The 41,603-nt window shown below is 45.3% G+C and carries 41 protein-coding genes, 7 pseudogenes and 2 riboswitches (1 of these 50 only partly in view); of the genes and pseudogenes, 7 read left to right on the plus strand and 41 right to left on the minus strand.

The window, feature by feature from the left end:
- From JCM14505_RS03790 to dnaE, 13 genes and pseudogenes are all read right to left on the minus strand, one after another.
- Window positions 1-581 carry the 5' portion of a LysM peptidoglycan-binding domain-containing protein gene (locus JCM14505_RS03790; RefSeq protein ID WP_054653056.1) on the minus strand. Its footprint begins 232 nt before the window's first position, so the window shows 581 of its 813 coding nt (coding positions 1-581); the start codon lies at window positions 579-581; the stop codon falls past the left edge of the window.
- Between the two features lie 63 nt (window positions 582-644).
- Window positions 645-1,487: a helicase-related protein gene (locus JCM14505_RS08945; RefSeq protein WP_225352249.1), complete on the minus strand. Its 843-nt coding sequence runs from the start codon at window positions 1,485-1,487 to the stop codon at window positions 645-647.
- Entirely contained in the window at window positions 1,444-2,085 is a 642-nt protein-coding gene (locus JCM14505_RS08950) for a DEAD/DEAH box helicase (RefSeq protein WP_156249826.1), read from the minus strand. The genes JCM14505_RS08945 and JCM14505_RS08950 overlap by 44 nt, the downstream gene beginning before the upstream one ends.
- A complete protein-coding gene (locus JCM14505_RS03800) occupies window positions 2,057-3,115 on the minus strand; it encodes a helix-turn-helix domain-containing protein (protein ID WP_056995737.1) in 1,059 nt (352 codons plus the stop codon). The genes JCM14505_RS08950 and JCM14505_RS03800 overlap by 29 nt, the downstream gene beginning before the upstream one ends.
- A gap of 117 nt (window positions 3,116-3,232) precedes the next feature.
- Window positions 3,233-3,688, minus strand: coding sequence for an ECF transporter S component (locus JCM14505_RS03805; protein ID WP_263848947.1), 456 nt, complete (start codon window positions 3,686-3,688; stop codon window positions 3,233-3,235).
- A gap of 140 nt (window positions 3,689-3,828) precedes the next feature.
- Window positions 3,829-3,948, minus strand: a riboswitch (FMN riboswitch).
- 187 nt (window positions 3,949-4,135) lie between these two features.
- Window positions 4,136-4,844 (minus strand): annotated as a pseudogene (locus JCM14505_RS03810) (pseudouridine synthase); the annotation flags it as partial.
- Window positions 4,845-5,429, minus strand: a complete 585-nt coding sequence (gene scpB / locus JCM14505_RS03815; protein WP_054653060.1) for an SMC-Scp complex subunit ScpB — start codon at window positions 5,427-5,429, stop codon at window positions 4,845-4,847.
- Window positions 5,422-6,192, minus strand: a complete 771-nt coding sequence (locus JCM14505_RS03820; protein ID WP_054653062.1) for a segregation and condensation protein A — start codon at window positions 6,190-6,192, stop codon at window positions 5,422-5,424. Before JCM14505_RS03820 ends, scpB begins: the two co-directional genes overlap by 8 nt.
- Window positions 6,161-6,565, minus strand: a complete 405-nt coding sequence (locus JCM14505_RS03825; protein WP_054653064.1) for a hypothetical protein — start codon at window positions 6,563-6,565, stop codon at window positions 6,161-6,163. The genes JCM14505_RS03820 and JCM14505_RS03825 overlap by 32 nt, the downstream gene beginning before the upstream one ends.
- Window positions 6,566-6,576: 11 nt before the next feature.
- The gene (locus JCM14505_RS03830; protein ID WP_054653066.1) at window positions 6,577-7,341 is read right to left on the minus strand and encodes a tyrosine-type recombinase/integrase; all 765 of its coding nucleotides are present in this window, start codon (window positions 7,339-7,341) and stop codon (window positions 6,577-6,579) included.
- A pseudogene (locus tag JCM14505_RS03835) lies at window positions 7,328-8,210 on the minus strand (CvfB family protein). The gene JCM14505_RS03830 and the pseudogene JCM14505_RS03835 overlap by 14 nt, the downstream one beginning before the upstream one ends.
- A gap of 123 nt (window positions 8,211-8,333) precedes the next feature.
- On the minus strand, window positions 8,334-9,755 hold the full coding sequence (pyk, locus tag JCM14505_RS03840) for a pyruvate kinase (RefSeq protein ID WP_054653068.1): 1,422 nt from the start codon (window positions 9,753-9,755) through the stop codon (window positions 8,334-8,336).
- Window positions 9,756-9,863: 108 nt separating this feature from the next.
- Window positions 9,864-13,177, minus strand: a pseudogene (gene dnaE / locus JCM14505_RS03845) (DNA polymerase III subunit alpha).
- Between the two features lie 130 nt (window positions 13,178-13,307).
- On the opposite strand from dnaE, the gene JCM14505_RS09480 reads away from it, so the two are divergent.
- The 3 genes from JCM14505_RS09480 (at window position 13,308) to JCM14505_RS03860 (ending at window position 15,360) form a co-directional block, all read left to right on the plus strand.
- Window positions 13,308-13,430: a DUF2929 family protein gene (locus JCM14505_RS09480; RefSeq protein ID WP_225352250.1), complete on the plus strand. Its 123-nt coding sequence runs from the start codon at window positions 13,308-13,310 to the stop codon at window positions 13,428-13,430.
- A 124-nt stretch (window positions 13,431-13,554) separates the two neighbouring features.
- Complete coding sequence (locus tag JCM14505_RS03855; protein ID WP_054653070.1) at window positions 13,555-14,412, plus strand: RluA family pseudouridine synthase; 858 nt, start codon at window positions 13,555-13,557, stop codon at window positions 14,410-14,412.
- 12 nt (window positions 14,413-14,424) lie between these two features.
- Complete coding sequence (locus JCM14505_RS03860) at window positions 14,425-15,360, plus strand: 3-hydroxyacyl-CoA dehydrogenase family protein (protein WP_054653071.1); 936 nt, start codon at window positions 14,425-14,427, stop codon at window positions 15,358-15,360.
- Window positions 15,361-15,906: 546 nt separating this feature from the next.
- On the opposite strand, the gene JCM14505_RS03865 is transcribed toward JCM14505_RS03860, so the two are convergent.
- The 22 genes and pseudogenes from JCM14505_RS03865 to JCM14505_RS03945 form a co-directional block, all read right to left on the minus strand.
- The gene (locus JCM14505_RS03865; RefSeq protein WP_054653073.1) at window positions 15,907-16,719 is read right to left on the minus strand and encodes a Nif3-like dinuclear metal center hexameric protein; all 813 of its coding nucleotides are present in this window, start codon (window positions 16,717-16,719) and stop codon (window positions 15,907-15,909) included.
- Complete coding sequence (locus JCM14505_RS03870; protein WP_054653075.1) at window positions 16,694-17,413, minus strand: tRNA (adenine(22)-N(1))-methyltransferase; 720 nt, start codon at window positions 17,411-17,413, stop codon at window positions 16,694-16,696. Before JCM14505_RS03870 ends, JCM14505_RS03865 begins: the two co-directional genes overlap by 26 nt.
- Before the next feature lie 14 nt (window positions 17,414-17,427).
- Window positions 17,428-18,100: pseudogene (locus JCM14505_RS10370) on the minus strand (potassium channel family protein).
- Window positions 18,093-19,435: pseudogene (locus JCM14505_RS03880) on the minus strand (TrkH family potassium uptake protein). Before JCM14505_RS03880 ends, JCM14505_RS10370 begins: the two co-directional pseudogenes overlap by 8 nt.
- Window positions 19,436-19,607: 172 nt before the next feature.
- Window positions 19,608-19,862, minus strand: coding sequence for a hypothetical protein (locus JCM14505_RS03885; protein WP_054653078.1), 255 nt, complete (start codon window positions 19,860-19,862; stop codon window positions 19,608-19,610).
- The gene (locus JCM14505_RS09980; RefSeq protein ID WP_054653080.1) at window positions 19,828-20,565 is read right to left on the minus strand and encodes a DUF2207 family protein; all 738 of its coding nucleotides are present in this window, start codon (window positions 20,563-20,565) and stop codon (window positions 19,828-19,830) included. Before JCM14505_RS09980 ends, JCM14505_RS03885 begins: the two co-directional genes overlap by 35 nt.
- A complete protein-coding gene (locus JCM14505_RS09985; RefSeq protein ID WP_054653082.1) occupies window positions 20,537-21,397 on the minus strand; it encodes a DUF2207 domain-containing protein in 861 nt (286 codons plus the stop codon). The genes JCM14505_RS09980 and JCM14505_RS09985 overlap by 29 nt, the downstream gene beginning before the upstream one ends.
- 29 nt (window positions 21,398-21,426) lie before the next feature.
- Window positions 21,427-22,299, minus strand: a complete 873-nt coding sequence (locus JCM14505_RS03900) for a TrmH family RNA methyltransferase (RefSeq protein ID WP_054653084.1) — start codon at window positions 22,297-22,299, stop codon at window positions 21,427-21,429.
- A 197-nt stretch (window positions 22,300-22,496) separates the two neighbouring features.
- Complete coding sequence (locus JCM14505_RS03905; RefSeq protein ID WP_162200490.1) at window positions 22,497-23,201, minus strand: hypothetical protein; 705 nt, start codon at window positions 23,199-23,201, stop codon at window positions 22,497-22,499.
- Complete coding sequence (locus JCM14505_RS03910) at window positions 23,143-23,763, minus strand: DUF389 domain-containing protein (protein WP_054653088.1); 621 nt, start codon at window positions 23,761-23,763, stop codon at window positions 23,143-23,145. Before JCM14505_RS03910 ends, JCM14505_RS03905 begins: the two co-directional genes overlap by 59 nt.
- A gap of 499 nt (window positions 23,764-24,262) precedes the next feature.
- Window positions 24,263-24,457 (minus strand): restriction endonuclease subunit S, encoded by a 195-nt coding sequence (locus tag JCM14505_RS09500; RefSeq protein ID WP_369395366.1) that lies wholly within the window; start codon window positions 24,455-24,457, stop codon window positions 24,263-24,265.
- Window positions 24,396-24,665 carry a restriction endonuclease subunit S domain-containing protein gene (locus JCM14505_RS09505; protein WP_225352254.1) on the minus strand — a complete coding sequence of 90 codons (270 nt, stop codon included), beginning with the start codon at window positions 24,663-24,665 and terminating at the stop codon, window positions 24,396-24,398. Before JCM14505_RS09505 ends, JCM14505_RS09500 begins: the two co-directional genes overlap by 62 nt.
- On the minus strand, window positions 24,658-25,530 hold the full coding sequence (locus JCM14505_RS09510; RefSeq protein WP_225352255.1) for a restriction endonuclease subunit S: 873 nt from the start codon (window positions 25,528-25,530) through the stop codon (window positions 24,658-24,660). The genes JCM14505_RS09505 and JCM14505_RS09510 overlap by 8 nt, the downstream gene beginning before the upstream one ends.
- Window positions 25,508-25,702 (minus strand): hypothetical protein, encoded by a 195-nt coding sequence (locus JCM14505_RS03925; RefSeq protein WP_054653093.1) that lies wholly within the window; start codon window positions 25,700-25,702, stop codon window positions 25,508-25,510. Before JCM14505_RS03925 ends, JCM14505_RS09510 begins: the two co-directional genes overlap by 23 nt.
- Window positions 25,695-26,356: pseudogene (locus tag JCM14505_RS10375) on the minus strand (N-6 DNA methylase). The gene JCM14505_RS03925 and the pseudogene JCM14505_RS10375 overlap by 8 nt, the downstream one beginning before the upstream one ends.
- Window positions 26,308-26,751 carry an HsdM family class I SAM-dependent methyltransferase gene (locus JCM14505_RS10380; protein WP_369395369.1) on the minus strand — a complete coding sequence of 148 codons (444 nt, stop codon included), beginning with the start codon at window positions 26,749-26,751 and terminating at the stop codon, window positions 26,308-26,310. The pseudogene JCM14505_RS10375 and the gene JCM14505_RS10380 overlap by 49 nt, the downstream one beginning before the upstream one ends.
- Entirely contained in the window at window positions 26,723-26,902 is a 180-nt protein-coding gene (locus JCM14505_RS10385) for a Clp protease/crotonase-like domain-containing protein (protein ID WP_369395371.1), read from the minus strand. The genes JCM14505_RS10380 and JCM14505_RS10385 overlap by 29 nt, the downstream gene beginning before the upstream one ends.
- Window positions 26,886-27,137, minus strand: a complete 252-nt coding sequence (locus JCM14505_RS10390; RefSeq protein WP_369395373.1) for a type I restriction-modification system subunit M N-terminal domain-containing protein — start codon at window positions 27,135-27,137, stop codon at window positions 26,886-26,888. The genes JCM14505_RS10385 and JCM14505_RS10390 overlap by 17 nt, the downstream gene beginning before the upstream one ends.
- A 14-nt stretch (window positions 27,138-27,151) precedes the next feature.
- A complete protein-coding gene (gene hsdR / locus JCM14505_RS03935) occupies window positions 27,152-29,194 on the minus strand; it encodes a type I restriction-modification system endonuclease (protein ID WP_263848948.1) in 2,043 nt (680 codons plus the stop codon).
- Window positions 29,146-30,057, minus strand: a complete 912-nt coding sequence (locus JCM14505_RS09515; RefSeq protein WP_225352256.1) for a type I restriction endonuclease — start codon at window positions 30,055-30,057, stop codon at window positions 29,146-29,148. Before JCM14505_RS09515 ends, hsdR begins: the two co-directional genes overlap by 49 nt.
- Window positions 30,045-30,377, minus strand: coding sequence for a hypothetical protein (locus JCM14505_RS09520; RefSeq protein WP_054653095.1), 333 nt, complete (start codon window positions 30,375-30,377; stop codon window positions 30,045-30,047). Before JCM14505_RS09520 ends, JCM14505_RS09515 begins: the two co-directional genes overlap by 13 nt.
- Before the next feature lie 346 nt (window positions 30,378-30,723).
- Entirely contained in the window at window positions 30,724-31,506 is a 783-nt protein-coding gene (locus JCM14505_RS03945; RefSeq protein WP_054653097.1) for a PhzF family phenazine biosynthesis protein, read from the minus strand.
- An 87-nt stretch (window positions 31,507-31,593) separates the two neighbouring features.
- Here JCM14505_RS03945 and JCM14505_RS03950 point away from each other — a divergent pair, with 87 nt between their 5' ends.
- Both JCM14505_RS03950 and JCM14505_RS09525 read left to right on the plus strand, forming a co-directional pair.
- Entirely contained in the window at window positions 31,594-32,172 is a 579-nt protein-coding gene (locus JCM14505_RS03950) for an EamA family transporter (RefSeq protein WP_054653099.1), read from the plus strand.
- On the plus strand, window positions 32,130-32,396 hold the full coding sequence (locus JCM14505_RS09525; RefSeq protein WP_263848950.1) for an EamA family transporter: 267 nt from the start codon (window positions 32,130-32,132) through the stop codon (window positions 32,394-32,396). Before JCM14505_RS03950 ends, JCM14505_RS09525 begins: the two co-directional genes overlap by 43 nt.
- Window positions 32,397-32,615: 219 nt before the next feature.
- Here the strand turns inward: JCM14505_RS09525 and JCM14505_RS03960 are convergent, their stop codons facing one another.
- From JCM14505_RS03960 to lysA, 6 genes and pseudogenes are all read right to left on the minus strand, one after another.
- Entirely contained in the window at window positions 32,616-33,800 is a 1,185-nt protein-coding gene (locus tag JCM14505_RS03960) for an aminotransferase class I/II-fold pyridoxal phosphate-dependent enzyme (protein ID WP_054653103.1), read from the minus strand.
- Window positions 33,801-33,818: 18 nt separating this feature from the next.
- Complete coding sequence (dapB, locus tag JCM14505_RS03965) at window positions 33,819-34,592, minus strand: 4-hydroxy-tetrahydrodipicolinate reductase (RefSeq protein ID WP_054653105.1); 774 nt, start codon at window positions 34,590-34,592, stop codon at window positions 33,819-33,821.
- 1 nt (window position 34,593) lies between these two features.
- Window positions 34,594-35,508, minus strand: a complete 915-nt coding sequence (gene dapA, locus JCM14505_RS03970; protein ID WP_054653107.1) for a 4-hydroxy-tetrahydrodipicolinate synthase — start codon at window positions 35,506-35,508, stop codon at window positions 34,594-34,596.
- A 13-nt stretch (window positions 35,509-35,521) separates the two neighbouring features.
- The gene (locus JCM14505_RS03975) at window positions 35,522-36,676 is read right to left on the minus strand and encodes an N-acetyldiaminopimelate deacetylase (protein ID WP_054653109.1); all 1,155 of its coding nucleotides are present in this window, start codon (window positions 36,674-36,676) and stop codon (window positions 35,522-35,524) included.
- 15 nt (window positions 36,677-36,691) lie between these two features.
- On the minus strand, window positions 36,692-37,405 hold the full coding sequence (gene dapD / locus JCM14505_RS03980) for a 2,3,4,5-tetrahydropyridine-2,6-dicarboxylate N-acetyltransferase (protein WP_054653111.1): 714 nt from the start codon (window positions 37,403-37,405) through the stop codon (window positions 36,692-36,694).
- Window positions 37,406-37,426: 21 nt separating this feature from the next.
- Window positions 37,427-38,735 (minus strand): annotated as a pseudogene (gene lysA, locus JCM14505_RS03985) (diaminopimelate decarboxylase).
- A 93-nt stretch (window positions 38,736-38,828) separates the two neighbouring features.
- Window positions 38,829-39,008: riboswitch (Lysine riboswitch) on the minus strand.
- 148 nt (window positions 39,009-39,156) lie between these two features.
- Here lysA and JCM14505_RS03990 point away from each other — a divergent pair.
- The gene (locus JCM14505_RS03990; protein ID WP_054653113.1) at window positions 39,157-40,524 is read left to right on the plus strand and encodes an aspartate kinase; all 1,368 of its coding nucleotides are present in this window, start codon (window positions 39,157-39,159) and stop codon (window positions 40,522-40,524) included.
- 4 nt (window positions 40,525-40,528) lie between these two features.
- Complete coding sequence (dapF, locus tag JCM14505_RS03995) at window positions 40,529-41,515, plus strand: diaminopimelate epimerase (RefSeq protein WP_054653116.1); 987 nt, start codon at window positions 40,529-40,531, stop codon at window positions 41,513-41,515.
- The last annotated feature ends 88 nt before the right edge of the window (window positions 41,516-41,603 follow it).

Raw genomic sequence — 41,603 nt, forward strand, 5'->3', positions numbered from 1 at the left:
TTAGCAGCTTTTGCGGCTGCCTTGGATGAAGCTTTCGCTGCCTTTACTGACTCCCGCTTTGCCTTGGCTGAATCAGCCGCCGCTTGCTTCTTTTCACTAGCACGTTTTGCCTTTGCGGCCTTTTCCTTAGCTAATTTAGATGACTTTTTCGCCGCGGCCTTCTTCTTGGCAGCTGCTTCTGACGCTTTCTTAGCGCTTGCGGATTTTTCAGCCGCGCGCTTTGAAGCTTCTTCTGAATGCCGCTTGTTAGAGCTTTCCACCGCTTCCGTTTGTGGGTGACTAAACTTATTTTGATTTTGCACCCAGTAAATCACTGGCGTAGCAGCTAAGCCGACCACCAAAATTACTAACAACGTTAATAATTGGTTCCCCATCCGCTTTGAACGCACCGCCTTGGGGTCATCTTCAAGCGAAACTTCTTCAACAACTGGTTCATCACTACCTGGTTGCTCCGTCTGCGTGGCGTCATCCTTAACTTCCGATTCATCTAACCCCGCCGTTGGATCGACTTCTGGGGCTTCGTCAAACGTCTTATTCCATAATTGGTCATCCGTTGGTTGCTTTTCTGGTTCTTTACTCATGGTATTCCTCCATCTAAATTAATCTCGCATTCTATCATATCATTATTTTCAAGGGTCGGTCTACTAGTTAAAGAATTGTTTTAACCGCTTTTCCCACGCCAAGGGATTTTGCTCCCGATTTGGAACTTCCCACGCTGGTAAATCCAACGTTGCTGGCGTCCAAGCGGGTTGACAGCCATCGCAACACCGCGCCTGACTGGCTCCGGTTTCACCAAAATACCGCCAAATTAGCTGCCGCCGACAACCTTGCACTTGCAGATAACTTTGCATCCACTGTAATTGTTGCGCCAATTCAGCCTGATGCGGCGCTAAAAAGGCCGCCAGTTCGCTTGGCGCAATTCCATGCGTTAAGTAAAATTGTAAAATTTCCCGTTGCTCGCCTAACGCGCTCGCTGGTAATTGACGGGCTTGGACTTGTTCCAAAATAGGTACGGGTGGGATTTCAATTTGGTTTAAGCTTTGTGGGAGCAATTCATCCCCCGGGGCATTCAATAAAATTGCCACACTTGGTTGCCCATTCCGGCCCGCCCGGCCAACTTCTTGCACATAGTCATCCAAACTCTTCGGTAAATGATAGTGAATCACATACCGAATATTATCCTTATCAATCCCCATCCCAAAGGCACTCGTTGCACAAATGACATCTAATTGATCGCGCATAAAATGTTGTTGAATTCGATACCGTTCCAAGGCGTCCAACCCCGCGTGGTACGATGAGACTTGCAGCTCAGTTGCGGCTTGTAAGGCGGTCGCCATTTCGTTGGCTAATTGGCGACTGGAAAAGTAAATAATCCCTTGGCCACCAAGTTCCTTAACCAAAGCTAATAGGCGCTGTTGCTTCGTTGCCTCGTCCGCCACTTTTTCAACCGCAAAAAAAGATATTCGGCCGGTTAACTGATTCAACAATTTGCGTCACTTGCGTTTCCACCAACCCGAGTCGGGCCAAAATATCAGTTCGGACTTTGGGCGGGGCCGTGGCGGTTAACATTAACAACCGCGGTGGGTTTAATTGCTGTAAGACATCTTTAAGCAATAAATATTCAGGCCGGAAATTGGGCCCCCATTGCGAAATACAGTGTGCCTCATCAATGACCACCAAGCCGATTCCTTGGCGTTTTAAGGCCGTTAAGATTTTCGGTTTCACCAACGTCTCTGGTGAAATAAAAATAAATTGATACTCCCGTAAATGCTGTAAAACTAATTGTTGTTCTTGATACGTCAACGTTGAATTTAACATGACTGCCCGACCATGCCCATGTTCGCGGATGCGGTTAACTTGATCTTGCATCAACGAAATTAAGGGGGACACAATCACAATTGGGGCCTGAATTACGTAACGTGGCAATTGATACAAGAGGGACTTCCCGGCGCCGGTTGGCAAGACTGCCAGCGTCGGTTCCCCATTTAACACCGCTGTTAAGGTTGGTAATTGCCCCGGTCGAAAGTCAGCAAACCCAAAATGCGTCTGCAATAATTTATGCAATTGATCCGTTGTAATCGCCATATTCCTGATGACACCTCATAATTTGATATAACCGAAAGTAAAAAAACGCCACCGTTGTTTCAACCGGAAAACGGGCTGCATCATATTCCCACGTCACGGCGGGTTGGTCGCTATACTGTTTCAAAATTGCCAGGACCGCTGGTGGAATTAGCGAAGCCATTTGAAGCTGATTTGGCATTAAAATGGCCACTTCTAATAAGTGTTCCCGAACCGTACTGAGCTTTAAATAACGGCGTTGACTGATTTGTTCCATTGTTAACCCCTGTTGATATGCTTGGAGGGTTTTGGCAGCACTGCTAGTAATGGGGCGAGGATTAATTAAATCACTCATTAACGCTGCCAACGGTCCCCCTTGTTGGGCAATCCCGGTCGCCATAAACAACCAGGTATCCCGAATCATCAGCCGCACTTCAGGTAAGGCAACCGCTAATTCAGCGGCCGCTTGCCGCTCAGTCCACCCAATTAAATGATACCCAATTAAGCGATAGGTCCACACTATCGCCAAGCGTTCATCATGTTGCGCTAGTTGCGCTACCAGTTGAGTGATTTGGGTTTCAATTAACGTTAAATCTGATTTGGCTAACGCTTGCACCCATTGACGCACCCGTTGCATTTCAAATTCATTTAAATTAACCGGTACATAGTGAGCGTGTTGGTGCTTAAATTCCGAAATCACTTGCAAGGCGAGTAATAATCGTTGGGAATATTGATCAACATTTGTTACCCACGCCCACGCCCCGAACTGACTTTGGTAGTGTTCTCGTTGCCAATTACTTAAATGGTCAGCCCCGGCACTCGTTAACCAAGCTTGTTGGTCCGCTTGTTGCACCCAACCTCGTTGTTCCCATTGCCGGATCATTCGTTCCCATTGACCACGCGTTAACTGGCGCCGCGCCCCCAGCATCCCTAAAATATGGTAATTATAGGCCCAAAATAAAGTCGCCTCCGACCGCCGCCCGCGCAAAATATTTTCAATAACTCGTAACCGCCGTGGTTGTGGACTTAGTAACTGTAATAAATCTTCTTCCATTGGCTCCCCTTCCCTTACTAAAAACGGTCGATTCGTTCGCTTATTATAACGTAAGCGTAACCAATCGACCATTCTTTTTACGATTTTTGATATTGTTTTACCACGCCTTTGAGTGAATTAGCTAATAGCGCAAACAACGCGGCTAATATCAACCCTTTCAAGACATTGAACGGCGCCACCCCGAGCGCAATTAATTGTCCCATCGGCACACTTGTGCCAGCCCCAAACTACTGAATACAGCGGGACTAAAACCCATAAGTTTAGTAAGGACATGACTAGCGTTAACGTAATAGTAGCTACTGCCCCACCAATGTAAAGGCGTTTGTATAATTTCCATTTGGGATGTTGAAAGGCCCAATTGAACGGAAAAATTAAACAGGCGGCTGAAATTAAATTGCTTAATGAACCTAACCAGTCGCCCCCTACCATTAAATGCAAGACAACTTTAATCGCAGCAGTAGCTAACCCACTCCAAGGGCCGAAACACCACGTGACCAAAATTACCGGCAAATCAGAAATATCCAATTTCAAAAAGCCGGCTACGGAAAATGGGTTCGGAATTTCGAAAATCATTAAAATAAAGGCAAGCGCCCCATGATCGCTACCATCGCCATCCGTTGTAAGCGTAAATGTGAATTCGTCATGATCTAAACCTCCTCAAACTTTGCGAGATTTATCTCCAAAAAAAGAGGACACCAAAAAAGATGCCCTCAATTAATCTTCTGCATACCAGACTTTACTGTCGGCACCTGGAATTTCACCAGATTCCACCACGATTGTGGGTTGCGGGCTATACCGCCGGTCGGGAATTACACCCTGCCTTGAAGACAAACCTATTCACTTTGATTTCACTTGTTCAGTGTATCACTAGTCGGCATTAGCGTCAACGGTTTAGCGTTGGCGTCGTCCCCGTCGTGCTGAACTTTGCGTTAACTTGGCTGGTCGTTTTCCTTGGCGGTGCCGAGGGTTACGACCCGATTTAACATTGGTTCGCTTGGGTTTCGTTGCTGTGGCTACAGCCTTTAATTCCTCGACTTCTTGTGGCCGTAATTCGCGCCATTCGCCCGGTTGCAACTTACCAAGCGTTAATGGCCCATAACTTTCCCGGTGTAATTTCATCACGGGGTGACCAACGGCTTCTAACATCTTTTTCACTTGGTGGTAACGACCTTCATGAATCGTTAATTTTACAATTGAGGTGTGCTTTTGGTCGTCCGTACTCGTAACTTTGACCTTCGCGGGTTTCGCTTTCCGACCATCAATTTTAACCCCCAGGCGTAATTGTTGTTGATCGTCGTTTGATAATGCACCCTTAATTTTAGCAATATAAACCTTATCAACTTCAAACTTTGGATGCATCAAGCCTTGGGCTAAATTCCCATCGTTGGTCATGATTAACAAACCAGTCGTATCATAATCCAACCGCCCCACTGGGTACAACCGCACCGTGACATCTTCGGCGTCTAATAAATCAACGACCGTTCGCCGCCCCTTATCATCATGGGCTGAACTAATCACGCGGCGAGGTTTGTTTAACATGTAATAGGCTAAGGCTTCGCGTTCAATCGGGACCCCGTCAACTTCAATATGATCTTTACTCGTTACCTTTGTCCCGAGTTCGCGCACCATTTCGCCATTGACTGTCACATGACCAGTCGTAATTAATTTTTCTGATGCCCGCCGCGAAGCTACCCCCGCTTGGGCCATCACTTTTTTGTAATCGTTCCATCTATTCTGCTTCCTCATTGATTGCTTGTTTTGATTGCAAAGCTTGTAAGAAAATATCGCCTGCTAACGCCGCTTCATCCGTCGTTGGTAACGCTGGTAAATCTGCCAACGTCGCCAAGTTAAAGTAGTCTAAGAAGGACGCCGACGTAGCATACCGAAATGGGCGTCCGGGGACATCCAAACGGCCCTTCGTTTCAATTAGCCCGCGCATCATTAACTTTTGAATTGATCCGGAGCTCTGCACCCCCCGGATATCATCAATTTCCAGCCGGGTAATTGGTTGCTTATAAGCAATAATGGCTAAGACTTCTAATAAGGCGTTGGTTAATGGAACCGTTAATGGCGCTTCAAAGTACCGCTTCATAATCGGTGCTAATTCGTTTTTGGTCGCTAATCGATACGTTTGGTCACTTTGTAGTAGTTGTAACGCACTTTGCTCATCAGTTTGATACCGGGTTTGCAACTGCGTTAATAATTCGGTCACCGTTGCATTCGGTAAATTTGTACTGTTAGCGAGTTCACTAACCGTAATCCCTTCGTCGCCACTAATGAAGAGTAAGCCTTCTAATTGCGCTAATTTATCCATGTTGATACTCCGCTTTCTTGGCGCCTGGCAAGATAATAATTGGGGCCAGGGGCGCACTTTGTTCAATTTTAATCGCTTGATATTTGGCTAAATCTAAAATCGCCATTAACGTGGTAATTAAATTATCCCGGGTCTTAGCATCAGCAAATAAATCTTCAAACCGAGTTGGGCCCGTCACCGTCGCTAACACATGGTCAATTCGTTCGGCGACCGTAATTGGTTCCGCTTGAATGGTTTGCGTAGCTGGCTCGCTAAAATGATGTCGTTTCATCACCGCCGCAAAGGCTGCTTGCAATTCATCCAATGAGACCCCGGGGGCAAACGAAGCTTGAATTAAATCGGTTGGCACCGCCATCGCTTCCCGAGTATACGCTTGCGCCCGTTCTTGTTCCTTATCCTTCAAGTTGGCTGCCGCTTGCTTATAGCGTTGATATTCTAACAATTGACTAACCAATTCTTCCCGTGGATCAATGGTTTCATCCGGTTCGGGATCAAACTCCACGGTTGGTTGGGGCAGTAACATTTCACTCTTAATCGCCATTAAAGTCGCCGCAAGCACGAAGTATTCGCCAGCCACTTCTAATTGATGGGCGGTTTCCTGCCGTAACACCGCCATATATTGATCAGTAATCGCACTGATTTCAATATCGTAAATATCCATTTCGGCCTGCTTAATTAGGTGAAGCAACAAGTCTAAGGGCCCATCAAAATCTTGTAAGTGTAAGGTAATATCACCGACGTGGCGCGGTAAATTGGTTGCCATTGATTTTCTCCTCATACTGCCGGGCTTTTTCCCAGCTTGATAATAATGATTGGGTCGTTAATGTCCCCATTAACCGATGTTCAGGATAGCGTTGCTTGAGCTCATCAAAAATCGCAAACATATTGCGACCGGAGCGATCGCCTGGTGACAACGCAAATTCCCGTAGTAATACATACGTGGGGCCAAGTTCCACAATTACAATTCCGCTGACCTGATTAATCGTGGGATTTTCCCATAACAAGACACTCCGCGGTGTAGTTAAACCCCAATCTAATAATTGATTTAAATCATCATAATTCGTTGCCCGATTGGTAATAAACGATAATAATCCGAGCGCAATTTTTCGATTTTCTTTTCGATATGTTTCTAACATGATGCGTGCCTCTAATTTGAACCTAATAACGTCTGAATTAACGTTGGCGGCGCTCCGTTTTCCTGTAAACGGGCTGCGAAACTGGCCCGTAACTTAGCGGGGGTAAAGTCTGCCACACCCGCTTGACGCCCCGCCTGTTTAACCCGTTGCCAAACAGCTTGCCGAGTAATTGGCTGCTGCCCACGCGCTTCAAATAAGTAAACTTGTGCGGGGGACAGCATCGTCAGGTATTCTTTGAGCGTGGTCGCTGTTAAATCATCGTACAAAACCACCCGTTTCGGTAGTTGAATTACTTGTAACGCAGCTTGAACATCCAAGACCTTCACTTGCGTTAATTCTTGGGCCCGCATGCCAGTCGTATACAACAATTCAATCATCAACCGCGTCCGTAATTGTTGGGCATCGGTCACGGCTAGCTGATCCAGAACTTGTTGAATCGCTGCCCCCGTTAACGGCCGCACCGCGGTTGGCTGCGCCGTTGGCAATTTCATTTTATGAACGGGATTGGTTTGTACCCATTGTTGCTGTTGTGCATACGCAAAAAAATGGCCTAATTGCAGTAACTGGCGCCGTTGAGTAGTTGGGCTGGTCGTTTGTTGTCGTTGCCAATGTTGTAAGGACCATTGATCAATTTGGGTCCATTGCTGAATCCCAATTGACTGAAAATAATTTTTGAACTGTAAAACACTTTGATAATAAGCATCCTTGGTGCGCGCTTGTAACGGTTGGGTTAAGAGCCACTCATGGTAGCTCGCCACCCAATTATTCATGGTCATCGCTAATTAATTGCGTATAACCGTCTTGTTGCTTAACTAAACCGGCCTTCATTAAGTGACCAATCGCGCGCTTGAATTGGCCCTTACTAATCCCCAAGACAGCCCGAATTTCATCCGGATCACTCTTATCGGTTAAGGCTAACCGTTGATCAAGCGAATGTTCCAACAAGGCCATAATTTGTTGCGCATCTTCACCAATCGCTTCATAGGCCCGAGGTTTTAAGGATAGATTCAAAGCTCCGTGACTGGAAATACCAATCACCCGGGCATCAACATGTTGCCCTAACCGTGGTTCTTGATCCCGTTCACTCGGATGAATAAATCCAAGGCAGTAATCATCCGTCAAGACAAAGGACCCCGCCATCTTCAAGCGATACACCGTTCCCTTAACATTCCGGTTCTTCATTTTGGCTTGGGGTTTCGTCGCAATCGTTTGGAAAATTGCTTCATCAGCTAATTTTCCCCAAATCCGATCATGATTATCTACTTCCAAGGCCATTAATAATTTATCGCCGGGTTGCGGCCATAAAATGTTTCAAGCTTGGTAAATCATCTAAGGAAACCACAATATCTTTATTTGGCAACCCAATATCAACAAACACCCCGAGGTCCCGCCGGACACTGACCACTTCCCCAAAGTCATAGTGATCAACTTGGATGGTGGGAATATAATCACACGTCATTTGTAATTGGTGGTGGTTATTTTCATACACAAATCCTTGGACCGAACCCCCAATATGGAGCACTTGTGGGGCTTCATCCTTTGGTAAGCGATACGTCTTCCCGTTGCGTTCCGGTTGGACAAAGTAATCAGTTTCATTTTCATCAATCATCACGGCGGTGACAATCTTCCCTAAATCAGTGTTCATCGATTTCTCCTTCATTGCTAATCGTGATACTATTTTACCGGTTTCTGCTTGGAAACACAAACCAGCCCACATAAAAACGCGGGCCAAGCACCCGCGTTTTCACTAGTTGGATTTAATTGTTAATTACTTAACCGTTTGAATCCGCATTAAGTTCGTCGTACCGGCACCACCATGAAGAAGTCCGGCAACTACGATGATGTTGTCACCAGCTTCGGCAAAGCCAAGTTCCTTGGCCTTTTGAGAAGCCATTTCGAACATTTCATCAGACGTTGATGGTTGGTCAATCACAAATGGTTGAACCCCCCAGTTAAGCATTAAGCTCATTTGCGTCCGTTCATCGTACGTTAAGGCTAAGATATCAGCATTTGGACGGTACTTAGAAATCATCCGCGCCGTGTAACCACTCGTCGTCGTTGCCACGATCGTCTTGATGTTAAGGTCAGCGGCTGCCTTAGCAACGGCTGAACCGATCGTTTCCGTAACGTCTGACTTGTCAAAGTTAAACGTTTCCGTACCGTATTGAGCTAAGTTAGCTTCGGCCTTTTGGTCAATCCGTGCCATCGTAGCTACGGATTCAACTGGGTAGTCCCCGTTAGCAGATTCACCAGAAAGCATTGTTGCATCCGTACCATCAAAGACCGCGTTGGCAACGTCAGAAACTTCGGCCCGCGTAGGACGTGGGTTTTCTTCCATTGAGTCTAACATTTGCGTTGCCGTGATAACTGGCTTACCCATTTCGTTACAACGACGAATCATCATCTTTTGAATCATTGGCACGTTTTCGGCTGGTACTTCAACCCCCATGTCCCCACGAGGAACCATTAAACCATCAGAAACTTCCATGATGGCTTCGAAGTTGTCGATCCCTTCTTGTGATTCAATCTTAGGCAAGATGAGCACATCTTCCATGTTCTTTTGCTTAAGTAAAGCACGGATGTCTTCAATATCTTGTGGCTTCCGCACGAATGAAGCAGCAATGTAGCTGATTCCGTTTTCTAAACCAAATAGAATGTCTGAAGTATCCTTTTCCGTGATCCCTGGTAAGTTAATGGAAACACCTGGGGCGTTAACACCCTTCCGTGAACCTAACACACCGTTGTTAAGGACCTTACATACTAATTCACGGTTAGCATCGTCCTTTTCTTCGATTACCATGTCTAAAAGACCATCATCGAATAAGACGTGACCACCTTCGTTAACGTCGTCGTAAAGGCCATCGTACGTAACGGCAATCTTGTCCTTCGTTCCTTCAAGCGTGTCATCCATTGAAATGCGAACAACATCACCCGTGTGGAATGGAATCTTACCTTCTGCTTGTACCGTAGTCCGAATTTCGGCCCCCTTGGTATCAAGTAAAATGGCAACCTTCTTACCCGTCCGTGCTTCGGCTTCGTGAACATTGTTCATCCGACCCAAGTGTTCTTCGTGGTCACCGTGTGAGAAGTTAAACCGGAAAATGTTTGCACCGGCTTCAATCAAATTAGCAATTGTATCTACATCAGTACTTGCTGGACCTAATGTACTAACAATCTTTGTCTTCTTCATAAGAAATGTGTGCTCCTTTGTGCTCTTTTTCTCGCCATAAAACTTTCCTATGACGTTCAGTAAATATCATATCATAACCACCGCAATTTGAAACAGTTAATCGCATAATTATTCCGATAAATCTTGTAAAACGACGTTATCCGCCCCTAAAAGGGTAACTAATTTGGCTTGAACTTGCTCATTTCCTTGCCAATGAAAATTGGTTTGTTGTGCTTGGTTAGTTTGGGCATTATATAAAATAACTGGCACCGGCCCGGAAAATTGCTGCTGAATTTGAGCCAAATCAGCTTGGAATTGCTCAGTATACTGACTTAGCTGCAACCGCAAGACCCAGCGCTGGTTGGAAATTGGGCTTGGACGTCACTCGCTAGTTGTACCTGATCAACAATCAATTGCAAATGATCGTCGCGCCATTCGGTTTTTCCCGTTACCACATAAATTTGGTTGGCTTTTAATTGGCGACCAAATGCCTGGAATTGGCGCGGAAAGACCGTAGCTTCCAAATTCCCCGTATCATCACTCAAGGTTAAAAAGGCCATTGCCTTGCGCTCACGCTTGGTTTGAACTTCCCGCATCCGGTTAACTAAGGCCAGCACCCTGACTTTGCCAGGCCGCAGTTGGGTAATCGCTGGCAATTGTAAGCGCGCCTTTAATTTGGCATATTGATTCACGGGGTGCCCGGATAAGTAAATCCCTAAATATTCACTTTCTTTAGCCAGCCGTTCGGTGAGGGGCCACGCCGGCCGTTGGTTAATAATCGGCGCAAAAGTGGCGGCTAAACTTCCAAACTTCGTCACCCCTTCTAAAAGTCCGGGCAAGGCATCAATTAATTCCGCTCGATTATAGCCGAGTTGATCAAAGGCGCCCACATAAATTAATGGCGCGATATTCTTTTCCGTTTGCCAACGATCATCCAGGCGACTAATAAAGTCATTTAAATTCTGATAATCACCATGAGCTTGGCGCTCGGTTAAAATTGCGTGGATGAAATCGCGGCCGAGGCCCCGAATTGCATTTAAGCCCATCCGTAGTTGACCGTGTTCAAGTGCAAAATCGGCTTGGCTGTGGTTAATGTGCGGATGCAAAATTTTCACCCCGAGGCGTTTGGCCGCTTCAAAGTGAGCCAGTTGCTTATCGGCATTCGCTTCTAATTGCAACAAGGCCGCAAAAAAAGCTTGGGGGCGATGGCGTTTTAAGGCTGCCATTTGAAAGGCCATCTTCGAATAAGCGACTGCGTGGGAGCGGTTAAACCCATAATTAGCAAACCGATCCATATAATCAAAGACTTGCATGGCCACCGCTTGGTCAATTCCCCGCTGTTGCGCCCCTTGCAAGAATTGGTCACGCATCGCTTCCATCACACTTTGCTTCTTCTTCCCCATCGCCCGCCGGAGCATATCGGCTTGCCCGAGACTAAAGCCCGCTAACGTTACGGCTACCTGCATAACTTGTTCTTGGTAGACTAAAATTCCATACGTTGGCGCTAAAATCGGGGCTAATTGGGGCGCCGGATAATTAATCGGCTCTTGGCCATGTTTACGGGCAATAAAGTGCGCAATATTGTCCATGGGACCGGGACGATACAAGGCATTGACGGCTACAATATCTTCAAACCGGTCCGGACGCAATTGCTTTAAGACCCGTCGAATCCCACTTGATTCAAATTGGAACACCCCATCCGTTTCCCCTTGCTGGAATAATTGCAAGGTCGCCCGGTCATTTAAATCCAGCCCGGCTAACGTAAAGGCTGGTTCAGTTTGCCGGATTAACTTTAAGGTCGCATCCACAATTGATAAGTTACGCAAGCCTAAGAAATCCATCTTTAATAACCCTAAGGCCTCCACCGGGTCTTTAGGGAATTGGGTCACTAAAATTCCATTGTCGCGCCCAGTTTGTAACGGTACCGTTTGAATTAACGGTTCATCAGCTAACACCACCCCGGCCGCGTGCGTTGACGCATTCCGTGGCAGGCCTTCTAATTGTTCCGCCGTCGTCACCACTAAGTGAATTAACTCATCATCAGCCATTAAATTTTGTAATGGTTGGGATGCTTTGATAATTTGAGCCAGCGTTAGTTTTTGATTGCCACGTGTTTGGTGGCGAATCATTTGTTGCAATTCCCCAAGTTGATATTTAGGGACTTGTAAGACATTTGCTACGTCATTAATCGCTTGCCGCGCTGCCAACGTCCCAAAGGTAATAATTTGGGCCACACGGTCATGACCATACTTTTGATGGACATAGTCTAACACTTCATCCCGTCGATTATCGGGGAAATCCAAGTCAATATCCGGCATTTGAATCCGTTCTGGATTTAAGAAGCGTTCAAAGAGCAAGTCATATTGTAACGGATCAACATCCGTAATCGCTAACGCATACGCCACTAACGACCCGGCCGCTGATCCCCGCCCTGGTCCAGTCGTAATCTTCGTCCGGTGGGCAAATGCCATCACATCCCAAACAATCAAGAAGTAATCCGCAAAGCCCATTTGGTCAATCGTAGCTAATTCGCGATTTAAGCGTTGTTCGTAATTGACCACCGTTTTACCAGGGGCCAATGTCCGTTGGTTTAAGCCCGCTAAACATTGCGTCCGCAAATAATCAATCGCTGCTTCCCCATTGGGCGTCGGAAATTTTGGTAATACTGGCGCTTGCAACGTTAATTCCCAGTGACACCGCGCCGCTACGGCCGTATTATTCGCGACGGCTTCCCCTAATCCCAAGGCTTCATAAGCTTGTTCAACTTGCGCCGCTGGTTTTAAAAAGGCCGTCCCTAATTGTTGGGCGGCCACTAATGGCTCCGCCACGGCTTGCTTCGCCCCAATCGCATGCAGTACTTGGGTGGCAAAATGATCCGTTGGTTGCAAGTAATCCACCCGCTCGCACGCCACGATTGGTAAGTTCGTTGCTTGGGCCAGCGATTGGACCACCGCACGTTGAGCAGCATCTTGTTCCAAACTAATGCCTAAATACAACCGATCACCAAAGGTTGCTTGCAGGTGATTTAAACTAGCGATTTGTTCGGCATCCGTCGCTAATAATTGGGGCGGAATGACCAATAACAAGTCCTTCGTATCAGCTTGGACCATTTCCCACGCTAAATTAGCTTGGTCGGGCGCGGTTAACTGCTTCGTTGACCACCGCATCAACGTTTGGTAGCCATCCTTTGACATCGCATACGCTAAGACATGCAAACTTTGCGTCATTAACGCTCCAAATTGCAAATGAAATTGAGCGCCCATCAACGGATTCAGCTGTTCCTTCGTTGCCGCTTGATAAAAATCATAGGCCCCGTATAAGACCCGGTCGTCCGCCAGCGCTACGGCTGAATAGCCTTGTTCCTTCACGGCCGTCACTAATTGCTGTGGACGAATCGGACTTTGTAGTAAACTGTACATACTTTTAACTTGCAAGGGAACCATGCTGCCACTCCTTTCAATCTGAATTAATAATTTAAGTATACCAAACCCCACCCGTTCTCGGCGAATTGTTTAATGAAACCGTTCCCTATGTATGCTATAATAGTTAAGATTAATTAAAGAGGTGATATTTATGCGTTTCGTTTGGAAGAATTTCATTGCCCTATTTTGGGGTGCCATTTATGGATTAGTCTTCGGCTACATTGCCAGCCAATTGGAACAAACTTCCGTTGACTACACACGTGTGCCGTTTTAGGGGCCGTTTTAGCCTTAATCTTTGTCAATGTGATTACTTACATTACGAGTCACGCGAACCCAACGCGTAACTCAGACCAATAAAATCGCGGTCGTCTGGTTAACAGGCGACCTTTTTTTTACTAATGATGAAAAAAATTTGGAAATTAACTTTACCGTCCGACCGCACACAAACGGTTCGGCAACTAATCGCAAATTGGGAAATCCCCAAGCGCTACTATTACTTACTCCGCCAGGATCAGCGCATCTTGATTAATGGCCACTACCAATCACCAGATGTAATCGTTCCAGCGGGCAGTCAGGTTACCTTGACAATTGGCGCCGATGACTTTAAGACAAGGCAGGCTTATGTCCCAGATCACCACCGTCAATTACCGGTTTTATTCGAAAATCGCGATGTGGTGGTAATTAATAAACCACGGGGCATTAAGAGCCATCCTAATCAACCGGGAGAAACGGGCACGGTCATGAACTATGCCACCGCCCAATTTGGTACCGCCTATATGGTGCACCGTCTTGATCAGCAGACTTCGGGCGCAATGATGATTGCCAAACACCCATTAGCGGTCCCACTTTTAAATAAACATTTAGTCGATCATTCAATCCACCGTGATTATACAGCGGTCGTTGCCGGTGATTTACAAGGCACGGGCCAAATTACATTACCAATTGGGCAGCACCCAACTGACCCACGAAAACGGCAAGTCGATGGTTTGAACGCGCAACCGGCCATCACGAATTATCAGGTCGTTGCCCATAGCGCGACTAAATCAATCGTTGAACTTAATTTACAAACTGGACGCACCCACCAAATCCGCGTCCATTTAGCCGCCCTGGGGCACCCAATTTTAGGTGACCCGCTCTATCACCCGCACCCCACCGGACCAATGCAACTGCATGCCCATCAGCTAACGTTAGTGTTACCATTTACGCATGAAGTGGTCCAAGTCGCGGCGCCCTTACCACCTGATTTTACCAACTAGGAGGAATTCCCAATGACTAACTTTAAGACAATTGCCTGTTTTGGGACGGGAACAATGGGCAGTGCCATTGCCGCCCAATTTGCTTTAGCGGGCTTTGAAACCAATTTGTTCTTACATCACCCAGACCAACAAGAAACCATTCAAGAGCGCTTAAACGCGATTATTTTAGAAGCGATTGACCATCAATTAACTAATGATAATTTAGTGTCGGTCAATAATAGATTGCACTTCCACGACAATTATGCGGATACCTTGGCGAACGCCGACTTTGTTACGGAGTCAATTAGCGAAGATTTAGCACTCAAACAAACCGTGTGGCACCAAATTGAGCAACACGTTACCCCAACCACAATTTTATCAACGAATACGTCCGGATTGTCGCCGGATGACATCGCCAAGGTCTTAACGCATCCCGAACGCTTTGTCGTCGCCCATTTTTGGAATCCAGCGCAATTAATGCCACTCGTTGAAGTGGTCCCGGGTCAAGCCACGACCGACGCTACGGTCAAGGATACCGTTTCCTTGATGCGCCAACTTGGTAAACATCCGGTCGCCTTAAAGCAAGCCGCCTTAGGTTTTGTTGGCAATCGCATCCAAGCCGCCGTTTTGCGCGAAGCTTTGCACATTGTTGACGAAGGCATTGCCAGTCCCGCAGCAGTGGATGAAGTAGTTAAATACAGTCTGGGACGCCGGTGGAATTTAGTCGGCCCGATTGCGAGCGCTGACTTAGGGGGCCTAGACGTGTTTGATAATATTTCGAAATACTTATATGCCGAATTAGACCACACCACTACCGAAGATCCGCGCTTACAAGCAAAGGTTGCCCACCATGAACTCGGGCTCAAAACGGGCCACGGGTTCTATGACTGGGATGGTGACCAAGGAGCAAGTATCGTGGCGGAACGAAATGCAAAGTTAATTGACGCCTTAAAACATGATCACGATTAAGAGTAAGTGTGTTACAATTCAATCATAAGAATTAGTACACCGGTGTGCAAAATGGATTCAGTTCGTTACTCAATCCGTACCGGTAGCGGGCGCCTAATCAGCGCTCTTTTTTATAACCAAAAAGCGCCAACCCCAAGGAGCCAGCGCAGAAAAATTAGTCACTAAGCAGTTCAATCAAGCCCTGCAAGACCTTTTTAACTATACGTTTTAAGTGCTTACTAGGCACTATAAAAATGAATATGCATATCAAGTGCATGAAGGTCACCTCCTTCTACACTTTTATTCAGGCTTGCTAGACCTGTGATGTGCAATTAAATTATATCACCATTTAAATAAAAAAATTAGCTAATCACGTTAGTAGGTGTTATACTTGTAATATAAAAATGAATATGCTGGTGTGCAAAATGGATTGAATTTGCTACTCAATCCGTACCGGTAGCGAGCGCCTAATCAGCGCTCTTTTTTATTACCTTCAATTAAGATTGCCGTTTCCACAACAAAACGACCACGTCTCTGCTTTTGAGGCGTGGTCGTTTTTACATATAACTAAATAAATTCAAATGGTTCGGTATTTACCGTACTCGTTAGGACCTTAAGATCCCACCCTTGGGCTTGTGACCAATCCATTAACAACGTTGCTAATTGGTGGGCTGCCACCACTTCAATATGGTGTCCCGGATCAACGACCACTAACTCGGCGGCTTGAATATCTTGGGCGACATGATAACTCAAGTCCCCCGTCACATATGCGTCGGCTCCGGCTTCCTTCGCGGCTTGGTAAAAACTCCCGCCCGCGCCACCAAGAATCGCCACACGCTTGATGGTTTTTGCGGTTTCTGGTTGAATTAACCGCACCGCGGGAACCTGAAAGCGTTGCTTAACGAGCTGCGCTAATTCGCTGGGCGTTACGGCCGTTGGTAAATCCCCAATTCGACCCATCCCGACGGCTTCCATCGTATGGGGATCAGCGCCACTAATGGCAAATTTTTCAACTTTCGTTAAACCTAATTGGGCCGCTAGCCAATCATTCATCCCGCCGTTGGCACTATCTAAGTTCGTATGCGCGGAATAAACCGTGATACCATGCGTCAATAAATCCGCATACATTTGGTTTTGTGGGTTTGACAAATCCAAATCTTTGGCTGGTTTAAACATCAACGGATGATGCGAGAAAATGACATCGACCCCTTGTTCAATTGCCTCTTGAACCACCGCGGGACGGACGTCTAAACACGTCATAACGGTTTTAACCTTGGCAGCTGGATTGCCCAATTGCAAACCAACATGATCCCAGTTTTCCGCTAAACTGGGATCGGCAAATAATTCAAATTGCTTAATGATTGCTGGTAACTTCAACATCACCTAAGACCTCCGTAATTAAGTGAATCTTGTGTTGATAATCATTAATCCGGTCGACGGGTGGTTGCGCCGCTTGTTGCATTTGTTGCAACGCAAATTGCATCCGTTGCCGTTCGGCCTGCCACTTTTCCGTAAAGACTGGGCCACCGTGCATGATTAATTCCGGTCCAAACGTTAATTCCCGTTCGTTATAGCGAACTGGCAATAACGTTGGTTCCGCCACGATGATTTCATAAATTTGATCATCTTCGGCGACTAACGTTTCATGCATAATTTCAAAATGGTGGGCAGCTAACCACGCCCGCAAGCCGGGTTCCCCAATATTCGGTTGTAAAATCAAGCGCTTCACGCCCACTAACTTGTCTAAATGGGCCGCTAAAATTTGCTTAATTAACGCCCCGCCCATTCCACAAATTGTAATCGTATCAATATGATCATTCGGTTCAATCGCCGCTAAACCATCTGCTAACCGCGGAATTAACCGGTCAGCTAAGCCATGCCGGCTGACTTCATGCTTGGCATTTTCAAAGGGTCCCTTGACGACTTCCCCAGCAACGGCAAATTCAATCCGGTCGTTCAATAACAAGGCCGCCGGTAAATAAGCATGATCCGAGCCAATATCGGCTAAGCGTGCTCCTTGGGGAACTAAATCCGCCACCACTTGGAGCCGGTGAGATAAATTGGTTGCATCCATAATAATTCCTTTCTCTAAACATCAACTTCATCGCTGAGGCGTTGAATCGATTCCTTCGTCCCAACAATCGTTAACTTATCATTTTCACAAATAATATCAGTAGCTTGCGGCATTTCATTCACTTCATCGTTAGCTTCAATAATTGCCAACACGTTGACCCCGAAGCGTTGCCGTAAGTTTAATTTTTCCAAGGTTTGGTTAATGAACTTTGGATTGCGAATCGTGACTTCGGCGAGCATCATATGATCATTAATGTAAACATAATCCAAGACACTCCGGTTTAATTGGTTAAAAATTAACCGTTCGGCCGTATCATGTTCGGGGCGCACCACGTGATCAGCCCCAATTTTTTTCTAACACCCGGGCATGGTGAATATTTTCCGCCCGACAGGTGACGTCTTTGCCCCCTTGTTCTTTGATCAATAAGGTGGCCATAATACTAGCTTCGATGTTTTGCCCAATCGAGATGTAGACATGATCAAACGACCCCACTGCTAAATCAAGCAAGGCTTCTTCATCTTCGGCGTTGGCTACGACGGCCCGCATGACAATATTAGCCGCTTCATTGATGACTTCAGGATCGTTATCAATTGCCAAGACTTCTTGACCAGCTTTTGCCAAGTGCCGACAAATGGTCATCCCGAATTTCCCGAGTCCAATCACGACATAACTTTCTTTTTTAGCCAATTAAAACACTCTCCTCTGGATAATGGTAGGTTTGCTTTGCTGGTTGGGCGTTAAAAATCGAGAACATCACGGTATAAATTCCAACCCGCCCAATAAACATTAAAATCATAATTACAACTTGACCGACAAAATTTAACGTCGGCGTAATGCCAAGCGAAATCCCGGTCGTCCCGAAGGCTGCCACAGTTTCAAAAATGACGTACGACAATGGATCTTTTTCCGGTAGCGCTTGCGTGGCCACTAAAATCAGCACTGCCAATAAAATCAGCATAAACGATAAGAATAATAAGGTTAAGGCCCGGAAAATATTTTCTTGCGTGAACCGGCGATTGGCTAGGACAGTATCACTTTTACCTCGTAAGGTCGCAATACTTTGCAGGGCGATTAAACCAACCGTGGTGGTTTTAACCCCACCGGCCGTTGACCCTGGCGCCCCACCGATAAACATCATAATCGCCGTCACCGCGATACTCGCGTCCGTCAAGTTTTGATACGGAATTGTCGTCAACCCCGCAGTCCGGGGCGTAATCGCCATAAAAATCGTGTTCATAATCCGATTCAATGGTGACATTTCAGCACTAAAACGCGCTAAGTTGTGCTCCAAAATGAAGTAGACCACTAGCGAAATAAACATTAAGACCGCCCCAGTCCGAAGCGCTAACTTGGTATGTAATGTCATCCGATGCCGTTTGTGATATTCAAGAATATCTTGCCAGACTAAGAACCCAAAGGACCCAGCAATAATCAAACCGGCCGTAATCAATAGGAAGTATGGATCATTCTTAAAGTTTTCCAAGCTATTCCCAAATAAATCGAACCCCGCATTACAAAACGCCGAAATTGACTGGAAGACACTCAACCATAAGCCGTGACGCCAGCCATACTTAGGAACCAAATCAACCGCTAAGAGCGCCGCCCCCGCCCCTTGAATCAATAAGGATAGCCGAATGATCAAGTAAACGACCCGACTTTGCGAGAGGTGATCCAGATTAAGCGCTTCTTGCGTCAACAATTGCGTTGAAATTCGCATTTGCCGTTTGGTAATGATGAACCCCATCACCACAAAGGTCATGAACCCCAGCCCCCCGATTTCAACGAGGAGGGCAATCACCAACTGCCAAACCACGTCCAATGGGTTGCCGTATCAACTAGTAATAAACCCGTCACACATGTCGCACTCGTCGACGTAAATAAAGCGGTCATCCAACTCGTTTCTAGCCCATCACGTGTCGCAATTGGTAATTTTAATAGCAACATCCCAATTAGAATGACGAAGATGAAGCCCGCCGTTAACACTTTCGGGACTGAATATTTCCGATGATTAATTTCAATCAAAAAATCGTTCCTCCTTACATCCCTATCGATTCTACTTGATTTTAGGTGGCTGTGGCAAATGATTTCTTAATGAACATACGGGGTGTTTCACCGGCACGAGCCTGGTGGATAACTAACTTTAACTATGCTCCCCAGCACCAAGCTAGTGGATAGCTAGGATCGCAACCTATTACTAAAAAGCGCCACCCCCGCTACTGCCACCAAATCCACCACTCGAACCACTAGAGAAGCTCCCACTGCCACCGTTCCCGGATCCGGTAACCGCAGTTAAGTTACTCGAGAGCATCCCAGTAAATGACTGGCTTAAATGATGGGTGGCATAAATTTGCCACAAGCTAATATCAGCTTCGAACGCCGTTGCTGGGAATTCCACTTGTAATTGCTTGATAACTTTATTTGCTAAGCCAAACGCCACGGCGTACGGCATCACTTGTTCCCAAAAAAATCAGTTCACCGACGTCTTTGGTCTTAAACTGACCAATATCTTGCAACATATGCTTGAAGCCCCGCACGGCCATCACTTGCTGAGCCCCGTCCTCACTGTACGGACTTAGGCGCCGGCGGATCAGCCAATCACCAAGAACGGTCATGCCACCTGCCCAAGCTAACAGGCCGGCCAGGAGCCAATAACCATGCTCAGTTGGCAGATAATCCCAACAACTCCCCCATAAGAAGCACCACAGCAACATTAAGATCACTGCTAACCACCCCAGGACTGAGCGTAATTGTTTCCGGTTCGCAATTGTAGCTGCATTAAGCTCCCCAGTATGCAACGCCGTTTGGTAGTAACTCTTGGTCCAAGTAGCTAATTCCTTACTAAATTGCGTTGCGGTCGCGTTCGAACTTGTTTTCAGCTGGCTTAACTTAAACGCCTGACCATTCCCAAAATCATTAAATAAGGTTGCTAACAAGGATTTCGCTGGGGTCGTTGGCGTCGTTTGCACCTCATAATCCGGCTTTGCCCCGGCAATTGGGATAATCTTCAATTTCCCTTGGCCCGCTAACCAGGTTAAATAGGCCGGTAGCGCCACCTGGGGGTTAGGGCGTTTGGCGCCATCCAACGTCAGCGCTAACACTGGATCAACCGTTGGAATTGCGTAATTATGTGGTAACTTCGTGGCGCGTTGCACGGGCACCCCTTGTTTTTTTACGCGTCAAACTAAACATCACCCACCCACTTGGGAGCGCAATTATGACACTAATTAACATCCAGGTAATGACTTGCCACCGGTGGCGCTTCGCTGCGGTTTGGCGACTTAAGCGCGCTTCTTGGGTCTGAATTTGGTGCAGGCGGTTTGCATCCCGGCGATTCGAGTTCGAGGGCGTTAACGCGGTGGGAAAAGCGACATGGGTTTCGACAAATTGCCCACTTGGAACAGCTGGCACCGTCATGATGACCCGGCCGGCGTGACGATCAACTTTCGTCTGCCCCGTTAGCGGCCCATGAGTCCACGCTTGCAAGTGATGTACCGGATGGTCGCCTGGTAATTGCACGGTAATCTTGACGTGATTTAAATCACATTCCCAGGCTGACCCAATCACCTTAAAATTCAATTCGGCCATATCGCGCCAGTTCACAATCGCATGTGTTAGCCGGTATTTCAAGGTGACTTGATATGAATCGCCGTCTGAAACTTGATGATAAATCTTAAAGCGGTACTGCTTCCCCGCTTTCGTTAAGTCATAGGCGGGCTTGCCGGCCGGACTCGATACTTGTGGCTTGGTTAAGCGCATGCCTTGGCCGACCGCTTGGTTATAGTAAACGCCACGATGATCACCATCAAACTTAAAACGGATGGTCCGGGTCACATCAATCGAACCATCTGGCTTTACTTGTAAGTTAACGTTCATCTTAGTGACTTCATAATCTGCATCCGCGTTGGCTGGCATCGTTGGCATTAACCACCAAGCCACCACCAGCATGCCTAGGACTACCGTCAACTGCTTAAGAAATCGTTTCATGGCCATTATCCTTTCTTACTGCTGAACGATTACGGGCGCTTGCCTAATTCCCAAAAGGCCACCGCACTTGCTGCTGCGACATTGAGGGAATCAACGCCCACTTGCATCGGAATTTTAATCGTGTAATCACTTTGCTCAATCGTCGTCGCCCGTAATCCTGGCCCTTCGGAACCGAGAATAATTGCAAGCCGGTCAACCTGTCCAAGTTGCGGATCACCAATACTTATCGTGTCGTGCCGTAACGCTAAGGCCGCCGTTTGGTACCCCAGGTCATGGAGCATTGCAATCCCGTTTGCTTCCCAAGTTTCGGCATCAACGTACGTCCATGGTACTTGGAAGACTCCCCCCATACTGGCGCGCGATGACCTCCGATATAAGGGATCACTGGAATCGGAGGTGATTAAGACCCCATCAATTCCGAGGGCAGCCGCCGAGCGAAAAATCGCCCCAACATTGGCGGGATTAACCACGTGTTCCAAGACGGCGAGGCGCGGATGCTCACTTGGCAAACCTTGGATAAAGTCCGCTACTGTCAGCCGCTCCTGGCGCCGAAACACCGCTAACGCCCCGCGTAATAAATTGTAGCCTTTAAGTGATTGCAACAATTCCGTCGGGGCCACATAAATTGGCAACTTGGCCCAATCAACCGTTGTCCCTGTGGCATTGGCTTGGATTTCCGTCGCTAACTCGCTTAAATCGCGGTCTAAAACACTAGCTTCAACCAACATTGACACCGGTTCGTAACCAGCGCGAATCGCGCGTTCAATCACCTTCGGACTTTCGGCGATAAACAAGCCGGGGTGTTGCGGTTGATAATGAAATAACTGCGCCTCGGTTAACTTAGTGTACACGGCCAAATTCGGCTCATCCCAGGTTGAGACCGGAATTAAATTTTCAAACATCATCATTTCCTTTACTTTTTAAAATTTATCTTCATTATAGAAACAATGATCTTCCCCGTCTAGTTCCAATCGATTCGCTAATTAAAAAAAAGGATAAGGTGCCCCCCTAGGCATCTTATCCAGCTAAACTATCGTTTTTACCCTCCGATGTTACAGCAACCATTGTGATCAACCACTTACTATAAGTCAACAAATCCTTAATTTACGGATTGATTGTCCGGCACAAACTTCACTTGATCAACTTGCGGTAGCGTCTGCTTAATCTTGGTCGTTAATTGTGCTTGATCATCATCACTCACCGGCGAATTAACTACAATTTCAACGTCATAACTTTGCCGGACACTGCCCTTTCCCAAAACGTCGTAATTACTTTGGACACTAATCTTAACTAATCGATCATCCAATTCCGTTTTGGCAATTCGCCGGATTTTGGCTAACTTTTTAGTAACATTAAGTTCTTGTTGCGCCTGATAATCTTTCCGATTGTCATTAATTAAATTGTTGAGATAGCGATTATAATCCCGACTGGTTAATTCATTTAAATCCGCCACTTGGATAATTTCTAAATCATAGGCTTGTAAATGATACTGCCGCCGAGCCGCCATGATTTGCTGAATTTGATCTTGATTTAAATTGACCTGGGCAACGGACAACCGAATTTGCTTCGCTTTCAGATCAACTGATTGCGCAATAATCGTCCCATGCTTAATTTTGTCATCAATCAAAGCTTGGATGTTGCGTTGGGCGACTGTCGCTTGCACAACTTGTTTCGTCGTGATAGCACTCGGAATCCCGCCTAAAATAATCAGCAGAATCGTTAAAATCCGCATGACAGGACGGCGCTCAATCCCGCGAGTTTCCCGCCGATAGATTAACTTCACCCCAATAATGGCCGTTAGCATAATAAAAAAATGAATTAATTAAAAAGAGGTACAACGCGCCCCCAAAGTACGACCAATTACCTTGGGATAACCCATATCCCGCCGTACATAAAGGGGGCATTAACGCCGTGGCAATCGCCACTCCTGGCACAATATTATTAGCTTGACATTTGGTCGCTCCAATCACCCCGGCCGTTCCCCCGAAGATGGCAATTAACATATCCCACAGTGTTGGCGCCGTCCGATTTAAAATTTCACTCCCTCCCGTCGTAATCGGGGTTAATTTGAAATATATAGCTGACGCTAATAAACTAATTGCGACCTCAATCAATAACGTCGCGCCCGCTTTGACAAATAACGGGCGTCGCGAAGCCACAATCCCAACCCCTAATCCTAAAATCGGCCCCATTAACGGCGAAATTAACATCGCTCCAATGATCGTCGCCACCGAGTTCATGTTCAAGCCGACACTGGCAATCCCAATCGCACACGTTAAAATCACCAAGTCCATTAACTGCAACTGACTGTCGGCCGTAATTTGGGCCACAAATTCATGATACCGATACTGCTTCGTTTCATCCATTGGCCTTAATCCCTCATCTCCATAATTGATTAAATTATTTTTTAGTATATCGCAAACAGCAAGAAAACGACTAACCCGATTTGGTTAGTCTTTTTTTGAGTTGGTCTCCTTATGTCGGAGATAAGTAAATTCGACTGTAAGATTGAGATTCATCTTTAATCACAAATCCATATTCATTGGTTAAATCACTCAAAGAAGTTCCTTTAACGAGGTTATCGATGATAAATTGAGCCTGTTTTTTTGATTAATCTCTGCTCCTTTATGATTGTTTGTTCGTACAAGCGTATAAATACACTTGAATTTGGTTCAATCACTTCAATAAAGTATGTTTCGTTATTAACAGATTGTTGAGTATCAATCTGATTTAATTCGTGACCATCAACAATTGAAACATTCATCTTATGACGATTAAACCCGTACGTAATCAAAAATTCCACTATGGAAACAATGCTACTGATTGCAGTACCAAACGACCCCCAATTTTTAATTATCCATGTAATCATGACAACAACCCTACTATTTCATCAATCTTATCAGCAATCCGCCGTTGTTCGTCAAAAGACGGCAACGGAATTAAAAATTTACTAATTTTATCTTTCGAAATATTAGGTTGCGCCCCACCACTGCCTAACTCAATTAACTTCTTTCTTGAATTTAGTAACCAATAAAAAAACATACCAATTAAATACACCATTAAAAGGTGTCATTCCACAGCAAGCTTGATTTGTAGTTAATGGAAAATTCCCGACAATCCCTAACTTACCAATTGTCGCACCATACATTGCAATCAAAATATTACCAGGATTATTAATTTTTACAGAAGTATCAACTAATGCTTGCTCAGTAATTCTTTCAGAAACCTCCTTTATTATTCCATCATCAAATCCCCTGTTTTTAACCATGGAATACTACCATTTTCATAATATAAATTATTTTTTTTCTAGAAGGTGTTGCTCCAGCTTGCCAAACACCTAAATTCCCCAACCGTACCCATTCCCAACTATCCGGAATATCAAACGGCTTTTCATCTTCCGTAACTGCCGGTAATGTAGCTTGTTTCTTGATTTTCTTTGCTTTTACCAACTCAGCCTTTTCAGCTTGAATCTGTTTCAATAATTCACTCGCTGTTTCATCCGTTGGATCTTGGTTAACCAACTTTCCTTTCATCGCTAATTCCAGCACCTTTTTTTGCAACGCTTTTTGCAAATCATCATACCGGTTTTGCGACACTTCAATTTGATCAACTAACTCAAACAACTCATCGATTTTGTCTGCAATTCGCCGTTGTTCGTTAAAAGATGGAAGAGGGATTAGCAGTAACCTCATTTTATTAGGATTAAATCGAGGTAAGTTAACTCCAGATGTCTCTTGGCTAATAATAGATTGAACATATCTACTATTTATTACATTTAACAAAAATTTATTTTCACAATTAATCCCGTTAAATGGAATTAATTCTGACGTACAATATCCGTTATCTGGAGCAATTAAATTTTTTTTAAGATAAGGTCGTAACTTACTAAATAAAATCTGTCCTTTATTATATCCATACTTGTTACTTTTAGGTTTATCTTTAGTAACTTTGTAATTAATTATTTTCCCAGTATCGCTTTCAATATCTGCCAACTCTAAAATGTGTATATCTTGTTTTATGTCATAAGGTGAATAAGACTTGGCACTTCCAATATTTGATATTTCCCCTAGCCGTACCCATTCCCAACTATCCGGAATTGCAAACGGCTTTTCATCTTCCGTAACTGCTGGCAATGTGGGTTGTTTTTTTAATCTTCTTTGCTTTTACCAACTCAGCCTTTTCAGCTTGAATCTGTTTTAACAATTCACTCGCCGGTTCATCCATTGGATCTTGGTTCACTAGTTTCCCTTGCATGGCTAAAGTTAGGATGCGTTGCTTTAATGCTTTTGTATCAAGTTTATTCATCCGCCACATCCCCTAACAAGTGTTCTAATTGCTTAACAGCAGTTGCGATTGCATCAGATTGATCTTTCATTTCGCCCAATAATTCTTGTAAGGTTCGATTATCGGCTTCATCATTATCCGTCATCCAACTAATATCCAAATTTGTATTTGGCCGTGCTTTAATTTCATCAATTGAAAATTCACGCCACCGACCATTTGGATTACTTTCCTTATCATACGTAGCTTTCCGCATTTCTGCTTGATAAAGTTGTTCAAATTCTGCAAAATCTTGCTTATTTAAGGGATTTCGCTTTCCAAATGAGCGCATTTGATATCGTAAGTCATATATCCAGACAGATTTCGTTTGGTCTTGATCTGTCGTACCACGATCAAAAAATAAGACGTTAGTTTGAACCCCTGGGGCATAAAAAAAATTCCTGATGGCAAACGTAAAATTGTATGTAAGTTGCATTTATTCATTAAATCTAAGCGAATTTGTTCCCCTGTATTACTTTCAAATAGTACATTATCGGGAACTACGACCGCCGCCCGGGCATGGCCAGATTTATTTAATGAGTTATAGATTGTCTGTAAGAAATTTAATTGTTTGTTTTTGGTTGGATAGGTTAAATCATCACGCGTAGCACGCTCCCCGCCTTTTTTTTCGTTCCAAATGGTGGGTTAGCCAAAACCACATCAAAATTCTTCATCCATTTCCCAGTTGCCGATAATGAATCGCCTAACACAAAATGACCATCCATTCCATGCAAATATTCATTCATTAACGCTAACCGATATGTATTAGGCACTAATTCCATTCCTGAAAAAGCCTCATACTTTTGAAATTTTTGTTGAGTGACATTTAAATCAAAATAATCATCAGTTTGGGCACGTAAATACTGATTAGCGGCAATCATAAATCCAAACGTCCCTGCTGCTGGATCATTTAAACGTTCCCCAATTTTCGGTTTGATCATCCGCACCATCATGTTAATTAATGGTCGTGGGGTAAAATATTGTCCAGCCCCAGACTTAGTTTCTTCAACACTTTTTTTCCAGCAACCCTTCATATAATGCTCCTAAACCATCTTCACTAGCTGAAAACCAATCTAACGCATCTAAATCTTTAATAATCTTTTCTAAGTTCGCTGGTTCACTAATATTCGTTGACGCATTTGCGTAAATGGAATTTAATTTCTTACTTTTAGTTTTTTTCAGCATCACCTAAATCTAGTAATAATTGCCGATAAAATTTTTGTAAATCGAGACCTTCCCGTTTAACTAATTCGTCCCACCGATATTGGCTTGGGATTTGATCTTCTTGTTCTTGCTCTTTGCTCATTTTTAAAAATAGTAAATAGGTTAACTCGGTTAAATAGTCTTGGCTACTAATTCCGTCATCACGTAAAACATTACTTTCATTCCAAAGTTGTTGTACGATTTCCTGGTTATTCATTTTAATCAATTCTCCTATCCAAACATCACATCATTAATCAGATTAATGATTTCATCAGCTTTTCCATCAAGATCTTTATTAATTCGGTTATAACCACCTTTTTCTCTAAATATATCGTTATCATTGAATGCCATCTTGGCGGTCGGACCTAGAACATTATTCTCACGCAATTGGCTTTCAATTCGGCGAAGCCATTTCTTTTGTTTATCATTCCAATCAGCTAGGTTATATACTTTTTTCATCGCACGACTGATTAATTCATCTTCATCTTGTAATGGTGTTCCTAACGCCGCTTGGCGAATAAAACTAATGATATTAGCAGCGGTATTCTGATGATGTTCTTGCTTCCAAGCTTTTTGTAAATCTGTTTCATTAAATCCTTTAAATACCAGAACACGCTCAATTTCTTGTAAATCCTGTAATTTTAAATCCCGTGGTCTAGATTTAGCAGTAACGTATATCCCAACTTTTTCATTGACTGCATGTTGGACAAATTGATTAAATTCTTCTAAATAATCACTTGATGTTGTAACACCATCATTCCCAAAACCGGGTTTATCCGATACAACCTGATCCTCATCGTATGAAACAATTACACGCCTTTTCATTACCCGGTAATCATTTAAAACATTGATTTCTTCTTCAAATTGACTTAATTCACCTAATGTTAATGTTTGCAAATTTCGAACCCAACCTAACAAATCAGGAATTTGTAATCCATCCTCAAGCTCATTAATTTGCTCACTACTCAATCGACTACATTTACGTTGTAATTTTGCCGTTAATTGTTCTAGATATTCATGATATGCATCTTCACTTGTTGCCCCGACAGCTAGTTCATACAGTTCTTTAATGGATCGGTTAATATTCTTAGATTGAATAACCTGATTCATTGCCGTAAAAGATTTCATTGCTTTATATTGGCCAACTGCATCGTAAATTTTAAAGTGATCTACTTCGACATCAGGACATAATCGGGTTGCCCGTCCCAACATTTGTTCAAATAATACCCGTGATTTAACACGCCGTAAAAAAACTAAATTAGTGATTGATGGAATATCAATTCCTGTCGTTAATAAGTCAACCGTTACCACAATATTAGGGAATTGTTCATTATTAAACTGCTTAATATGATCTTCTCGATGCCTATCTTTCCCGGTAATTTTCATAATTGCATTTATAGGAACTGGATTATCCGCAGCTTCAAACGCTTCATTTAATAACGAAACTATTTTATCCGCATGACTATCACGAGTAGCAAAAATTAAGGTTTTACCAAGTTCTGGATCGTTAGGATCTAATTGCTTTGTTAAATACGATGCAATTTCTCGATTAAATCCTGTATTATCAACTTTAATATTAAAATCATCGACTTCAAAATCAATATCATCTGACAATACATCAGTGTCAACTTGATGTGAATCATAATCAAATACCGTAACTTCAGCGCCCTTTTTAAAATGCAATCCATTTTGTGACTGCTCAGTCTCCAAGATAATCGGTGCATCATGATCCATTAAATAGCCATCTAAAACCGCTTGACGATAAGAATAACTATATACTGGATTACCAAATATTTTGATTGTATTTAGTGTCGGCGTTGCTGTCATTCCAATCGCTACTGCATCGAAATAATCTACAACCCGTCGATATTGACTGACATAATCATTATGATCATAAAATTCCATTTCATCATCAGTCATTTCTTTATCTTCAAAATATCCTCGATGCGCTTCATCCACAATTACAAAATCATACATTCCAGGTGTTATCTCAGTCTCGCCATTATGGAATAATCGTTTCACCATCCCTTGAACAGTCGCAATTTGAATTTTAGTTGTCATTTCTGGCAATATCTCTTCAAAGGTTTTAACACCAAAAATACTAGAAATTGATTGTTGTTCAATGCGATTATCTGTTAACGCATTATTTGTTTGAGTTGCTAACGATTGACGATCAACCAAATATAAAATTCGCCGGGCCCGCTTATGTTTTAATAACCGATACATTAACGAGATTGCTGTCCGTGTTTTACCGGTTCCGGTTGCCATCGCCAATAATATTCGCGATTGATGATTTGCAACAGCAGATTCAATTGCTTGAATCGCTCTATTTGATATTTACGATTAGCAAATTCAGGGAAATCAGCATCTTTATGTAATTCTTGATTGGCATCTTCTTCTGGTTTTGCAGATAATTTTTGTTTTAAATCGTCAGGGCTATGCCAAGCTGGTAACGCCTCTGGTGCATGTTTTGGATTTCGAGCATTCCAAAACCAAATTCCCGATTCGGTTTTAACTTGAGCTAAATATGGACGACCATTCGTACTATAAATAAATGGAACTTCTTCCCCTGTTTCTTCAATTGCATCTTTAAAATAGTCATATGACTGTTGTAAAGCAGATGTGCTGACTGTTTCATCTGGCTTCTTTGCTTCGACAATTCCAACAAATTGTTTCCCAATAAAAAGGGCGTAATCTGCTTTCTTTCCATTGTTAAATCGCCATTCAGAAATCGCTTTATTCTTATTTTTCTCTGGACGAGCTCCGTTTGCTTGTGTTAACTGATTAGTATCTACTTCCCAACCAACTTCCCGTAGTTGATTGTCAATTAATCGGCGGTTTTCTGCCTCTGTCAAAGGATGATTCTTAGCAAATAATTGATTTAACTTTTTCCGTTTAACTTTTGCTTCCGGCGTTAAATCAATTGGAGACAGTTTAGGTTGATATGAATCAATTTGAGCTTCGAGCTCTGCAATCCGTTTTTCTTGTGCTTGAATTTGCTGCTCTTGTTCAGCGGTTAATTGTTCATGATTTACTGGTGTTTGATATTCAGCAACCGTTTCTTGCGTATACGTATTAATAAACCACTCCCATACGGTAACGGCATACTTATCAATTGCTAATGCTAGTTTGACCAATTCTTCATTTGTGTATTTTTTTTACGTAATTCAGCATGGGTACTCTTATTACGATATTTGCGCATTCCTTCTAATCGTGTAATTAATTCATGAGGATAATCGCCGGAACTAGTTCGCATTAAATTAATTCGATCATACTGTTTTGAATAATCACCTAATCCATCTAACTCAAAAATTAAGATTGTTAAATATTCCGCAAATTGTCCAAAGGCAGTTAAACTAGTTAACGGACTGGTATAAATTGTTAATTCAGCTGAATATGCAATTTTCTGAGTTTGATCGTATTCAGCATCTAAATTTTCTACTTGGAAATTAGCCATTACGCCACCCCCATTTCACTTGAGACGAAGGCAACAAAAAAGGATCCAGTAACCCCATTTGTTACTGAATCCGCGATTGATTGCTTGACAAAAAGACGTTGACTATTTACATAATCAGCGTGAGTTGAGTTGAGTTGAGTTGAGTTGAGTTGAGTTGAGTTGAGTTGAGTTGAGTTGAGTTGAGTTGAGTTGAGTTGAGTTGAGTACTCATCCGTCTGCTCCTTTTAGATTTAATCGTTATAAATATAAGTATACTCCCAAATCTTAGCATTTCATAACTTTTCTAGCGTTCCAAAAAAAAGGCGACCTACCACCTTGGTAAGTCGCCCATCTACATCTTCTTCACTTATCCTTCTACCATTACATCCCCGACCGAATACAATGCCACTTGACCGGCTAATGACACCCGTTCACCATTCATTTTGACTTTCAACACGCCGCCCCGCTCAGAAGCTTGGTACGCCATTAATTGATTTTTGCCCAAGCGTTGGGTCCAGTACGGTACTAAATGACAATGCCCAACGCCACAAACGGGATCTTCATCAATTAAATGCTTCGGCGCAAAACTCCGGGCTACGTAATCAAACTCATCCTGCCCCGGCGCGGTCACATGGACTAACACCCCTGGTAAGGCTTTGACTTTCGGAATGTCCGGTGTCATTGTTTGGACTTGGGCTACCGTATCAAATATGCAAACTAAATCGCGCCCTAAATAGGCTGCCGTTGGGGTAACCCCAAGCGCTTCACTCATCGCTGCCGTCACTGGCACCGGGGTTAAAGCATACTTTGGAAAGTCCATCGCTAACCAATCGCCATCCTTAGTCACGGTTAATTCACCGGCTAAAGTATTAAACGTTAATTGCGTCGCCGTCGTTTCCACAAACTTAAATAACACGTACGCCGTCCCAAGCGTCGCGTGCCCGCATAATTCAATTTCGCCGGCCGGCGTAAACCACCGTAAGTGCCACTGCCCGGCTTCCTTGACCACAAACGCGGTATCGGAGAAATTATTCTCCCGGGCCATTTGGTGCAAGATTTCATCCACTAACCAGTGATCTAACAAACACACGGCCGCCTGGTTACCGTGAAAAACTTGGTCGGTAAAGGCATCAATTACATATTGTTTCATCTTCATTTTCCTACTTAATCTGGACTATCGCTTTATTGTACCATTATTGTTATAATAACCGGAATTAAACCTAATCAGGAGGTACTTATGAGTCAAAATTTAAAAGGCACCCTCATCTTAACCCTGACCGCCGTGATTTGGGGCTCGGCGTTTGTGGCCCAAGCGGCCGGAGCGGATGCAGTTGGCCCTTTCACCTTTAACGCTAGTCGGAACATCATGGCTGCGCTTTTCTTAGTCTTATTAATTACTTGGCGTCATACCGGCACCAGCCCCTTTGCCTATGGCACCGCCGTCACCAACTTTAAAGCTCATTGGTTACCTGGGCTTTACCTTGGCCTCGTCCTCTTTTTAGGGGAAGCCTTGCAACAAGGAGGAATTAGCCTTTACCCAGCCCATGTTGCTTCCGCCGGCCGCTCAGGGTTCTTAACTTCGTTATACGTCGTGATTGTCGCCATTGTTTCCTGGTTACTCGGTCGTACCCGGTCATGGTTAATTGCGCTCGCCGTCGTCTTATCTTTAGTAGGCCTGTACTTACTATGTTTCGCGCACGGTTTACATGGGATTTACTGGCTGACTTACTTTCATTCGCCTGCGCCTTCTTCTACGCGGCCCACATTATCGTCATTGATCATTATCTCGGCTATGATAGTCTTTACTTATCACTGATCCAATTCATCACGGCCGGGTTCTGCGCTGGAATTGTGATGATTATGGTTGAACCCGTTACCCTATCCCATTGTCTTCACGCCCTCGTCCCAATGATGTACGCTGGGATTATGTCGAGTGGGATTGCTTACACCCTCCAAATTATCGGGCAAAAATATGCCGAACCCGTCTCCGCCGCCCTTGCGATGTCGTTAGAAGCCGTCTTTGCGGCTCTGTTAGGGTGATTGATCCTGCATCAAGGCTTATCTGGGCACGAATTATTCGGGGCTGCGCTGGTCTTTAGCGCCGTCATTATCGCGCAACTCCCAGACCTAATGCAGACTAAGCAACTGAAATAATCAGCCGTTACCGGTAGCCATCTTGGTTACCGGTTTTTTTGATCCTAAAAAAGACCAGCCACATTTGGGCTGGTCTTTTCATTATAATTCGGTATTAATTAATGATTAAGCTAATTTTTCCATGTATTCAGCTAAGCGCCGCATACTTTCTTTGATGTTTTCATCTGAAGCGGCGTATGACAACCGGACATACCCTTCGGCCCCAGCCCCAAAGACGGAACCTGGGATCACCCCAACGGCGGTCTTTTGGGCAAGGTCTAAGGCAAACTTAAAGTCATCCGTGCCAAATTGAGCTGGAATCTTTGCAAAGACATAAAAGGCTCCTTGTGGCGTCGCTAACGTAAAGCCCAGTTTTTGCATCGCGGCGACAATAAAGTCCCGCCGTTTTTGGTAGGCTTCCTTAAACTTCACCGCGTCATCCCGACCGTTGTTTAAGGCTTCAGCCCCGGCGGCTTGGGTGGCATTATTCACTGAGACAACTAAGTAACTATGTAATTGGCTCACCGACTTCATAATGTCAGCCGGCCCCGCCACATATCCTAACCGGTAACCAGTCATCGCGTGGGACTTGGACATGCCACTGACAATTAACGTTTGTTCTGGCAATTGGGTCGCAAAGGAAATGTGGGCTTGATCGTACGTCAAGTCACTGTAAATTTCATCCGAAATCACTAACAAACCGCTTTCCTTTAAAATTGGCACTAAGGCGTCAATTTCAGCCTTCGTAAACGTCCGACCGGTTGGATTGTTCGGATAGTTTAAGATAATCGCTTTGACGGCCGCCCCATGTTCAGCGAGGGCCCGCTTTAAATGATCAGGAGTTAATTGGAAGTCATCTTGACTCGTGTCTAACATCACCGGTTCGGCCCCAGCCAATTTCACTTGGGCAAAATACAAGGAGAACGCTGGCGTTGGAATCAAAACCTTATCGCCTGGATTGAGCAACCCATATGAAATAGCCGCTAAGGATTCGGTTGCCCCATCCGTCACGACAATTTCACTTTGGACGTCATAACTTACTGCCCGCGTATCCAATAAGTAATCGTGAATCGCTTGCCGGAGTTCCAACTTACCAACATCTTGGGCATAGTGGGAATCGTTGGCTTCGATACTCTTAATCGCGGCTTGCTTGACGTGTTCGGGGACGTTAAAGTCCGGTTCCCCCAGCGTTAACTTAATAATCCCGGGGACACTTGAAATTTGATTATCAAAGGATCGAATCGCTGGTGGCGTCATCGTATCCAATAAATGGTTATGTAATTGCGCTAAACTAGCTGCAGTTGCTGGCATTGGCAACTCCTTTCTCGTCTATAAGACGTTTTCCAAACCAACCACGAGTTGGTCTAATTCGTGAACATGTTCTAAGGCGACCTTCACGCCGCTCATAAAGGACTTCCGGTCAAAGGAATCTTGGCGGATCGTTAAAGCTTCACCGGCGCCCCCAAATAAGACTTGTTCGTGGGCAACGTAACCCGGTAAGCGGACCGCATGCAGTTTGATGCCCTCATAGTCACCACCACGGGCCCCAGCTAAACTTTCATGTTCGTCCGGCGCCGTTTGATGAGCCGACCGGTTTTGGCTAATTAACTTTGCCGTATTCAACGCCGTTCCCGATGGCGCATCCTTTTTATCTTCGTGGTGCATTTCAATGATTTCAACGTCGGGGAAGTACTTGGCCGCTTCTTGGGCAAACTTCATTAATAAGACCGCCGACATCCCAAAGTTCGGCGCAATCAAGCCCCCTAATTGGTTGGTTTTCGCTAAGGCTTGGAGTTCGCTTAATTGTTCATCCGTCAACCCAGTCGTCCCGACTACTGGCCGCATCCCATGGGCTAAGGCAAACTTCACGTTTTCGTACACGGCACTTGGCAAGGTGAAATCAAGCCAAATATCCGCCACGCCCGCGGGAACATCCGCTAAGGCCGTGTACACCGTGGCACCGGCTGGTAATAACGCCCGGTCGTCAGCATGCTTTGGTGTTGTTAAACCCGCTACCACTTCAAAATCTGGCAGTTCATTAACAAGGTTGGTAGCTTGTTGCCCCATGGCGCCGGTAAACCCGGCAATTAATACTTTTGTCATCTTATTCCCCTAATTCTGTTGGTAATTCACCGGCTAAGGCATCAGCATCTAATCCTAACGCCACGGCTAATTGACTGGCTTCATCATCCGTCAACGTCGTAATTGGCAACCGACATTCCCCAACGTTAAATCCTTGAGCGTTTAAAACGGCCTTCACCGGACTTGGACTTGGGAACATGAAGCAAGCTTGCATCCGTGGCGTTAACCACCGTTGTAAACGGCCGGCTTCCGTCACGTTGCCCGCGGCTAAAGCGTCATACATCGCCCGCATTGGCTTCGTGTAAAGGTGAGCGGCCACCGAAATGACCCCGTCACCACCAAGGACCTTGGCGGTTAAGGCTTGGTTGTCTTCACCCGTAAAGATGGCAAAGTCACTCGGTGCGTGTTCGACGATGACTTGCAGTTCTTCGAGACTCGCACATTGCTTAATCCCCGCGATGTTTGGGTGTTGTGCTAATGTCAAGATGGTTTCCGTGTCCATCTTAACTCCCGTCCGGCCCGGAATATTGTAAATGATAATTGGTAATTCCGTTGCATCAGCGACCGCAGTAAAGTGAGCGAGCATCCCACGTTGGTTGGGCTTGTTGTAAGGTGGCACGACCACTAAGGCGTAGTCAATGCCGTCAATTTTAGCCACTTCATTTGTAAAGGCAATCGTTTCAGCGGTATTGTTGCTCCCCGTCCCGGCAATGACTGGCACCCGGCCATCAATTAATTGGCCAAAGTGTTGATACAAAGCAATCTTTTCGTCATGGGTTAACGTTGGGGTTTCCCCCGTCGTCCCCCCAATTACGAACCCCTTGTTACCTTGATTGAGTAAGTGTTCCGTTAATTGATCTAAGGCATCAAAATTAATGCCGTTTTCGTCAAATGGCGTCACAATCGCCGTCATTAAATCTGCTTGCTTTAATTCCATTTTTAACTCCTCATTAATTTTCCTGCATCCGCATCGTTAAGAAACCTGTCATCGCGTCGACACCGGCTTGGATGGCTTCTTCATGCGGCGTAAAGGTGGCCGCATGCAATGGTGAATCATCTTCGACCCCGAGCCAGAACATCGTCCCCGGGAACTTGGCGAGTAAGAAGCCAAAGTCTTCCCCCGTCATTGCTGGGGCGGTTTCCTGGAACTGCACGGCCGGATTACTTTGCATATAGTCGATAAACCGCGTTGTTAATGCCGGATCATTTTCTACCGGCCAGTAGCCCCCTTGGTTTAATTCCAAGTTGACCGTCACACCATAAGTTAATTCAATTCCACGACAAATGTCCGTTAAGCGTTGATCAATCGTTTCAATCATCGTTTGCGTCAGGCCCCGAATCGTCCCTTCCAAACGGACCGAACCGGCAATCACATTTCGGATGGTGCCTCCTTGCATCAAGCCAAACGTTAACACTCCACTTTGAATTGGATCAATACTGCGCGAAATAATCGTTTGTGCTTGCATGACTAACGCACTGGCCGCCACCACGGCATCATTGGCGTTTTGCGGAAAGGCCGCATGTCCACTTTGGCCGATGACGTCAATATTAACTTCCGTTGTCCCCGCAAACAGCGTGCCATTCCGGCAGCCAATCACACCAGTCGGTAAATCCGGATTATCGTGGAAGCCATAAAATTCGTCCGGGCGCCACTGACCACTAAATAAGCCCAAGTCGTAAGCTAACTTGCCGCCATTTTCGCTTTCTTCAGCGGGTTGGAAGAAAAAGACTAAATTATCCATTGGTTGGTGTTCGCTGAAGTAACTTAAAATCCCCAACGCCACCGTCATGTGAATGTCGTGCCCACACGCGTGCATCTTGCCCGGATGCGTTGACGCAAATGGTAACCCCGTGGCTTCTTCCACCGGGAGAGCGTCAATATCGGTCCGATAACCAATCGTCCGTTGGGGATTTCGCCCGGCCACGCGGACAAAAATGGCCGTTGGTAATTCACTCGGCACCATGATTTCTAAATGCGTTTGATCCATTTGTTGAATCACATTTAATAGGTAGGCATGCGTTTTTACTTCTTGTAATGCGAGTTCGGGAATTCGGTGTAAATCCCGCCGAATTTGAATTAATTCATCGGTTGTTAACGTCGCCATCGCGGTTCGTCCTTTCTAAAGCTTCCGTAAATCGTCTTCTAAGGCTGTCTTGCTTTCAGTCTTGGCATCAACTTGCTTGATGACCTTGGCTGGCACTCCCGCTACGACCGTGTGAGGCGCTACATCTTCCGTAACGACGGCGCCGGCAGCGACTACGGCCCCTTCACCGACGTGGACCCCTTCGATCACAACCGCGTTGGCCCCAATCATGACATCATCGTCAATCCGGACTGGTTCGGCACTGGCTGGTTCAATTACCCCCGCTAAGACCGTACCGGCACCAATGTGGCAGTGCTTACCGACAATCGCCCGGCCACCGAGGATGGCGCCCATATCAATCATCGTATCAGCGCCAATTTCAGCCCCAATGTTAATCGTGGCCCCCATCATAATGACAGCATTGTTACCAATCACCACTTGGTCCCGAATGATGGCCCCTGGTTCAATCCGGGCGTTGATTTCTTTCATATCTAACAATGGGACGGCGGAATTCCGGGTTTGGTTTTCAATCCGGACGCCCATGAAGTCACCTTCGTGGTCAGCTAAGAACGCCTTCACATCTTGCCAGTCCCCAAACAGCGTCCCCGTGTGTTCTTCGACGAACGCATCAATCGTGTTAGGGTAAGTTAAATCATCTAAGTCATGTCCCTTGACGTAGACTTTAACCGGCGTCTTCTTAGGAGCCGTCCCGATGTAGTTAATAATTGATTGTGCATCTAATTGAGCCATAATAATTAGTTCTCCTTTAGTTTATAAATTGTAATCTTGATCTAAGCGGGCCATATCTGACCACGTTTCGCGCTTGACGACTTCTTGGGCGTGGCCATTTTCGACGAAGACCACCGCTGGTCGTGGATTGCGGTTGTAGTTCGAAGCCATCGCGTACCCATAGGCCCCGGTGTCAAGCATCGCTAAGACATCGCCAGGCTTGGTAGCTGGCAAAGCTTGGTGATAACTTAAAATATCACCGGATTCACAATACTTCCCGGCAATCCGGACCGTTTCCGTCGCTGGTGCTTGCGGATCATTGGCTAAAACCGTTTCGTATTCGGCTTGATACAACGCTGGCCGGATGTTATCTCCCATCCCCCATCAACGGTTAAGAATGGTAAGTAGCCTGGAATATCTTTGCGGGAGCCGACCGTGTATAAGTTGTAACCGGCTGGGCCAGCAATTGACCGCCCCGGTTCAATCCAAATCCCGGGTTCGGGTAAGTTAGCCTCACTGGCGGCCTTTTTAACGGCCTTCACAATGGCATCAACAAAGGCCTCCGGCGCTAACGGATGATCGTCCGTCGTGTACTTAATCCCAAAACCACCGCCGACGTTTAAGATTTCGGTCGTGTAGCCAAATTCATCGTGCCAATGCTTGGCCACGCTGACGAGCTTTTGAGCGGCCCCTTCAAAGCCAACGACTTCAAAGATTTGGGAACCAATGTGCGCGTGAATTCCACGCATGTGCATCCGCGGGTTCGCTAACACTTGTTGCAAAGCTTGATCAGCTTGCCCCGAATCCAGGTCAAACCCAAACTTACTGTCGACTTGACCGGTTTGAATATATTCATTGGTGTGAGCACTGATTCCCGGCGTAATCCGGAGCATCACATCGGTTTGCGTATCTAATTCCGTTAATAATTGACTTAATAATTCAATTTCATGGAAGTTGTCAATTACAATCATCCAATGTGGTGCGTTAACGCTAAGCGTAATTCCGTGGCTGACTTGTTGTTACCATGGAAGGTCGCCTTGTCCATCGGGAAGCCGGCTTGAATCGCCGTCGTCATTTCCCCACCGGAAACGACATCAATGTGCCCATGTTCTTGCGCAACGACTTGATACATCGCCTTACTAGCGAAGGCCTTGCTGGCATAACTAACTTCATAATCGACTTGATTTTGTTCAAAGACCGCTTGGAAACGCCGAAATTGGTCGCGAATTTGGGCCACATCATAAACGACTAAGGGCGTCCCAAATTCCGCCGCTAATTCTAACGTATCAACACCACCAATCGTTAAATGACCGGCGGCGTTAATTTGATCGGGTCGAATTTGTTCGTTCATCAATAATCCTCTTTCATTCATTAAAAATTAAAAATCCGAGCCAATAGCGGATACACTACTAGCTCGGACTTCGCATACATAAATTTCGAATTCGTCACCGATAGCGCCCCGCAACGTGTTAACTCGTTGCGACAGTCCGAGGTCTCTTAAACCCCGCCCCAGCACAAGGACTTGCCAGGTCCTTGCACTTCGGCAATCGCCCCTTTCTTAATCCGTCTGTGCCGTGGCTGGCTCAAGATTAATACTCTTGTTGATTGCGCCTCTGTCTGATTTAATCTTAGTTTAACGATGACGATGTTTTTTTGTCAATCAATTATCAGAATTTTCTCATATATCTGGAAATATTCTAATTTTTCGCTTGCCAGGTAGATAAAAAATGATAAAATGCAGGTAATTTACTTTTTTAAATGAGGTTTTAAACATGAAAGTTATTAAATTTGGTGGGAGTTCGCTCGCCAACGGAGATGCCTTTGCACAAGCAATCGCGATTATTAAGGCGGATGCCGACCGTCAAGTCGTCGTTACATCGGCGCCCGGCAAGCGCTTTGCCGACGACATTAAAGTCACGGATTTATTAATTAATTTTGCTAAATTAACCATCAACGGCCATACGGCTACGGATATTATTGCGGCGATTTTTGGCCGTTACCAAGCAATTGCCCATCACTTTGGGGTCCAAGATGACGAATTAAGTGAATTGCATGAATTACTCGTGGCCTTGCCACAAGCAACGTATCCAAATAATGATTACTTAATGGCCGCTTTTAAAGCCCACGGGGAACGGTTAAACGCGAAGTTAATGGCCATTATTTTAAACCACCAAGGGGTTCCTGCCCGCTATGTTGATCCATTAGCAGCTGGGTTCCGGGTCACGGGGACGCCAAACAACGCCGTGATTAGTCCAGAAGCCTACGTTAACTTAGCCAAGCTCGATCTAAAGCCAAATGAACGGATTATTTTCCCAGGCTTTTACGGTTATACTTTATCTGGATATATTGCTACCTTCTCCCGGGGTGGTTCGGATGTGACCGGGGCCATTTTAGCCCGGACCTTTAACGCTGACTTGTACGAAAACTTTACCGACGTGGATGCGATTTACTCGGCGAACCCAAACTTAGTGCCGGATCCACTGCCAATTGCGACGATGACCTACCGGGAAATGCGAGAATTATCTTATGCCGGGTTCTCAGTGTTCCATGATGAAGCCTTAATCCCCGCCATCCAAGGCCAAATTCCGATTAACGTGAAAAACACTTGGCACCCGGAAAAACCAGGAACCATGATTGTGCCTGAACACGATTTTCAACCCGAACGAATTTTAACTGGGATTGCCAGCGGGCGTCATTTCGCCGCCTTATACTTACACAAGTACTTGTTAAACAAGGAAAATGGTTTTACACTCCGGATTTTACGAATCTTAAACGATAACAATGTCTCATACGAACATATGCCATCCGGGATTGATGATTTGACGATTATCTTCGACCGCGATAAGCTAACGGATGAACAGGTCGATGCGATTTGTACCGCTGTGCAACAAGAAATTAATCCCGACCGCTTGGAATGGATTGATGATTACGCAATTGTGATGCTGGTCGGCGAAGGCATGGCTCACACTCCGGGCGTTATGATGAACGCCACCGCCCCCCTCGCTGCGAACGGGATTTCCTTACAAATGATTAACCAAGGGGCCTCCCAAATTTCAATCATGCTCGGGACGCGCCGCGAAGATGCCAATCAAGCAGTTCAATTAATTTACCAACAATTTTTAACTGACCAGGAGGATTAACTAGATGGTTGAATTAACCAAGGTCCACGGTTCCATGAACCAATTCTTTATTTTGGACCAAACCTTACTTGATACTCCCCTCACCGACGAAGAATTAAGTGCCCTCGCCCAACAAATGACCAACCCTACGACGGGAGTCTTGGATGGTTCCGACGGGATTTTAGTCGTTGACCACTCCGAACACGATGGCGTCCTCGCCCAAATGCGGGTGATTAATGCGGATGGGAGTGAAGCGTCCATGTGTGGGAATGGATTACGAACAGTCGCCCGCTACTTAGCGCAAAAGCATGGCGAAACGGACTTCTTAGTCGAAACGATGTACGCCGATTTACGCGTCCGCCAACAACCTGACTTTGCGCCCGGCGTGCCCGCGTTCGCCGTCGAAATTTCACCGGTTAAGTTTGATCGGACCGACTTACCATTTGAAAACTTAGGTCGCGACCGGATTGTCGATGAATGGGTGCCAGAAATTGCGCCCGGCTTGAAGTTTACGACTTTAGCGGTCCCAAATCCGCATTTAATTAGTTTCATGGACCACGAAACTTTACATGGTGATTTGCTTGGTGAAGTGGGGACGTGGTTAAACGGTGATAACCCCTACTTTACCGATGGTGTGAATGTCAACTTTGCCGAAATTTTAGGCAAGAACGAACTCTTTGTCCGCACCTTTGAACGGGGCGTGGGCTTTACGAACGCCTGTGGGACCGGGATGTCGGCCACGACGTTAGCCTTTGCTTTAAGTCACCCTGAGTTAGCTGACTTTAACACGCCAATCACCGTCTACAATCCAGGTGGAATGGTCAAGACGATTTTGCATCATAACAATCATCAATACTGGATTGAATTAATTGGGAACGCCGCCGTCACCCATCACTTCACGGTTGATGAACAGTTATTGCATGACGCCAACGTGACGCCGGATCAAATTGACGTGGTCGCAACGGATGAACAAGCTGCCTACGACCAATTTGTGGCCAGCTTAAAGCAATAATTATTAACCCCCTGGTGTTATTTTTAACGTCAAGGGGTGTTATTATCAAGTTAGAAAATCAATTGAATATTGAATCGTTATAAAAAGA

Origin of the sequence: Limosilactobacillus equigenerosi DSM 18793 = JCM 14505 (assembly GCF_001311375.1) — a bacterium.
Classification (GTDB): Bacteria; Bacillota; Bacilli; order Lactobacillales; family Lactobacillaceae; genus Limosilactobacillus; species Limosilactobacillus equigenerosi.

What these genes read in the sequence shown, in the direction of transcription:
- JCM14505_RS03825 (WP_054653064.1), bottom strand. Translation starts at nt 6,565, where the DNA reads ATGTTAGAAACATATCGAAAAGAAAATCGAAAAATTGCGCTCGGATTA.
- JCM14505_RS03865 (WP_054653073.1), bottom strand. Translation starts at nt 16,719, where the DNA reads ATGTTGAAGTTACCAGCAATCATTAAGCAATTTGAATTATTTGCCGAT.
- scpB (WP_054653060.1), bottom strand. Translation starts at nt 5,429, where the DNA reads ATGGATAAATTAGCGCAATTAGAAGGCTTACTCTTCATTAGTGGCGAC.
- JCM14505_RS03960 (WP_054653103.1), bottom strand. Translation starts at nt 33,800, where the DNA reads ATGCCAGCAACTGCAGCTAGTTTAGCGCAATTACATAACCATTTATTG.
- JCM14505_RS03900 (WP_054653084.1), bottom strand. Translation starts at nt 22,299, where the DNA reads ATGTTTGAAAATTTAATTCCGGTCTCAACCTGGGATGAGCCGAATTTG.
- JCM14505_RS03910 (WP_054653088.1), bottom strand. Translation starts at nt 23,763, where the DNA reads ATGGATGAAACGAAGCAGTATCGGTATCATGAATTTGTGGCCCAAATT.
- dapB (WP_054653105.1), bottom strand. Translation starts at nt 34,592, where the DNA reads ATGACAAAAGTATTAATTGCCGGGTTTACCGGCGCCATGGGGCAACAA.
- dapD (WP_054653111.1), bottom strand. Translation starts at nt 37,405, where the DNA reads ATGGCTCAATTAGATGCACAATCAATTATTAACTACATCGGGACGGCT.
- JCM14505_RS03805 (WP_263848947.1), bottom strand. Translation starts at nt 3,688, where the DNA reads ATGATTTTCGAAATTCCGAACCCATTTTCCGTAGCCGGCTTTTTGAAA.
- JCM14505_RS10385 (WP_369395371.1), bottom strand. Translation starts at nt 26,902, where the DNA reads ATGCTGAAAAAAACTAAAAGTAAGAAATTAAATTCCATTTACGCAAAT.
- JCM14505_RS03975 (WP_054653109.1), bottom strand. Translation starts at nt 36,676, where the DNA reads ATGGCGACGTTAACAACCGATGAATTAATTCAAATTCGGCGGGATTTA.
- JCM14505_RS03950 (WP_054653099.1), top strand. Translation starts at nt 31,594, where the DNA reads ATGAGTCAAAATTTAAAAGGCACCCTCATCTTAACCCTGACCGCCGTG.
- JCM14505_RS08950 (WP_156249826.1), bottom strand. Translation starts at nt 2,085, where the DNA reads ATGGCGATTACAACGGATCAATTGCATAAATTATTGCAGACGCATTTT.
- JCM14505_RS03885 (WP_054653078.1), bottom strand. Translation starts at nt 19,862, where the DNA reads ATGCCGTACGCCGTGGCGTTTGGCTTAGCAAATAAAGTTATCAAGCAA.
- JCM14505_RS03870 (WP_054653075.1), bottom strand. Translation starts at nt 17,413, where the DNA reads ATGGATGCAACCAATTTATCTCACCGGCTCCAAGTGGTGGCGGATTTA.
- pyk (WP_054653068.1), bottom strand. Translation starts at nt 9,755, where the DNA reads ATGAAGAAGACAAAGATTGTTAGTACATTAGGTCCAGCAAGTACTGAT.
- JCM14505_RS03925 (WP_054653093.1), bottom strand. Translation starts at nt 25,702, where the DNA reads ATGAATAAACTTGATACAAAAGCATTAAAGCAACGCATCCTAACTTTA.
- JCM14505_RS10380 (WP_369395369.1), bottom strand. Translation starts at nt 26,751, where the DNA reads ATGAAGGGTTGCTGGAAAAAAAGTGTTGAAGAAACTAAGTCTGGGGCT.
- JCM14505_RS09985 (WP_054653082.1), bottom strand. Translation starts at nt 21,397, where the DNA reads ATGAAACGATTTCTTAAGCAGTTGACGGTAGTCCTAGGCATGCTGGTG.
- JCM14505_RS09520 (WP_054653095.1), bottom strand. Translation starts at nt 30,377, where the DNA reads ATGGCTAATTTCCAAGTAGAAAATTTAGATGCTGAATACGATCAAACT.
- JCM14505_RS03830 (WP_054653066.1), bottom strand. Translation starts at nt 7,341, where the DNA reads ATGACCATGAATAATTGGGTGGCGAGCTACCATGAGTGGCTCTTAACC.
- JCM14505_RS09500 (WP_369395366.1), bottom strand. Translation starts at nt 24,457, where the DNA reads ATGGTGTATTTAATTGGTATGTTTTTTTATTGGTTACTAAATTCAAGA.
- JCM14505_RS10390 (WP_369395373.1), bottom strand. Translation starts at nt 27,137, where the DNA reads ATGAATAACCAGGAAATCGTACAACAACTTTGGAATGAAAGTAATGTT.
- JCM14505_RS03800 (WP_056995737.1), bottom strand. Translation starts at nt 3,115, where the DNA reads ATGGAAGAAGATTTATTACAGTTACTAAGTCCACAACCACGGCGGTTA.
- JCM14505_RS03945 (WP_054653097.1), bottom strand. Translation starts at nt 31,506, where the DNA reads ATGAAACAATATGTAATTGATGCCTTTACCGACCAAGTTTTTCACGGT.
- dapF (WP_054653116.1), top strand. Translation starts at nt 40,529, where the DNA reads ATGGTTGAATTAACCAAGGTCCACGGTTCCATGAACCAATTCTTTATT.
- JCM14505_RS03860 (WP_054653071.1), top strand. Translation starts at nt 14,425, where the DNA reads ATGACTAACTTTAAGACAATTGCCTGTTTTGGGACGGGAACAATGGGC.
- JCM14505_RS03905 (WP_162200490.1), bottom strand. Translation starts at nt 23,201, where the DNA reads ATGCTAACGGCCATTATTGGGGTGAAGTTAATCTATCGGCGGGAAACT.
- JCM14505_RS09480 (WP_225352250.1), top strand. Translation starts at nt 13,308, where the DNA reads ATGCGTTTCGTTTGGAAGAATTTCATTGCCCTATTTTGGGGTGCCATT.
- JCM14505_RS03855 (WP_054653070.1), top strand. Translation starts at nt 13,555, where the DNA reads ATGATGAAAAAAATTTGGAAATTAACTTTACCGTCCGACCGCACACAA.
- JCM14505_RS03990 (WP_054653113.1), top strand. Translation starts at nt 39,157, where the DNA reads ATGAAAGTTATTAAATTTGGTGGGAGTTCGCTCGCCAACGGAGATGCC.
- JCM14505_RS03820 (WP_054653062.1), bottom strand. Translation starts at nt 6,192, where the DNA reads ATGGCAACCAATTTACCGCGCCACGTCGGTGATATTACCTTACACTTA.
- JCM14505_RS09505 (WP_225352254.1), bottom strand. Translation starts at nt 24,665, where the DNA reads ATGGTTAAAAACAGGGGATTTGATGATGGAATAATAAAGGAGGTTTCT.
- dapA (WP_054653107.1), bottom strand. Translation starts at nt 35,508, where the DNA reads ATGGAATTAAAGCAAGCAGATTTAATGACGGCGATTGTGACGCCATTT.